Source organism: Idiomarina tyrosinivorans (genome assembly GCF_003987475.1).
Classification (GTDB): Bacteria; Pseudomonadota; Gammaproteobacteria; order Enterobacterales; family Alteromonadaceae; genus Idiomarina; species Idiomarina tyrosinivorans.
In genome coordinates this window covers 115,343-172,750 of record NZ_PIQH01000004.1, presented here as the reverse complement: position 1 = coordinate 172,750, position 57,408 = coordinate 115,343, and the positions used below count along the sequence as shown (strand labels likewise).

Genomic DNA, 57,408 nt, shown 5'->3' with positions numbered 1-57,408 from the left:
TGAGTCACAAACAACTCTTCTGCGGCCTTAGTAAAGCTCAGATGACGAGCGGCGGCTTCAAAGGACTTTAGGGCATTGAGCGGGGGCAACTTGCGCATCGCTATTTGCCCCCAAAGCTAGCAGCAAAATCATCTAACGCGTTGATGTATTGCGGACGCTTTAAGTGGATCGCCACAGCCTCTAATAAGCCCTTCAAATCGCTCATTAAAATCGGTACGGTGATATTTTTACCGTCGCTAAAATGGATCCGAAAACTCTGTAACCAACCGATATATTGCAGGTGATCAACTTGGTCCCAGCGATACCGATGAGTGCGACTCCAGCCTTTGCGGATCTGTAATCCTCGGTCGCTAATGCCAATACGGCTGCGGTACACTTCGGCGCTGCTCCAGCCAGCAATTACGATGAATGCGCTACAGAAAAGTGCAGAAAAAATCCAGCCGCTGACAGAGGTTGGCGGCGTTAGAATGAGCAACGCCACTAAACAGGCAGCCAATAAATTGGTGCATAAAGGAATGGTTTTAATGACGCCTTGATAGCGCATTAACATGGCACGAGTCCCTGTCAGCGAAAACCGCTACTATAACAGAGACTCGTGTTTGAAGGCTACGTTTTGCCTAGTTACAGGCGTACACCACCATCGATTTCCATCACTCGGCCGCTAAAGAAATCATTTTCGATCATGTAACGTGCAGTATGGGCAATCTCGTCAGGCTGACCCCAACGACGCAATGGCACCATAGAAAGCGCGCGCTCAATCGCTTCAGGTTTCATTTGTGCGGTCATCGGTGTTTCGATAAAGCCGGGCGCAATTGCCCCACAACGAATACCATAACGCCCTAATTCGCGCGCCCAGGTCACAGTCATAGCAACAACGCCAGCTTTTGTCGCAGCGTAGTTGGTTTGGCCAATGTTACCAGCACGCGCTACGCTGCTGATATTGATGATCAAGCCTTTGCGCTGCGCCTTTACCATTTGGGCTGCCGCTTCACGACCGCACAAAAAAGTACCGCTGAGGTTAACATCAAGCACTGATTGGAACTGCTGTAGTGGCATCTTTTTGGTGATTTCACCGTCTTTATATTTCAGTAATAAGCCGTCACGCATAATACCGGCGTTATTAATGAGTACGTCAATGCCTTCAAATTCTTGGTGAATTTGCTCAAAAACCGTTTCAACGCTCTCTTCATCAGTGATATCTGTTTCAAAGCCAACCACTTTTTTCGCACCAAGCTGCTCGCAAGCTTGCTGCGCATCCTCAAGCATTTCACCGTTAACATCGATCAGCGCTAAGGCAGCGCCGTCTTTGGCGAAGTTCTCAGCCATCGCGCGGCCCAAGCCCTGCGCGCCGCCGGTAATCACAATGGTACATTCACTTACTTGCATAGTCCGCTACCTTACAGCTTCGGTTGTACGTAATTGAAAATACTGGAAAAGTCTTCACGACCATGGCCCTGCTGCGACCAGCTAAAGTATAAATTGCGAGTCAAAGCGCCCATTGGTGTTGCTGCACCGCTGTTCAGCGCTGCTTGCTGCGCCAAGCCCAGATCCTTAGTCATTAAATCAACCATAAAGCCACCTTGGTAGCCATTGCTTGATGGTACGTTTTCCATCACGTCAGGGCATGGATTGTAGACTTCTAAGGTCCAGTTGCGGCCTGAGCTTTGCAACATAATGTCCGACAACACTTTCGGATCTAATCCGTTAGCACGGCCTAATTGAAGTGCTTCCGCCGTTCCTGCCATCAACACCGACAGCAACATGTTGTTGCAGATCTTCGCAATCTGTCCCGCACCAACATCACCCGCACGAAACACATTTTTGCCCATCGCATCTAATACCTGACGGGCTTTATCCACATTGGCCTCTGCGCCACCGCAGATAAAGGTTAAGGTTCCGGCTTTCGAACCAGCGACCCCACCAGACACTGGCGCATCAATAAAGGCCACATTAATGTCTTGCAACGATGCCGCAACAAACTGTGCAGTCTCTGCCGCAATGGTGCTGCAATCGATCACCAAGGTATCCGTTGACAATGCTTCACGCAGCGCCTGATCTTTCACATACACCGACTCAACATGCTGCCCGGCAGGTAACATAGAAACCACGAACTCAGCGCCTGCTGCCGCTGCAGCCGCGCTATCGGCGGTGCCACAACCGGCTTCTTTGGCTTGCGCCAAGGCGTTTTCAGAGAGATCAAAAACCGTCACTGAATGGCCTGCTTTAACAAGGTTGGCCGCCATTGGCCCGCCCATGTTACCTAGCCCAATAAATCCTACTTTCGCCATGCTAAATCTCCTAGATTATTTTCCTAAGTTCGCAAGGGGATGTGGTTGCTCACCCCATGGCGGTTGAAAGAATGCATCAATACTCTCGGCCGGCACATCAGCGACCGTGCCATACTGCCATGCAGGCTTGCGATCTTTGTCGATCAACAAGGCCCTAATACCCTCAGCAAAGTCGCCTTTTACCGCGCAGTTTGTCGACAACGTTAGCTCTAACCGAAAACAATCAGCCAAGGATAAATCGCTCCCTAACTGCAACTGATTCCAAACGATGTGCGCCGTGGTTGGGCAACCATGCTGCAAATTTTTACGCGCTTTTGCCAGCCAATCGTTTTCCCTATCGTCGTTAACGATATTGTTAACCACGGTCGCTATATCATCCGCGGTCGTTAACTGGCTGATGTGTGCTTGCAAAGGCTCAACCTGAGGTGCCGGCGCTTGGGTTGCATCTTGCTTAACCATCGCCGTTATCGTGTCGGTCACTTTCTGATGATTAATTCGTGCAGTATCACCCCAACTCACTTGGGTTAACGCATCCAATAGTGCCTGCTTCTTGTCGGCACCTAAAAAATGGTCTGCCAAATTGAGATAACGCGCATCGGCAGCATTCATGTGCGCCCCGGTTAAGCCGAGGAATAGCCCGCAGCCCGCAGGCATCTGATTAAGAAAGTAGGTCGCCCCCACATCTGGGTATAAGCCGATAGTAATTTCCGGCATCGCCAGCAATGAGCGTTCGGTCACAATCCGGTGGCTGCCACCGTTCATCAGTCCCATACCGCCGCCCATGACAATCCCGTGACCCCAAACGACTAAGGGTTTGGGGAAGGTTTGTAGGGCGTAGTCCAATTCGTATTCTAAGGTAAAGAAGTCACGGACTTCGTCGACCAGAACACCCGGTTTTGCCTTCATTGCGTTGTACATGGCTACGATGTCGCCGCCCGCACAAAAGGCTTTTTCTCCAGCCCCCTGAAGCCATACACAGCTAATGCCGTCATCGTTCGCCCAAGCTTGCAGCTTGGGCAACATTTTCTCGGCCATCGGCAAGCTTAGGGCGTTTAACGATTTCTCTGAGTTTAAGGTGATGACGCCAATGCGGTAATCACCTGCGGCGAGTTCATCAAATAACACCACTTCGCTCATTATGCCCCCTTAGAGGATCTCGCGGTCGATGTCAGCCAACAAACGGCGACCAACAATGAGACGCATGATTTCGTTCGTACCTTCTAGAATTTGGTGAACACGCACATCACGTACGTGACGTTCTAGAGGATATTCGCGGATATAGCCATAACCGCCGTGCAACTGCAGGGCTTGGTTACAGACTTCGAAACCGACATCTGTGGCGAAGCGTTTAGCCATCGCACAGTAGGTGGTTTTGTCTGCATCATTGTTATCCACTTTGAACGCCGCCAAACGTACCATTTGACGCGCCGCAACCAGTTCGGTTGCCATATCGGCTAATTTGAACTGTAGCGCCTGAAATTGGGCAATCGGCTTACCAAATTGTTCGCGTTCCTGCATGTATGCCTTAGCGGTATTTAACGCTGCTTGCGCGGTACCGACAGAACACACTGCAATGTTAATCCGACCGCCATCTAGCCCCATCATTGCAAACTTAAAGCCTTCGCCCTCTTCGCCCAGCAAGTTGGCCGCAGGAATGCGCACGTCCTCAAAGGTAACTAGGCGCGTCGGCTGAGCATTCCAGCCCATCTTGTCTTCTTTTTTACCGTAGCTAATGCCCTCGGCATCAGCCGGCACCACAAACGCGGAAACGCCTTTAGGACCGGCTTCGCCAGTACGTGCCATCACTACCAACACATCGGTTGAACCGGCACCCGAGATAAACATTTTCGAACCATTCAAGACATAGCTATCGCCGTCTCTTTTGGCACTGGTGCGCAAGTTTGCCGCGTCGGAACCTGCGCCAGGTTCGGTAAGGCAATACGAGCCTAACTTTTCGCCGGTTACCAGTTCCGGTATCCACTGTTCACTGACTTCTGGTTTGGCAAATGAACCAATCATCCAAGTAACCATGTTGTGGATGGTCATCATCGCAGTGGTCGCCGTACATCCCATCGCTAACTGCTCAAAAATTAACGCTGAGTCTAACCGGCTCATACCAAAACCACCGGCTGATTCTGGGGTATACATGCCCATAAAGCCCATTTCACCGGCCTTACGAAATACCTCAATCGGGAAGTGGGCTTCTTCATCCCACTTCGCTGCATACGGTGCCATCTCTTTTTCCGCGAACGCACGCGCGGTATCAACAAAGGCCTGTTGGTCTTCAGTTAAGTTAAAATCCATACCAAGGTCTCCTACTCTAGCGTGCTTACTTCAAATGGATCGACATGTTTGGACCAGTAGCGTCGATGTCACTCTCGAACCAACGCGCGGTAACGGTTTTTGTTTCTGTGTAAAAACGCACCGCTTGCTTGCCGTAGGCGTGCAAGTCACCGAAGAACGAGTTCTTCCAACCTGTGAACGAGAAGAACGGCAATGGCACCGGAATTGGGATGTTAATACCCACTTGTCCCACTTCAACTTCGTGCTGGTATTTGCGCGCTGCAGCGCCATTAGCGGTGAAGATAGACGTCCCGTTACCGAATGGGTTGGCGTTTACCAACGCCAAGGCTTCGTCCAGTGACTCAACTTCGGTTGCACACAATACTGGACCAAAAATTTCGGTTTTGTAGATTTCCATGTCTGGCTTGACCCCAGCAAAGAATGTTGGGCCGACCCAATTTCCATTGGGTAAACCGTCTACTTCGCAGCCGCGACCGTCAACCAATAACTGCGCACCCTCTTGCTCACCTTGGCTAATCAACTTTTCTACGCGCTTTTTCGCCTGCGGACTAATTAATGGGCCGTATGAAGCGCCTTCATCGTTCCACGCACCTGGGCGCACTTGTTTCAGAGCTTCTGCTAATTCAGGGATCCATTCTTTTGCCTTGCCCACGAAGACCGCTACAGAGATCGCCATACAACGCTGGCCTGCAGCACCAACAGAAGCACCCACCAAATTGTTGATCACTTGCTGTTTGTTCGCATCCGGCATGATCACACAGTGGTTTTTCGCACCAGCAAATGCTTGAACACGCTTCATGTTTTCGGTACCGCGACGATAAATGTATTGCGCTACTGGCACTGAACCGACAAACGATAAGGCCCGAACTTCTGGATGATCAAGCAAGAAGTCCACTTGATCTTTGCCACCGTGCAATACTTGCAGAACGCCTTTTGGCGCGCCAGCTTCAACGAACAGTTCAGCAAGCCGTGTTGGCGTCAGAGGATCTTGCTCTGAAGGTTTTAAGATAAAGGTGTTACCACAAGCGATCGCCAGCGGGAACATCCACAATGGAATCATTGCAGGGAAGTTGAATGGGGTAATACCTGCGCAAATCCCCATCGGCTGAGTATAGCTGTAGGAATCGATCTTACGCGCCACGTTTTCGACGGTCTCCCCCATCAGCAACGAAGGGATATTGGCAGCGTGTTCAACCACCTCAATACCCCGCCAAACGTCACCCTTGGCATCTTCGAAGGTTTTGCCGGTTTCTTGTGCAAGGGTTTCAGCGATCTCGTCGTGATGTTCTTTCAACAACGCTTGGTAACGCATCATCACCCGCGCACGCTCAGATACTGGCACTTCTTTCCAGGTTTGGAATGCTTCACGGGCGCTCGCTACGGCGGCGTCCATTTCACTTTGGGTAGCACACGGCGCTTCAGCAATCACTTCTTGCGTTGCTGGGTTGGTCACTGGAATCCAATTTGAAGTCGACGATGCAACAAATTCACCATCGATTAATAAAGGCACTTTTTTTGACATAACTCACCTTCTTACTGTCTAAATTCAGTGGCACGCATTGTCGTGTCCACGTTAGTGTTTTTTAATGGTTGGCATTAAAGCAAACCACTGAGCAAAAGAACATTCACAAAATTGACGAAATGATGGATAATATTGTCATTATTTACCCAATCATCTCGGTTTTATGTCACAACCCTCAAGCTGGCCATTAACCACTGATAGCCAACGTGTGGTGTTACCCCGCTCACTGTTGCAACAGTTACAGCGGCATCCGTTGAGTCAGCGACTTTATCCGTTGTCATACGGTTACTACCACCACGCTGACCAACATGCAATTACGCGCAATGCGCATTCCGACTATTTGCTGATTTACTGCGTTCAAGGCCAAGGCATCTGTGCAACCGAAAACCAGCAATGGCACATTTCCGCACAACAAGTAGTACTGTTACCGCGTGCGGTGAAACACCGCTACTGGTCTTCTAAACACGATCCATGGAGCATCTACTGGAGCCATTTCGACGGTACGGACGCTCAACACTTCATGGACTTTATTGGTCATAATGACCAAGCAGCGGTGATTCATCCTGGGCAGCCGCAAGAACTCCATATGGCGTTTGGCGAACTACTTAACGTGCATCCATCACCTTGGCGATTACCACAGGCACTGTTGATGTGCCAATGGCTACGTCACGTGCTGACCCTTTGCGGTGAGCAGCAGCTTGCGCCACAACAGCGCCAGCAATTACCGCTAGAAGCTATTCAGCAATATATGCAACAAAACCTGCACCGCACTATTACGCTCAATGAACTAGCAGCGCTATGCACCATGGACAAATTCCAATTCAGTAAAAAATTTCGCCGTGCAACGGGATTAACACCGCTGAAATTTTTTACTCAACTGCGGATTCGTCAAGCATGTCAAGAACTTGACCAGACCACTGCGTCGATTAAGCAAGTGGCGGCAAAATTGGGCTTTGACGACCCCTACTATTTTTCCCGACTGTTTAAAAATGTTATGGGAATTAGCCCTAAACATTACCGTATGCATCCACGCCAACAGGAGCCATAAAATCCATGCCGCTACTTATTGCCATTACACTGCTCTGGGCGTTTAGCTTTTCCTTGATTGGTGAGTACCTTGTTGGCCACGTTGATGGTTATTTAGTGGTACTGATTCGCATGCTACTCGCGGCCGCCACGTTATTGCCCTTTACTCGTTGGCGACAACTCATTCGCCAGCCCCGTACCAGTGCTGCCTTGGTAGCCATCGGTGCAATCCAAATCGGCGTTATGTACATACTGCTCTATCAAGCCTTTCTGTACCTGTCGGTTGCCGAAGTTTTACTTTTTACGATCTTTACCCCGATCTATATCACTATCATCGATGAGCTTTGCTTGAATCGCCGCCACTTACCCTTGAGTTGGTGGCTTGCAGCGTCACTAGCAGTACTTGGTGCAGCGATTCTGCGCTATCAGCCATTATCCAGTGATTTCGTCAGTGGTTTCCTGTTAATTCAAGGTGCGAACTTTTGTTTCGCTGCCGGCCAAGTTGCATACAAACGCCTACCGCTTGGCTCTAACCTGCAACAACGACAGCAATTCCTCGCCTTCTTTGTTGGCGCCATTATAGTATCTGGCATCGGTGCGCTGCTATTTGGTAACTGGCAACAAACACCGCACTCTGCTGTACAATGGGGTATCCTGCTGTGGCTTGGCATTGTTGCCTCGGGATTGGGCTACTTAGGCTGGAATATTGCCACCAAATGGGTCAATACCGGCCAGCTAGCCACCATGAATAATGCCCTTATCCCAGCAGGCATTTTGGTCAACATGGTATTTTGGCGCCATCCACAACCATGGGGTCGGTTCTTTCTTGGTAGCGTCATTATTATTGCCGCAGTATGGCTTGCGGGACGCGTAAGACGCCTCTCGCAAGCCTAACCCAGTGCGCCCTACAGCATCTCAACCGCAACCGCAACCGCTTCGCCACCGCCAATGCACAGTGAGGTTACCCCGCGTTTTTCACCGCGTTGCTTCAGTGCGTGCAACAAGGTCACTAGCAGGCGCGCGCCGCTTGCACCAATGGGGTGACCCAGTGCACAAGCACCACCATGGACATTCACTTTATTTTCATCCAACTGCATTTGCTTAATGGCCAGCATAGTCACCATCGCGAACGCTTCGTTAATTTCCCAAGCGTCGACGTCTTCTTTATTCCAACCAATGTTGTTCAGCAGCTTGGTCATTGCGCCAATCGGTGCCACAGTAAACTCTGATGGCTTTTGCGAATGAGTGCTATGCCCCACCACCCGAGCCAATGGCTTTAAGCCACGCTTTTCGGCTTCGGCTTCGGTCATTAGAATCAGCGCCGCTGCACCATCAGAAATTGAACTGGAATTCGCAGCAGTAATCGTCCCATCTTTCGCGAATGCAGGGCGTAACGAAGGAATTTTATCGATTCGCGCTTTACTTGGCTGTTCATCAGTATCTACCGTGACATCCCCTTTACGGGTAGAATAAGTGACACTTGAAATTTCATTTTTAAACCAGCCCTTTGCAATCGCATTCTGCGCTTTCTGCAGTGACTTGATGGCAAACTCATCCATCTCCTCGCGACCCAAGTTGTACTCGTCGGCGGTTGCCTGCGCGTAACAACCCATCGCCTTACCTTCGTAGGCATCTTCAAGACCGTCTAACATCATGTGATCAAGCACTTTTCCATGACCCATACGGTATCCACTGCGGGCTTTCTCAAGTAAATACGGTGCATTCGACATGCTTTCCATACCACCCGCAACGACAATTTCTGCAGAGCCCGCTTTAATAAGATCGTGAGCAAACATCGCGGCTTTCAACCCTGAGCCGCACACCTTATTAATCGTAGTAGCGCCCGTCCCCTCAGGTAGTCCTGCATATAGCATGGCTTGACGCGCCGGCGCCTGACCGAGACCAGCAGGCAGTACATTGCCCATGATCACTTCATTAATATCCGTCGCGGCTAAACCACTTTGTTGGATAGCGGCAGCGATGGCGTTAGCTCCCAAATTTGGCGCACTGACATCACTTAAGCTGCCTTGGAAACCGCCCATTGGGGTTCGGCTGGCCGCCACAATTACAATATTATCCGCTGCCATAACTACTTCCTCCGAATTTGGCACTGATAGCAGTGCAACGCTGCGTTCGGCAATTGCGCTTTACATTAGCTGACCGAACTTTGTGGTTAGGGTTGCACTTTACGTTAACGTAAACTTCCTCTAAGCTTAGATCCCTCTGGGTCCGAAATGCAAGTCGTAACCATGAACAAAATCACCTACTCCATTGGCGAATTGGCAAGGGAGTTTGACATTACTACGCGCAGCATTCGTTTTTACGAAGACGAAGGCCTACTCGCACCGAAGCGGCAGGGACAAACCCGGGTTTACACCAACAAAGACCGAGTGCGATTGAAACTGATTTTACGCGGTAAAAGGTTGGGCTTTTCGCTCGCCGAAACGCGTCGCTTGTTCGATCTCTACGATACCGAGGATAGCAGTGCTTCTCAGCTACATACGGTTTTAGACCTGATTGCCGAGAAAAAGCTTTCGCTCAAGCAACAAATGGAAGATATCAACGTTCTGCTCACCGAGTTGGGTGGCTTAGAAATTCGCTGTCGCGAAGAGCTCCAGCATGTTGAACAGAAGCAACAACGTAAAAAGTCTCTAGGAGTACCGAAATGATCAGCCAGTTCAAAACCTTCAATTTTGGTTTAGGTGAAACCGCGGACATGATCCGCGAGCAAGTGAATGCCTTTGCGCGCGACGAGATTGCCCCTCGCGCCGCCGAGATTGACGAATCCAATACCTTCCCCAGTGATTTATGGCGCAAGTTGGGAGATATGGGATTACTGGGTTTGACCGTAGACGAAGAGTACGGCGGTTCAGGTTTAGGCTACTTGGAACACGTTGTGGCGATGGAAGAAATCAGCCGCGCCTCGGCGTCAGTTGGGTTGAGCTATGGCGCGCATTCAAATTTATGCGTGAACCAGATCTCTCGTAACGGTAACGCTGAACAAAAAGCCAAATATCTTCCAAAACTCTGTACTGGAGAGCACGTTGGCGCATTGGCAATGAGTGAACCAAACGCCGGTTCTGACGTGGTGAGTATGAAGTTACGCGCCGACAAAGACGGCGACCACTACGTATTAAACGGTAATAAAATGTGGATCACTAATGGCCCAGACGCCAATGTATTTGTTATTTACGCGAAAACCGACCCAGAGAAAAACTCCCGCGGTATTACCGCATTTATTGTTGAAAAAGATACCCCAGGGTTCAGCCAGGCACAGAAACTCGACAAACTAGGCATGCGTGGCTCAAACACTTGTGAGCTGGTATTTGAAGATGTGCGTGTGCCTGAGGAAAACATTCTGGGCCAGTTGAACGAAGGTGTTGCGGTACTCATGAGTGGTCTCGATTACGAACGGGCAGTATTGGCAGCCGGTCCGCTGGGAATTATGCAAGCATGCCTCGATGTGTGTGTTCCCTACATCCATGACCGTACGCAGTTCGGCAAGAAAATTGGTGAATTCCAGTTAGTGCAAGGCAAACTCGCAGACATGTATACCCGCACTAATGCAGCGCGCGCTTATGTTTATGCCGTTGCACAATCGTGTGACCGCGGCGAAACCACGCGCAAAGATGCGGCTGGCGCTATTCTATACGCTGCAGAGCTAGCAACCCAATTAGCCCTAGATGCCATTCAATTGCTAGGTGGCAACGGTTATATTAACGAGTACCCTACCGGTCGTTTACTGCGCGATGCTAAATTGTATGAAATTGGCGCGGGAACCTCAGAAATTCGGCGGATGCTAATTGGTCGTGAATTATTCACCGAAGCCAAGTAATTCAACAGCAATAAGGAGCGCTAGCGGTGCCAGTGTTATCCAGTAAAGTGAATAGCAAAGACGCACAGTTTCAGGAGAATTATGCGTCTATGCAGGAGGTCGTCGACGACCTCAATGCCAAAGTTGAACAAATTAAGCTCGGTGGCGGGCCGAAATACCAAGAACGCCATCTTTCGCGAGGCAAGTTGTTACCTCGTGAGCGGATTGAAAAGCTGCTCGATGCCGGCTCGGCGTTTTTAGAGATTGGCCAGTTTGCCGCTTGGGATTGTTATGATGATTATGTTCCTGCCGCTGGTGTGGTTGCGGGCATTGGTCGTGTCGAGGGCGTTGAGTGTATGATCATCGCTAACGACGCGACCGTTAAAGGTGGAACCTATTATCCGTTGACGGTGAAAAAGCATTTGCGCGCGCAGGAAATTGCGGAGCGCTGCCATTTACCGTGCATTTATTTGGTCGACTCGGGCGGCGCTAACCTGCCACGCCAAGATGAGGTGTTCCCTGACCGCGATCATTTCGGGCGAATTTTCTTTAACCAAGCCAATATGTCGGCAAAAGGCATTCCTCAAATCGCGGTTGTCATGGGCTTATGCACCGCGGGGGGCGCTTATGTCCCAGCGATGGCAGACGAAAGTGTGATCGTCAAAGAACAAGGCACAATTTTCTTGGCCGGACCGCCATTAGTCAAAGCCGCAACCGGTGAAGAAGTCAGTGCGGAAGAGCTGGGTGGCGCCGATGTGCATACCAAAATTTCAGGGGTAGCCGACCATTACGCAATGAACGACGAGCACGCTCTAGCCTTAGCAAGACGTTCTGTCGCACGGCTAAACCGTCCGCAACCGACGCAGTTGGATCAGCGTCCAGCAAAACCGCCACGCTACGATAGCAAAGAGTTGTATGGCATCGTTGGCACCGATCTGCGCAAGCCCTACGACGTGCATGAAGTGATTGCACGCATTGTTGACGATTCAGATTTCGATGAATTCAAAGCAAATTACGGTAACACCTTGGTGACTGGCTTCGCCCGTATTCACGGTTACCCAGTGGGTATTGTCGCCAACAACGGCATCCTCTTTTCAGAGTCTGCACAAAAAGGCGCACACTTTATTGAGCTGTGCGCACAGCGCAAAATTCCTCTGGTGTTTTTGCAAAACATTACCGGTTTTATGGTCGGCAAAAAATACGAAGCCGAGGGCATTGCTAAACATGGCGCTAAGATGGTGATGGCGGTGAGTTGTGCCAAGGTTCCGAAATTTACCGTACTAATTGGCGGTAGTTATGGTGCTGGCAACTATGGCATGTGCGGTCGTGCATACGACCCAACCATGATGTTCATGTGGCCCAATGCACGGATTTCGGTAATGGGCGGTGAGCAAGCCGCTGGCGTTATGGCGCAAGTCACCAAAGATAACCTTGCCCGAAAAGGCGAAGACTTCAGCGCCGAGCAAGAACAACAATTGAAGCAGCCAATCATTGACCAATATGAAAAGCAGGGCCATCCCTATTACGCCTCAGGTCGGCTTTGGGACGATGGCATTATTGACCCTGCACAAACGCGAGACGTGCTGGGACTGAGTATCGCCGCTTCATTAAATGCGCCAATTGAAGACAGCCGCTTCGGCGTCTTCCGCATGTAGTTTGGGAGGTCTCATGACGGCTTTAACGGATTACCAAGTTGATGCTCGGGGTGTTGCTTCAATTACGCTGAACCGACCAGAAAAGCATAATGCCTTTGATGACACGATGATCGCTGAATTGATTGATCATCTGCATCAAGCTCAAGACGACAACCAAGTTCGTGTGCTGGTGCTAAAATCCCGCGGCAAGAACTTCTCTGCAGGTGCGGATTTAGCCTGGATGCGCTCCATGGCTGATAAAAATTACGACGAGAATATCGCTGACTCGCAGCAACTGAGCAAATTAATGGCAGACCTGAACGATTTCAGTAAGCCCACCATCGCTCTGGTACAAGGTGCCGCGTTTGGCGGCGCTGTGGGCTTAGCGGCCTGCTGCGATATCGTTTTAGCGCAGGAAAATACCAGTTTTTGCCTCAGCGAGGTAAAAATTGGTCTCATTCCCGCAGTCATTAGTCCTTATGTGATAGCAGCAATCGGGGCGCGCCAAGCGCGTCGCTACATGTTAACCGCCGAGCGCTTCTTTGCTGAACAAGCATTGCAAGTCGGCCTAGTGCACCAAATTTGTGACGATTTTGACGCCGCCTTAGAACGCCTGTTAGATGCACTATTAAACAATTCGCCCGCCGCTTTAGACGCTTGCAAGCAACTGATTGCAGAGGTCTCGGCGCAACCATTAGGTGAACCGCTGCGGAATCTCACGATAGAGCGTATTGCGGCCATCCGAGTGTCGGAAGAGGGGCAAGAGGGCTTAACAGCGTTTTTAGATAAGCGCCCTGCTCGTTGGACCCAGCCTAAGAACCATTAAGGAACGCGAGATGTTCGATAAAATACTCATTGCTAACCGTGGCGAGATCGCATGTCGTATCATAGCTACGGCGAAAAAAATCGGCGTTCGCACAGTTGCTGTGTACTCCGATGCAGACCAATACGCACGTCACGTAAAAATGGCCGATGAAGCCGTTCATATAGGACCGGCGCAAAGTAGTGAAAGTTACTTACGTAGCGACAAAATTCTTGCTGCCGCAAAACTGACTGGCGCGCAAGCAATTCATCCCGGCTACGGCTTCTTATCGGAAAATGAAGATTTTGCCGATGCCTGCCAGCAAGCTGGCATCGTGTTTATCGGTCCGCCGGTGAGCGCGATTGCGGCGATGGGTTCAAAAAGTGCGGCCAAGGCGATTATGGAAGATGCTGGCGTCCCTTTGGTACCTGGCTATCATGGCAGCGAACAAAGCCCCGACGTATTGCAACACGAAGCACAGCGGGTCGGTTTTCCACTGTTACTTAAAGCGGCTTATGGCGGCGGTGGTAAAGGCATGCGTGTGGTCGAGTCAGCCGCCGACTTTGATGAGGCGCTACAATCGGCTAAGCGCGAAGCCAAGTCAGCATTTGGTAACGACAAAGTGTTATTTGAACGCTTTATTCGTAACCCCCGCCATGTTGAAATTCAGGTATTCTGTGATGAGCATGGAAACGCGGTCTACCTCGCTGAACGTGACTGCTCTGTCCAACGCCGCCATCAGAAAGTTTTAGAAGAAGCGCCAGCCCCAGCATTAACCGAAAAAACGCGTTTAGCCATGGGCGAAGCGGCGGTAAAAGCTGCACAAGCCATCGACTATGTTGGCGCCGGTACCGTCGAATTTCTGTATGACCAAAGCGGCGAATTCTATTTCATGGAAATGAATACACGCTTACAGGTTGAGCATCCGGTAACCGAAATGGTCACCGGTCAGGACCTTGTTGAGTGGCAACTGATGGTCGCTGCTGGGCAACCATTACCGCTCTCACAGGATCAAGTGATGGTGACAGGCCACGCCTTCGAAGCGCGTATTTATGCAGAATCCCCGGACAATGATTTCTTACCCAGCACCGGTGTTGTCGAACATCTGCGTACGCCAACTGAAGTAGATGGGGTACGAATCGATACCGGCATTGAACAAGGCGACGAGATTTCGACCTTTTATGACCCAATGATTGCCAAATTAATTGTTTGGGATATCGACCGCGACCGCGCGTTACTAAAATTGCAGCGTGCGTTGCGCGAATATCGCATCGATGGGCTAACCACAAATGTAGAGTTTTTGCGCCGCTTGGCAGCAAACAAGGCGTTTAAACAGCTCGATCTGACCACGGAGTTCATTGACCAGCACCACGATCAGCTGTTCGCCACTGATACAGTCGATTTGAACACCGCCGCAGTGGCAGCAACGTTGTGGGATGTATTACAACAACAACCACAAACCGTTGACTCGCCGTGGCAGCGCGCCGACGGCTTCCGGCTTAACCAAGCCAGCGGCTATCGATTGCAGCTACAGCACGACGAAGAGATGCTCGATATCACGCTGCAGCGTGATGGCGATAGCTTTGTTCAGCATCACAATGACAACAGTATACGTTGGCAAGCGACTGCACAGGACGACTGCTTAACCCTCACCGCAGATGGCCATAGACAGTTGGCCTATATTGCTGAACATGACAATGGCCTCAGTGTGATGCTTGAATCGGGTCGCGTGAGTTTTCAGCGGCACCGAGTCGCCGACACGCTAGAGCAAGACGGTCCAGCGGGCGAATTAGTCGCGCCCATGAATGGAACCATTCTTGAAGTATTGGTCGCTGCTGGGGATAGCGTCGAAAAAGATCAAGCGCTGGTGATCATGGAAGCGATGAAGATGGAATACACCATTCGCGCGCCTCATGCGGGATCGGTAACGCAAGTGTTCTATCAAGCCGGAGAGTTGGTCAGTGACGGTGCAGAATTGCTTATTGTCGAGCAAGAGGAGTCGTAATGACACTACCTACTCAGGTCAAGATTGTTGAAGTGGGCCCGCGAGATGGACTGCAAAATGAGGTCGCTGTGCCAACAGCAGCCAAAATTGCGTTGATTAACCAGCTTTCTGAAACCGGATTAAGCGTGATTGAAAGTGCCAGCTTCGTTAGCCCTAAATGGGTACCACAAATGGCTGATAGTAGCGAGGTGATGGCGCAGATCAGTCGGCGTGCAGGTATCACCTATTCAGCATTAACACCCAACCTTAAGGGGTATGAACTTGCGCGCCAAGTAAATACCGACGAAGTTGCGGTGTTTGGCGCGGCGTCCGAAGCCTTCACCCAAAAAAATATTAATTGCTCTATCGACGAGTCGCTGCAACGCTTTGCGCCAGTGCTTGAACAGGCTAAAGCCGATGGCGTTAGCGTCCGTGGCTACGTTTCATGTGTGCTGGGCTGTCCGTACCAAGGCGACGTGCCTTTGGCAGACGTGGTAAAAGTGGCCAAAGCATTATACCAAATGGGTTGTTACGAAATATCGCTGGGCGATACCATTGGCGTGGGAACGCCCCTTGCCGCGCAAAAAATGCTAACCGCCGTAGCAGAACATATTCCTATGGCGAATCTGGCATTACATTTTCACAATACCTACGGCCAAGCATTAGCCAATATCAGCGCCTGTTTACCTCTTGGGGTAAGTATTATTGATAGCGCAGTGGCTGGCTTGGGCGGTTGCCCCTACGCCAAAGGCGCAAGCGGTAATGTCGCCAGCGAAGATGTGGTGTACATGCTGCAGGGAATGGGTATTGAGTGCGGCGTCGATCTGACTAAACTGGCTGCGGCAGGACGGGAGATCTGTCAGCATCTTGGCCACGGTCCGCGCTCACAAGTCGCGCTCGCACTGCAAGCAAAAGAGGACAATTAACATGCAACAGGAACCAATGTGGCGCCCCTCAGCAGAGGCGATTGCCAATGCTCGAATGACCGACTTTTTGCAGCAAATGAATCAACGCCATGAATTGAGTTTGGCAAATTATCACGATTTGTACCGTTGGTCGGTAGAACAGCACGAACAATTCTGGTCAGAAGTCTGGGATTACTTTGATGTGGTCGGCGACAAAGGCGCAAGTGTCGTTACTGATAAAGAAAAAATGCCTGGCGCGAAGTGGTTTCCGCAAGCATCTCTCAACTTCGCTGAGAACCTATTGCGCTATCAAGATGACCGCTTAGCTCTGATTTTTCGTGGTGAAGATGGTCAGCGCCAACAACTCACTTATGCAGAACTCTACCAGCAGGTGGCGGCCTTAGCGGCCAGCTTTAAAAAGCTCGGCGTTAGCAAGGGCGACCGGGTGGCGGGAATGATGCCGAATTGCATCGAAACCATCATTACCATGCTCGCCACCACCAGCCTGGGGGCCATTTGGTCTTCCTGTTCGCCAGATTTTGGCGTCCAAGGCGTGTTAGATCGTTTTGGCCAAATTGCGCCGAAGGTGTTGATTACGGTGGACGGCTATTTCTACAACGGCAAGAACCTCAATATCAAACAAAAGACCGCGGATATTGTTGCCAAAATCGATTCCCTAGAACAGGTGGTTGTGGTGAATTTCAGCGACCAAAGCGACACCATTAGCGGCACTGATGTGGCGACATGGGATGCATTCTTAGACCATTCGGCAAGCGACCTTGAGTTCGTTCGTTGTGACTTTAATGATCCGCTCTACATCATGTTCAGTTCCGGCACCACTGGGGTACCAAAGTGTATTGTCCACGGTATTGGCGGCACCTTGCTGCAGCACATGAAAGAACATGGCTTACATACTGATTTAGACCGTGATGACAGATTATTTTACTTCACTACCTGCGGTTGGATGATGTGGAACTGGCTTGTCTCGGGGCTCGCCATCGGCGCCACTCTGGTGTTATTTGATGGCTCTCCGTTTGCGCCTAAGCCAGAAGTGCTCTGGGATATGGTTGACGACGAAGGTATCAGCGTCTTTGGTACCTCAGCGAAGTATTTATCGGCACTAGAAAAAGCCCACGTTAAACCACGCGAGAGTCATAAATTGAAAAGCTTGCGGGCAATTCTAACAACCGGCTCGGTGCTACCCCCTGAGAGTTTCGACTACGTTTATCGGGATATTAAAGCGGATCTGTGCTTGTCATCGATTTCCGGTGGCACCGATATTGTTTCTTGTTTCGCACTAGGCTGCCCTATTCTGCCGGTATACCGGGGCGAGCTGCAATGTCGTGGTTTAGGCTTGGCGGTGAACGTTTTCGATGATAATGGTCAGCCATTACTAGAACAAAAAGGCGAATTGGTTTGCGAAAAATCTTTTCCGAGTATGCCAATTGGCTTCTGGAACGACCCAGATGGTAAACGCTATCATAATGCTTACTTTGATCGGTTTACTAACACCTGGGCGCACGGTGACTACGCTGAACTGACTCGCCACGGCGGAGTCATTATTTACGGCCGTTCAGACGCGGTATTGAATCCCGGTGGCGTTCGCATTGGTACAGCAGAAATTTATCGCCAAGTCGAAAAAGTTGACGACGTACTGGAAAGCATCGCAGTGGGGCAAAAATGGCAAGACGATGAGCGCGTAGTATTGTTTGTTCGCTTACGCGAGGGGATTACGCTGAACGATGATCTCATTGCCACCATTAAGCAGACGATTCGCGCCAATGCCACACCACGCCATGTGCCCGCGGTTATTGCGCAGGTTGACGATATTCCGCGCACGGTTAGCGGTAAAATCGTTGAACTCGCGGTTCGCAATGTTGTGCATGGTGAACCAGTGAAAAACACCGATGCCTTGGCAAACCCGGAAGCGTTGGAACAGTTCCGTGACCGTGCCGAACTGCAATAACTGGCGCTTGCGCTCAATCGAGCCATCGGCGAAGATAACAACAGTAATGAAACCCTTGAAACGAAGGACTGGCGCTAAATAATGAGAGCCCTCTCTGAAGCTCGACAAGCAATCGTTGCAGCAATCCTAGGAATGGTTATCACCCTATCATTCTACGGTTACCTGCGGATAGCGGAAAGCGAGCATGCCACTGCGCAGATTCAAAACGAGGCTTATAATATTCAGCGCCAGTTGCGCCAAACCATGATCAACCACTTATTCATGGTTGAATGGATTGCGCGTGAATGGGAACAAAATGATCAAGCCGTCGAGGAGCGTTGGCAGGCTGATGCCAATATCATTACGCTCTACTACCAAGGTGTGCAAACGTTAGTATGGTTGGACCCCCAGCGGCGAATCAAAAAAGTATTTCCCGAACAAGGTAACTATGGCTTAGTGGGCAGCCAGTTCAGTGGTACAGAAACCATTGATATGTTGGCTAACAATGATGCTATCCAGCATGCGATCGTTGGTAAAGCAGGCAATCTAGGCCGGCACCCAACAGACATTGGTTTGTTTGTGCAAGTCGATGGCGCAGAGAAAGGGATTTTTGGCGCGATATTGAGTCTTCAAGACCTGATCAATAACGTTGTAAGAGCAAACATTTCTGAAGGCTTCCAGCTAGCGCTTGCCAACGAAAATGGCCTGCTGTACTCATTCCAGGGTGATCAACAAACCAAACAGCAGTGGCAGGTTAACACCTCATTGCAGGTGCTAGGCAACCGCTGGACCCTAACCGTTTGGCCGACCCCGAACAAACTGGAAGAGTTGCTTGGAGGGGTATCGACAGCCGTGCTTACCGCCGGACTTGCGGTTACCCTGCTGTTAACCTTTGTACTCTATATTTTTGGCGTCAGCCGCCATCGTTCTCAAGAACTTGCTGACACTAACTTAGAACTTTATGCTGAAATCGAAGAGCGCGAGCGGGTTGAGCAACAAATGGCTTACCTCGCCGAACACGACGCGCTAACGGGATTAGCAAACCGAAATGCACTCATGCGTTTTCTTACGGAGAAAATGCCCGCAACGGAGCAACATAAAACCATTTTAGCGGTCATTTTTATTGATTTAGACCGCTTCAAAGAAGTGAACGACGCCTTAGGCCACACCGTTGGTGATGAGTTATTGAAACGCGTCGCAAGACGATTACAGAAGATCGCGCCTGAATCTACTTTTATTGCTCGTACCGGGGGGGATGAGTTTGTGCTGGCGGCGCCGGACAGTGAGAGTTCTCATTACGTTACCGAACTGGCAAAGCAATTGCTGCTTGCACTCGATACACACTTCTTTGTGGATGCATACGAATTATTTATTAGCGCATCCATCGGCATCGCTTTCGCGGAAGATGCTGACTACAGTGCCGAAAACGTGGTTAGGAACGCGGATACGGCGCTTTACCAAGCCAAAGAGGCGGGCCGTAATACTTATCAGATTTATAGCCGAGCCGTACACCGCGATCTGACCGAAAAGCTTGAGCTTATGAAGCGCTTGCGCCATGCCGTGGAGCAAGAAAAACTGGTCGTTTATTACCAACCTAAAATCGATTTAAACAGTCGCCGTATCATTGGCGCAGAAGCGCTCGTGCGTTGGGTTGAAGACGATGGCAAAGTGATCGGTCCCGACCAGTTTATCCCGATTGCGGAAGATACCGGTCTGATCATTCCGATTTCGGATTTTGTTATGCGCCAAGCCACTGAACAATTAAAACAGTGGCACGATTTGGGCTATGACGACCTGACTATGGCGATTAATATTTCCGGTAAGCAGCTACATACTCCGGATTTGATTGATAAAGTGCTGGATACCGTGCATCAAGCACGGATTGGCCCACAGTTTATTGAATTAGAACTGACTGAACAGGTATTTATCGAAAACATTCAGTCGCATCGTCACTTTATGCATGCCATCCGTGAGCACGGCATCGCCTTGGCGATTGATGATTTTGGGGTGGGCTACTCGTCACTCTCTTATTTGAAAAACTTTCCCGTTACGTCATTAAAAATTGACCGGTCCTTTGTTCAAGATCTGCCTGGTGATAACGATGACGCGACGATTACACAAACTATTATTAACTTGGCGAAAAACCTAGAAATAGACATCGTTGCAGAGGGCATAGAAACCGAGCAACAAGTCGACTTCTTGATGGAACGCGAGTGTTTTGTCGGACAGGGCTTCCTCTTTAGCCGTCCCATTCCCGCGGAACAATTTACGCAACTGCTTCAGAAGTACCAAGGTCTCATCCCTATTCAGATCGCCTGATTATCACGTTCGGAGGTTATTGTGGAACGCGAAAGTATGGAATTCGATGTCGTCATTGTTGGTGCTGGTCCCGCGGGACTTGCTACCGCTTGTCGACTGGGTCAGCTGGCTCAACAGAATGAGCAAGAACTGATGATCTGCGTTGTCGAGAAAGGCGCAGAAGTGGGTGCACATATTCTTTCTGGTGCAGTATTCGAGCCGCGTGCTCTAAATGAATTATTTCCGGATTGGAAAGAACGCGGTGCGCCACTGAACACGCCGGTCACTGGCGATGAAATCTTATACTTTAACGACGCAGAAAGCGCTCGCAAAGTACCTGGTATGGCAGTACCTAAGCCGTTTCATAACGACGGCAATTATATTGCCAGTATGGGTAATTTGTGCCGTTGGTTAGCAGAGCAAGCGGAGCAGCTAGGGATTGAAATTTTTCCTGGCTTCGCCGCCGCTGATGTGCTTTATGGTGAAAATGGCGAGGTAAACGGTATTCTCACGGGCGATATGGGTGTGGGAGCCGATGGCGAACACAAAGACGGCTATATGCCAGGCATGGAATTGCGCGCCAAATATACCGTTTTTGCTGAAGGTTGCCGCGGCCACCTTGGCAAGCAACTGATCAAACAATTTGATTTAGCGAAAGACGCCACACCGCAACATTATGCCATTGGTTTTAAAGAAATTTGGGATGTTGAGGGCAGCGTGCATAATCCTGGGCATGTTGTGCATACAGCAGGCTGGCCATTAAACGATGGAGCGAGTGGCGGTGGCTATTTATACCACGCCGAAGACGGCCAAGTATTTGTGGGGTTGATCATTGATTTAAATTATCAAAATCCGTATTTGAACCCGTTTGAAGAATTTCAGCGTTTCAAAACTCACCCACAAATTGCGAAGGTGTTAAAAGGCGGTAAGCGCGTGAGTTATGGTGCGCGAGCCATCGCCAAAGGTGGATTGTATTCGTTACCCAAAATGACCTTCCCTGGCGGCTTGTTGGTTGGTTGTGAAGCTGGAACGCTTAACTTTTCAAAAATTAAAGGTAATCACACAGCCATGAAGTCAGGCATGTTAGCTGCAGAGAATATCTTTGCCGCGATTGCCGCAGACCGCGCTGGGGACGAATTGACAAACTTCCGTAAGGATTTTGAAAGTTCTTGGTTGTACGACGAATTATATCGCTCTCGTAATTTTGGTGCAGCCATTCATAAATGGGGAACCGTTTTAGGCGGTGCTTATAACACACTGGACCAAAACTTTTTTGGCGGAAAGCTGCCATTTACGATTAAAGATTGGCATGCAGATTACCGCTGTACTGGTAAAGCAAAAGACTTTGAACCTATTAGTTATCCAAAACCGGATAATAAACTGACATTTGACCGCTTGTCTTCGGTTTATTTATCGAATACTAACCACGCCGAAGATCAGCCATGTCATTTACAGCTAAAAGACGCCGACATTCCGTTAACCGTTAACTTGCCAGAGTACGCTGAACCAGCACAACGCTACTGTCCAGCAGGCGTTTACGAAATAGTTGAAGAAAACGGTGAAAAGCGTTTTCAAATTAATGCGCAAAACTGTATTCATTGCAAAACTTGCGACATTAAAGATCCTAGCCAAAATATTACTTGGGTGGTTCCCGAAGGTGGTGGCGGTCCCACTTATCCGAATATGTAATGAGTGAATAAAATTAAGGGCCGATAATCGGCCCTTTTATATTTCATACGACATATTACATTGATCTTGTACGTTATTTCTTAACGTAAATTTACGTATTTATTTATCAAATATCATTTGGTAATTTTTCTAAGCATCGCTAGAATCCATCGTAATATTTGTAAATAACTAGGAATTAAAATATGTCTGACTTTATTAAAATCTTGACTCATGAACGTCGATTAAAAGCATCAACAAAAGAATTGTCGGTGAGTGAGCTTGAAGAAGTAGAGAAGAAAATACGTAATGTAATTGCTGCGCGTAAAAAGGAAGAAGAAGAAGAGAAAGCTGAGCAACGATTAAAACAAGAAAAAATTGAAGAATTTAAAAAGGCGATGGCGGATGCTGGTATTGGTATTAGCGACATTTTAGAAAATGAGATTGGTGGTGAACCTTTAAAAGCAACAAAGAAAAAGCGTGCGCCAAAACCGCCAAAATATGCTTTTACTGATGAACAAGGCGAACGCGCGACATGGACGGGCCAAGGACGTATGCCAAAAGCGCTGAAAAAGGCATTAGAGCAAGGTCATCGTTTAGAAGAATACCTTATTAAGTAATACATTATTTGCATTAAACCGTTTGTTGAGTGCTCTCGCCGCCCGGCGTGAGCGCTTGATTCCTACCTTAACAGTCTTTACTCTGAACTATTATTCGCATTCACAGGGATAGATCGTGAAGTTATCCAATTACTTATTGGCAATCGCCCTACCTGGCTTATTAGGTGGCTGTAGCGTTTTCAGCCATTCCTCGACAGCGGAAGCTGACTCGTCATCAATGTTTGCTTTCTCGCAAACGGCAAATGTCTATTCCGCAGGTGAACAAGTTAATCGGAGCTTTAAAGTCATTAGTGTAGTCACTGGTGACAGTTGCCAAAATTCGCGTTCTGATCCACCAGCATCAGCCGCTGTTGCTCGCCAAAGAATGCTGTTGAACGCACGCCAGTTCAATGCTGATGGCGTAGTTGCTTCGCAATGCTTTGCGCTTCCAGTTAAAGATAACCCTTATTGTTATAGTAAAGTGACTTGCTCGGGGCACGCAGTACAATGGCAACAATAAAGCCGCGGCATATAACCGCGGCTTCAGGTGAGCGTTAAACGCTCAGCGTTGGTCAAAATCTAGGGTAATGTCGCCGACACCGACATCCGCACGAACCGTCGCTGCACCATTACTATGCGATTCAGATTGAGAGGAAATCATTGCCCGAGTATTTTCGCTGTTAATACCACGAATTTTGGTGTCGCCAATGCCTGCATTTGCTTCCACTCGACCAACATCACCACCGAGTAAGTGCAGATCGATCTCACCAACACCTAGATCAATGTCCACGTCGGTTAAACGAATATCACCAGAAATTTCGCCGACGCCAAAGTCGATATCAACATTGCTCATCTGCGGCATGGTAATGGTCCAAGTAAATTTCACATCTTCCTGCTCATTGGTACTCAACGCCAATTCGTCCGCGGTTTGATCGACCGTTAATTCAATATCTTCAATATCACCGTCGGTTAACCAACTATCATCATCTGATTCAATCACCAGTTGTACTTCCACGGTGTTTTTGTCGTGATAACGAAATTGCACCTCACCGACACCAGAGTCTAAAGAAAACGCGGTGTTAGGCTGAACCGTAAATTCACGGCTGATGGTCTTGTGTTGCTCACCATCGTGCCAAGGAGAAGCCATCGCGGCACTCATTAGGGTGACGCCAGCAATTAATGCAAAAGCAGTGGCTACGATTATTTTTTTCATTGTTCTCTTCCCTTCCGTCATGGTTAGATAGTTCAAAAGTTTTAACGACTTAGATACCATGACTTGAGCAATCCGCGTGCCAAAATAAAATCACATAAAAATCAATAAGTTAATTATATCATCGATTGTTGATAGCAATAGAACCACAACCCAATAGCGAAATTCACCAGATTATGGCAAAAACAACTAACCCTCTGCAGCTAGAAGCCATCGCCCACATTAGGACACCGTATCCGGAAAAATTTAGTGTCCCACGCCAACCAGGACTGGTCGATGCTGCCTGCCGTATAGAATTTACCGATGCCTACCAGGATCGCAACATGCTTCGAGGTTTAGCACAATTTAGCCATTTATGGTTAGTCTTTGGTTTTCACCAGAATCATGGTTGGCAACCGCTGGTGCGCCCACCGCGATTAGGCGGTAATGAGAAAGTTGGGGTGTTCGCCTCGCGTTCAAGTTTTCGCCCTAATGGTCTGGGCATGTCGGTAGTACGTTTAGGCTCTACCTCACTTAGCGGAACTATGGCGATTGAGGTATTTGCCGCAGACTTAGTCGATGGCACGCCAATATACGATATTAAGCCCTATATTCCCTACGCAGATGCCATTAGCGATGCCGAGGGAGGCTATGCACAACAAGCGCCATCCACGCTTCCGGTCACGATAAGTGCTGCAGCAGAACAGCAATTACAGACTCTTAAACGCCGCTACCCCAATTTGCGTCAGCTTATTTGCCAAGTGTTGAGCCAAGATCCTCGTCCTGCTTATCATCAAGAAAATGCGCTAACGCGCAGCTATGGGACCGCCCTTTATGATATAAATGTGCGTTGGCGGGTTATTGACCATGTGGTTGAAGTTGAAGAAATCGAGCCAATCGCCACGAAATGCTTTTGACAACTGCAATAGACTGCTAGAATCCGCTTTCATTTTTACCCATTGCGATAAACATAGAGTTAAACGCCAATGCGCAGCAGCCAGTATTTATTGTCAACATTAAAAGAAACGCCATCTGATGCAGAGATTGTCAGCCATCAGCTCATGCTCCGTGCCGGAATGATCCGTAAAGTCGCGGCGGGCCTCTATACATGGACGCCGACCGGTTTAAGGGTCATGCGAAAGGTAGAGCAGGTCGTACGTGAAGAAATGGAAGCCACTGGTGCCTTAGAAATCCTGATGCCGATGGTGCAGCCAGCAGACTTATGGCAAGAATCTGGCCGCTGGGATGCCTACGGTCCCGAATTGTTGCGGATAAAAGACCGTAACCAGCGAGACTTTTTATTAGGTCCGACGCATGAAGAAGTCATCAGCGAATTGGTGCGTAAGGAAATTAGCAGCTACAAGCAGCTGCCGCTGTCGTTGTTTCAAATTCAGACGAAATTCCGCGATGAGATTCGTCCGCGCTTCGGGGTTATGCGTGCCCGTGAATTTTTGATGAAAGACGCCTATTCGTTCCATTTAGATGAACAGAGCTTACAACAAACCTACGACACCATGCACCAGGCGTATTGTCGTATTTTTGAGCGCTTAGGCCTCGACTACCGCCCTGTCATTGCCGACACAGGTTCTATCGGGGGCTCACATTCGCATGAATTTCATGTGTTAGCGCAGTCGGGCGAAGACGCCATTGCGTTCTCTGATAGCTCGGATTATGCCGCCAACGTTGAAATGGCAGAAGCTTTGGCGCCCACAGAACAAAGACCGCAAGCCAGCGCTGAGATGCAGGTTGTCGATATTAAATTGAAAGCCGGTCAGCAGGCCGCGGACAAGTTAGCGATTTCTTCGTCACAAACCCTTCGCACGGTACTGGTACGAGCCAGCGACGAGGTCACCAGTGAATTCGTCTATTTGGTTGTCCGAGGCGACCACGAGCTGAACGATGTGAAAGCCGCGAAGCTAGCTGAGGTTGCCACTCCGCTAGAAATCGTCACCGACCAAGACGTTATTGGTTGTGTCGATCTATTCCAGGGACCGTGGTTAGATTACCCCATTATTGCTGACCACAGCGCAGCAGTTCTCGCTGACTTTGCTTGTGGCGACAATAATAATGGTAAGTGGCGCACAGGGGTGAACTGGGAGCGTGACTTGCGTTTTAGCCGCAGCGCCGATATTCGCAATGTGGTTGATGGCGATCCAAGCCCTTGTGGTAAAGGCAACTTACGAATCGCCCGTGGTATCGAAGTGGGCCATATTTTCCAACTTGGCACCAAATACAGTGATGCAATGAAAGTTGGCGTTTTAACCGAGTCTGGTAAACACCAAACCTTAACAATGGGTTGTTATGGCATTGGTGTATCACGTATCGTGGCCGCCGCCATTGAACAAAACCATGATGAACGTGGCATTGTTTGGCCTGCCGCACTAGCACCGTTTGATGTGGTGCTTATTCCAATGAATATGCATAAGTCAGAGCGGGTAAAAGAAGTCGCAGAGGCACTTTATCAAGCTTGCCTTGATGCCGGTTTATCAGTGCTGTTTGACGACCGTAAAGAGCGTCCAGGCGTGATGTTTGCTGACATGGAACTGGTTGGTATTCCGCACCAGGTCGTCATTGGCGAGCGCAACTTGGATCAACAAGAAGTTGAATATCAATCGCGCAAAACCGGTGAAAAAGAAAAAGTTGCGGTCGACCAAGTCATTGCCTACGTGCAGACTCAATTACAACAGTAATAACCAATTCGACAAAAAAGCCCCGTATCCTGTTAGGTTTCGGGGCTTTTTCGTTTCATCACTCGCTATTCGTTATCAAAGTCTATGGCGAATTCGCCGGCCGTTTTTATTTCATTTAATGACGCTGTTGAGCTAGCTTTCTTGCCCTGCCAAAGGCTCAACATAGTGCAGGTGCATATCCCACGGGAAGTGAATCCACGTTTCTTGCTCTAAGTCGGCGACATAGTCGTCAACTAAGCTCATGCCTTCAGGTTTTGCATAAACAGTAATAAATTTCGCTTTCGGCAGCTTGTCACGGAGAAATTTTAGCGTGTTACCGGTATCGACCAAGTCGTCAATCACCAGATACCCTTCCCCATCTGTGGTGGCGGTTACGTCTTTGAGTAATTGCAAATCGTCTCGCTGTTCCGTGTGGTCATAGGAACTGACACAAACACTGTCTACAACTCGGATATTTAGTTCCCGAGCAATAATCGCCGCAGGCACTAAGCCGCCCCGACTAACGGCGACAATCCCTTGCCACTGCTCTGCTGGAAGCTGACGTCGCGCCAACTCTTTTGTTGCTCGATGAAGCTCTTCCCAAGATACGAAAAACTCTCGGTTTGAATGCCATCCCATAAGTCCTTACCCCAACCAAATAAATTTAGCGATAAACAATACACCTAAAAATACCACACTCGGCGTTAAATCTCGGTACTTTCCTGCCAATAACTTCACCAGTAAATAGCTAATAAAACCCAACGCAATACCGTCGGCAATAGAAAAGGTTAATGGTGTCATCAGTAGCACCACAGCCACGGGTGCCGCTTCTGTGATGTCATCCCAGTCGACCCGGCGTAACGTAAATAACATTAATACCGCAACGTAGATGATTGCGCCGGCCGTGGCGTAAGGCGGAATCATTCCCGCGAGTGGTGCAAAAAACATCGCTGCAATAAACAGTAAACCAACGACCACAGCGGTGAGTCCGGTTTTTCCACCGGAGGCGACGCCTGCAGCTGACTCAATATAACTTGTGGTGGTTGACGTACCTAACATGGCGCCAGCTACGGTAGCTGTACTATCCGCCATTAAGGCTTTATCAATACGCGGTAAGTCGCCATTGGCTTTCGCAATTCCTGCCTTCTGCGCTACCGCCAAGAGGGTGCCAGAGGTATCGAATAGGTCAACAAAAAGGAAAGCGAATATCACGCTCAACATGCCAACATCAAAGGCGGCTGAGATATCCATTTGCATGAAGGTAGGAGCCAAGCTCGGCGGCATATCAACGATACCTTGATACTCAACATCGCCCAGTAACCAAGCAATCAGCGTGACCAGTAAAATACTGATCATCGCCGCGCCTTGCACCTGTCGAGAAACCAAGCCGATAATTAAAAAGAATCCACCGGCGGCAAGCAACACCGAAAGCTCACCAAGGTCGCCAAGAGCAACCATAGTGGCATCATTGGCAACAATAATATGGGCGTTCTTTAAACCAATGAGAGCGAGGAATGCGCCAATACCCGCGGCAATAGCGAGTCGCAAGGTAGTTGGGATAGAGCGAATAATCCATTCCCGAATTTTGAACGCCGACAGAATAAAAAACGTGATCCCAGAGAAGAACACTGCACCTAATGCTGTTTGCCATGAGTAGCCCATGCCAAATACTACGGTGTAGGTAAAAAAGGCATTTAAGCCCATTCCTGGTGCTAATGCCACCGGATAGTTTGCCCACAAGCCCATGATCAAACAGCCAATTGCAGCGGCTAAACAGGTTGCGACAAACACCGCACCATAATCCATGCCCGTCTGACTTAAAATTGAAGGGTTTACGAAAATAATGTACGCCATAGTGAGGAAAGTCGTGATTCCGGCGATAATTTCCGCTTTAACCGTGCTACCCTGTGCACGAATAGCAAATAGACGTTCTAGCATCAGCAGTTCCTAGACAGTGACTTGTGCGATAAAGCCGCGTATTTTATCCTATTTCAGTCGCTTTTTGGGCAAAATTTAATATCTCATTCATAGGCAGTAGGGTTAGTTTCATGCCAAAAATTATCTATATCGACGCCGATGGCGGTGAATTTGAAGCGGAAGTAGAAGTTGGTAGCAACGTTATGCAAGGTGCTGTCGACCATATGATTGATGGCATTGTCGGTGAATGCGGCGGCGTCATGGCATGCGCAACATGCCATTGTTATGTCGACCCCAGTTGGGAAGACAAGCTTCCTAAGCCGGATGAAGCGGAAGAAGATATGTTAGATGTGGTGCAAGAGCCACAAGACAATAGCCGCTTGAGCTGCCAAATCGAAGTCACCGAAGCACTCGATGGCCTAATTGTGCACCTGCCAAAATCGCAGTTTTAACGCACACTCACCAAATTAACCAGCACTTCATCATGATAGCCGGTAACGACCGTACGCAGGCCGGCTAACTCACTATCCAATTGCGGATCCCCGGTATCTACCTGAAGCCCTTTCTCGGTAAGGCTTTGCAATTTCTTCTTGGTCGCCACAATAATAATGTTAGTCAGTCCGATATGGCGGATAATCCGCGGGCTCAATTGTTGATTCCCCCGCCCAAACAGATGTCCTTGACCACCAATCACGGTAACCACCAATTTAATCGTAGCCTGCGGATGCTGCTGCAAGTAGTCATACAACTGCGACTCGCTGACATCATTGGCCACGACTTGAAGGTGTTCAACAATATCTACCCCAAGCAAGGTATTGGCCAGTCCGAGCTGTTGCATCACATGCTCAACGGTAGAGCCTGAACCCATGATTGCGATATCAACATCCTCAAGGCGTTCAGCGACATCTGCGGCAATGTCATCCAAAACCAATTCGTCACTTTCCTTGCCGCCCATTTTTACCGCCTGAATATATTGCAACTCAGCCGGTACAGTCATTTCACCGAATCGCTTGGCTTTGACGCTGCCCTGCCGAAACGCTTGCTCGTCGATGTCCATGACATCACCTTGATGCACTGATGCGAGCTCGCCTTTCAGTAACTTTTCGATGACCCGCGCAGCCGCTGAGGGATTGACCGCATAAACACCGGAATGAATTTTTACGCCAGCCGGAATGCCCAAAACTGGCAACGACTCCGGCCAAACTTGGCAAATATCGCGAGCAGTGCCATCGCCGCCAGCAAACAACAACAGGTCGGGTTGTTGCTCAGCAATTGCTTTGGCACCTAGCTGGCTATCGCTTGCCGAACTCGGGTGTTGCGGTTGATAAATCACTTGGTACGCAAAACCTAATGTCTGCAATACGTTCTCACCCATATCACCGGCAACGGTATAAAACTGTAATTGCGTTTTATAGGGTGTCAGTAGCTCTAATGCTGTTGCGACACGCTGTTGTGCTTTAGGCTCAACGCCTTGCTGGCGAGCAATAGCCAAGGTGTTTTCGCCATCACTACCTTTCAAACCGGTAGGACCGCCGATACCGGCAACAGGATTAATCACTAAACCAAGACGTAATTGCTGCATCATACTGCGATTTATTCAGACTGAGGGAAAGACGATAGTATAACAAGATTTGTTGGGGGGTTGGACAGCTACCTAGACATGTTCGCTGCCTAAACTTACAGCAAACTACGGAATGGCTGATGATTTGGATCGGGCCATGGTTGATTAAATCGGCAACATAACGCTCGAGCGAAGACTTCTGCACGCGCTGGCAGACCGTGCTGCCCCAATTGCATCCACTGTTGCTCGACTTTGTGGCGAAAAGCGCTTGGGTCAACTGGCACCCCAGACAGGTTATCAATACTGATAGTAAACTCTGACCCTGTGCAGTAACAAAACCAGCATTCCAACGCTTGCGGGCGACTTTCTACCTGTTCAAAGGCTAGTTGCTGTTGCTGATTACGACCATCCGGCTCATACCAATAGCCATAATCTGGCAACATGCGCCGCTCTGTGCCAGCGATGCACCAGTGCGCGACCTCATGCAAAGCCGAATTAAAAAAACCATGAGCAAAATAAATCCGATGGAAATCATTCGCTGCGGCCGCAGGCTGATAGTAGGGCTCGCCATCTCCGGCAACCAGTAAGGTTCTGTGGCTATCAGCAAAGCACTCGGCAAAGCAGTCAATCAGTGGTTGGTAATCCATCGTGAAACAACAATCGCACTCAAATTTGTGGGGTCTGACAATCCACGTCGGCATTTTGACCGCGGTGACGTAACCAATGATCCATCAGTGTTAACGCCAGCATTGCATCAACAATGGCCACCGCACGAATCCCCACACAGGGATCATGACGGCCTTTTGTGACGATCTCGGTCGGCTCGCCTTGGAGGTTTATCGTTTGCCCAGAAATGCCAATGCTCGAGGTTGGTTTTAATGCCAACCGTCCGCGTAAAACCTGACCGGAACTAATGCCACCTAACACTCCACCACTATGGTTTGAGAGAAAGCCGGAGGGTGTCATTTCGTCGCGATGTTCGCTACCACGCTGATTAGCAACCGCAAAGCCATCACCGATTTCTACCGCTTTAACGGCATTAATACTCATCAGTGCTTTCGCCACATCAGCATCGAGTCGGTCAAATACCGGTTCACCGAGACCCACAGGCAATCCCGCGACTTCAAAGCGGATAGCGGCGCCAATCGAATCGCCCGCCTTTTTAATCGTGCGCAACAGCGCTTCCACCTCGGGTACAGCCGCTGCATCTAAAAAGAAAAAAGGATTATCATCAATCTGCTGCCAATCACTTTGTTGCGCTTTGACGTCACCGATTTGCTCCACTGCGGAACGAATACTGACGCCTTGCTGCAACAAAAACTGTTGCGCAATAGCACCTGCGGCGACACGCATGGCAGTTTCCCGCGCAGATGAACGGCCGCCCCCTCGATAGTCACGAATGCCATGTTTATGCTGATAGGTATAATCCGCATGCCCTGGGCGAAAACGATCGCGTATTTTTGCGTAATCTTGGCTGCGAGCATCTTGATTGCGGATCAACAGACCAATTGGGGTACCGGTTGTTACGCCTTCAAAAACACCAGACAAAATCTCGATCTGGTCGTCCTCCTGACGGGGCGTAGTAAAACGTCCGCCCGGTTTGCGCCGATCAAGATGGCGTTGGATCATTGCCGCAGTTAGTTCGATACCTGGAGGGCATCCATCAATAATAGCGCCCAGTGCTTCACCGTGACTCTCGCCAAAGGTCGTAACGCGAAACGCTTGTCCCCATGTATTACCTGGCATAATCGTGATTATTCTCCGTAATGCTGACGGTGAGCCGCGAGCTGTTCGCGGTTTAGCATAAACACGCCGTCTCCACCGCGCTCAAACTCCACCCAAACAAACGCGGTCTGTGGATATTTGGCTTCCAGCGCAAGCATTGAATTGCCAACTTCACAGACCAGAATGCCGTTTTCGGTAAGGTGTTCTGCGGCTTCGAGTAATAACTGGTCAACCAACACTAGACCGTCTTCCCCAGCAGCTAGCCCTAACTCAGGTTCATGTCGGTACTCATCCGGCAAGTCTGACATGTCCTCGGCATCAACATATGGAGGATTGGTAACGATCAGGTCGTATTTTTGTCCGCTCAACTCGCCAAACAGGTTTGACTGAATTGGCGTGACCTGATGTTGTAACTGATGTTGTTCGATATTTTGTTCTGCTACCGCTAACGCATCGGCAGATAAATCCGTCGCGTCAACCATCGCTTCAGGGAAAGCATAGGCACAGGCGATGGCGATACAACCGCTGCCAGTACAGAGGTCCAATATTCGTTGTGGCGCTTCAGTTAACCAAGGCGTAAAGCCATTTTCAATTAACTCAGCAATGGGTGAGCGCGGAATCAGAACTCGCTCGTCTACATAGAAGCTCAACCCAGCGAACCAAGCCTGTTGCGTTAGGTAGGCCGCAGGAATACGCTCGCGAATGCGGCGCGCAACAAGTTCGACCATCAGAGTGCGTTCACGGGTCGTCAAGCGGCAATGCCCAACATCTTGTAACGCGGCGTACGGCAAGTTAACCACGTAAGCCATGAGTAAACTGGCCTCGTCGTGAGGGTTGTCAGTGCCGTGCCCATAATAGATGTCATTGGCATTGAAGCGACTAACCGCCCACCGCACAAAGTCATCAATGGTCAGCAAGTCGGTAATGGCTTGTTCTAAGTAAACTCGTTCCAACGCTAGTCTCCTAACGATTAAATGTTTTAGACTATAAATGTCGTTAATTATCCGGCAAAGATACCGTAATACGCCGCAAGGATCATCTTAAATGCGAGATAAATCATTTCCAGACAGTGCCCCTGAGCAAACTTTTGCAGAGTTATTTGACGATGTGCAACCTCTTACCCAAGACAAGGTTGTGTTCGACAAACAACCGCTGTCTAAACGGCGCGCCGAAGACGACAAACAACAGCGACAAATTAACTCCGCGGATAATTTGCTGTCGGATAATTTTGAAGCTCACTTCCCAGATGAGAAACCGACTTACTTGGCCGAAGGCTCAGATTCACATCTTCTAAAACGATTAAGTCGCGGCGATTTTGCTCCCGAATTACTGTTGGATGTACATGGCTTTACTCAAGCGCAAGCAAAACCCGAAGTACTCGCGTTGCTGCATGCCTGCGTTAACGAGCGAATTCGGTGTTGTAGTATTTTACATGGTCATGGTAAGGGAGTGCTGAAACGGCAAATTCCCAATTGGCTTGTGCAGCATCCTCAGGTCGAGGCATTTCATACTGCCCCACGGGCTCTTGGAGGAGATGCAGCGCTGCTAATATTAGTAAGGGTCGGCGATTAACGCTGCAGCGCGTCAGTCGACACCAAGCGTTGGAAACAACCGCGGTTGACATTCACATCAACGTCAATAACCGCAACGCCAGCAGTTGGGAAAATGGGTGGTGCGACGCGAGCATCTAGGGCACTGACAAGGTAGCTCACCAACGGCATGTGTGAAACTAACAATAACTGTTCAAAGCCATGCACTGCGGCTTCCGCCATCAGCCAACTCACCACGCTGTCAACGTCAGCATCGGGCGTAATGGTATCCACTGTCTGGCGCTGTTTCAGTTGCCACTGTTCGCTTACCACATCGGCAGTTTGTTGCGCGCGCAAATATGGACTGACAAAGGCGCAATCTACCGCACCAAAATGTTCAGCGAACCAAGCACCGGATTCTCGCACTTCACGCTCACCCAGCGCTGTTAGTCTCCGCGTATTATCGTAGCCGTCAACACTATCAGGCTCTGCCTCGCCATGGCGCATGATAAATAATTTCACGACGGCGACTCCTCGTCGGCTTTTGCTCGCCGTGGATTTGGACGTCCACCAGTCACTTTATCCGCTTTTCCCTCAGCTTTGGCTTTTTCTGCTCGCCGTTTCCGAACCGCCTTGGGATCAGCAATTAGCGGACGATAGATTTCAATGCGGTCACCATCGCGGGGCTCGGCGTCTAGCTTACACGCTTTGCTCCAAATCCCGACTTTTTGTTCATTAAGATCAATTTCTGGAAAATGCTGAGTAATCCCAGAGCGCTCTATGCAAGCCTGCACCGAGGTGCCCGCAGCCACCCTTAGCGCAATTATTTTTTGTGCTGCGGGTGTCGCATACGCAACTTCCACCTGAATCATGGCTTCAGACATTTTCCGCCCCATAAACCTGATTTGCCCGTTTTACAAAGGCCTCGACCATTTTGGCGGTGATTTCATTAAAAATTTTACCGAACGCCATGCCGAGTAACTTACTGGCAAACTCGAATTCTAACTTAAACACAATTTTGCACCCTTCATCGCCAAGCGCAACAAATTGCCATCCACCACCCAGCGATTTGAAAGGACCATCAACCAGCGTCATGTCAATGCGCTCGGGACGCATTAGCGTATTGCGTGTGGTGAATGATTTCTTGATACCGGCCTTGGCAATATCTAAGGTCGCAACCTTACTGCCACCATTGTCTTGTTGCACAGAGGCTCCGACACAGCCCGGAACAAACTGTGGATAGCTTTCGATGTCGTTTACCAGTTCAAACATTTGCTCTGGCGTGTAAGACACCAAAGCACTTCTTTCTATGCTTGCCATGATCTACCCAATGATCGGTTTGTGCGAATGATAACGCATGTTGCCATTCAATGAAGCCCTGAAAAGCAATTTTCTTTTCGCTTTTCATCGGTATAATACGCGCCATGAGCAAAAAAAAATCACCGAATAATACTGGAACCATCGCGCTAAATAAAAAGGCGCGGCATGAGTACTTTCTCGAAGATAAGTTTGAAGGCGGCCTTAGCCTGCAAGGCTGGGAGGTCAAAAGCATTCGAGAGGGTAAGGTTAACCTGCGCGATAGCTACGTGATCATAAAAGATGGCGAGGCCTATCTATTTGGCGCAGAAATCCAGCCGCTAAGCCAAGCCTCTAGCCATGTTTACTGCGAGCCAGACCGTAGCCGTAAGTTGCTACTTAAGCGACGTGAACTTGATAAACTCATCGGCGCTTCTGATCGAGAGGGCTACGCCATCGTCGCGACCGCCATGTATTGGAAGAAATGCTGGGTTAAATTAGAGTTTTATCTCGCCAAGGGTAAGAAATCCCACGACAAGCGAGATACCATCAAAGCTCGTGACTGGCAACGACAAAAATCCCGTATAATGAAAAACGCTAATCGTTAACTGCACTGAGCAGGTTTGCTAATCACCAGCGCCAGCGTACTGCCCTGCCGTTGGACGAGCAAACCTGAATAACGCTGTCGAATGGCGTTTTGTACCGCAATCGCTCCGGTCACCGACCCTTGCTTTAGGGTAAACGTTAACGAATTGCCGCTCTCCGCCACTTGCCAATAAGACCGCTCTGGGTTCAGTCGCTGACAGTTTTGCCACCAGTAATTGAGTTGCACCGGCAGCGCTAGCGCCAAAAACTGCTGCTGTTGCACCCGGTAAAGCGCATGCCATTGTTGTTGTCCAAAACTCGGCTGCAGCAATAAAATTAAACACAGCAGAAAGGTCACGAAGCTAAAAGGCATAATCGCTCTGGTGTTCGGTAATGGGCGCTTGGCTTTTGGTCTGGGACGGAATTCGCTGCAACTTAAGCAACACTTGTAACAGTTGCTGGTCTGCCTCAGGTAACTGCATTAGTGCCACTCGGGCTCGCATTAAAGTGTCAGTAGTCAAGCGTAATTGCGTCAAGGCAAGATTGTGCCAAGCCCGCTGATGGTTAGATTGTTGTGCTAACACTCTTTCATATTGCTTTTTTGCCGCCGCTAAGCGCTGCTGACGAAAATAAATATTTGCCAATAAAAAATCACTTTCAGCTGAACCTTGCTGCTTTCTCTGCAGCTGTAGCAATACGCTCTCAGCGCTGTCCAAGTCGCCTTGGCGGTACCAGTTTTTTGCCTCAGGCAACGCCGAATGATCGATGTTGATCGGACGCGCCAGAGAACAGCTACTAACGCTCACACAAATCAATACGGCAACTATTGCTCTCATCTGAACCTCCTTGTTCAATCGTCAAGACTCTTCCTATCCAATGCTCTAACGGCCAGTAGCAGCCAGCGAGTGTCTCTATAACACCGTAAGCGCCGCGAAAACGACAACTTCGATTGGGTAAGACAAAGCGCTCGACCGCGACAATCTGCATGCCTTTATCCACGGCAATCAGATCTAACGGTTGTTGCATACCAAAGGTATGAATCGCTCTACAATAGGGAAACCAGTATGCTTCGTCGGCATGCAGATGTTGTCGTCCTATCAAGCCAATCAAGCGCTGACTGAATTGTTTCATTAGTGTGGCTCGTGGCCACAACGTTTGTGCTCCCTGCATAACACCTTACCTGTTAGAGAAAAAAGCCGATCGCGATCGGGCCCAAGATGATCAAAAAGTTAATCGGAAAAAAGCAACTCAGTAATGGGAACAACAGCTTCACTGGCGCCTCTTGCGCTTTTTTCTCTGCGTCGTGAAGCTGTTGATGGCGCAATTGTTGAGAAAAATACGTCAATGTCTGGGTTAAGCTTCCCCCCTGCCGATGACCCCTCACTAACAACGCTTGCCATTCGTTGAGGATGCTTAAACGGTAACGGGTAACCATTGGTTGGCTTGCCTCCTCGAGATCATAGCCTTGCCGCAAGCGCGCAGAAATCGTCTCCACTTCGCGCGCTAATGTCCCGCCACCACAAGCCTGCGATACACGTTGCAATGCGGGTATTAACGGTACCCCGGCCGCCATCATCATGGTCAGCAAATCACAAAAGTCCGGTAATTCTCTGGCAATACGGCGCCGAGACAGTTGCCAACGACGATGACCTCGAGCGGAAAAACCTAACAAACTCAAGCCGATAAACATTGCTAGTAGTCCTAAGTCGTATACCTGCGCCAAACCTAAAACCAGTAAGGCGAGTAAATGTTTTAACCACAACTGCCGCGCCCGCTCGCTATTGATTGCACAATTCCAGAAGCAACATAAATACCAGCGCAGCGTTGCGGGTAGACGCCACCATAACCGGTCGGCTCCCCTTTGTAGCAGAGACATGATTGCCAGCCAGCGCCATAACTGAATGAACAACCAAACCGACAATAGACAACTGGCCCAAACGGCTACGAGTAGAAGTGCTTTCATTGATCGTCGCTATACAAAATCCGGCGCATCATTAAATAGCCAATCAGCATCAATACCCCAGAGAGCATAATCACTATCCTTCCAGGCCAAGTATTTAGCAGCACGTTTGCATGTTGCGGCTGTATTGTGCGAATTAACAGGAACAACACTATGGGAAGGCACATCAACACCCGAGCTTGCATTCTTGCCTGCGCTGACAGCGCTTCTTGGCGGTCACGCTGTTGTTGTTGCTGCTGTAAGTTTTCCGCAATTTGCCGCAGTAAAGCCGATTGTTGTCCACCACTGCGTAATCCCAACACCAATGCCTGTACGACCATTCTCACCGAAAACACCGGTACCCGCCGTTGCCAGCGGGTCAGTGCTTGCTCCAGCGGTACGCCTAACTTTACGTTGCGAATAACCTCGCTAATTTCCTGCCCGAGCGGCCCCTTGAGCTCCTGATTGAGTTCCGTTATTGCTGCAGCCATACTCACTCCCGTTCGCAATTGATTGCTCATCATCATCAAAAACCCACCCAACTGTTGCTGCACCTTGCGGTGCCGGCGCTTGAGAAACCAACGATAGAGTAATGGCGGTCCAATTAACCCAACAGCAGCAATCAAGAGCGCGTAGAGAGGGTTAAAAAAACCCATCAGCAAAACGCCAAGCCCCGTTGCTGCTAACCAGCCACGGACCAGTGTTTTCACTGGTAAAAACAGAAAGAACTCTTCCAGCGAGCGTTGTGTCCCTTGCTCGATCCTGCCAGCCAGCTGTTGTACGTGGCGGCGTTTTATTTGTCCGATCAAAAAGCCCCACAACAAAGCAGTCATTAATACCGCTAGAATAAATATCCAAAACATCAGCTAAAGCACTGCTGCAAGGCACGCTGCACGGTTTCCGGTTGGCGCATCGCGAATGATGCTGGCACACCGCAATGTGTTAACGCTTGTTGCAGCTGTGAACGCTCGAACAACGCGGCGATTTGCAGCGTATCGCCGTCAATACCAGTCACCTCATGAATGCCAGTAACAATGCGCTTGCCGTCATGCCGGCGAGCAATTTGAATGATGAGGTTTACCGCGCTAGCAATCTGTTGCCGAATCGCCGTCACCGGCAGGTCAAGACCACTCATCAATACCATTACCTCCAATCGCCGCACCGCATCGCGCGCGTTATTCGCATGCACTGTACTCAAAGAACCGTCATGCCCAGTATTCATAGCCTGTAACATATCAAGCGCTTCGGCACCGCGGCACTCGCCAACGATCAAACGATCAGGACGCATGCGTAATGCATTTATCACTAACTGACGAATACCGATCTCGCCGTTGCCCTCTTGGTTTTTGGGGCGCGTTTCCAAGCCAATCAGGTTGTCGTGCTGAAGCTGAAGTTCAGCAGCGTCCTCAATCGTAATGAGTCGTTCGTGTTCGGGGATCTGCGCCGATAGTGTATTTAATAAGGTTGTTTTTCCAGTTCCTGTGCCACCGGAGATAATGACGTTTTGCCGGCACTGCACTGCAATAGTCAAAAATTCCGCGGCACTTGCGCTAAGGCTTCCGGAACGAACCAGATCCTCTAACGACAATGGTTTCGGACTGAATTTACGGATGGTTAAACAACTTCCTGACATCGCGAGGGGGGCTAACACGGCGTTCATTCTGGAGCCATCGGCAAGCCGTGCATCAACCATTGGTGAGGCTTCATCAATATGACGCCCTAAGGGTAAGACAATTCGATCAATCGCACGACGCAGTGCTGCTTCATCGCTAAAGCATGCGGAACTGCGCTGTAGCCGCCCCTCCTTTTCAATAAAAATACGGTCATAACGATTGACCATAATTTCCGAAATTTCGGACTGTTGTAATAAGCTTTCTAACGGCCCCAAACCGATAGCTTCCCCTACCACATCGCTGATCATTTGTTGCCAGTACTGCTCATCTTCGACGCCGTTCGCTTTATTTTGTGTCGGCGTCAAGCTCTGCAAATACGCGATCGCATGCTGCTTAAGTTGCTGTTCATCAAGGCGGGCGACAACCGGATCGTGTTGATCCAAATACTCTCTCAGAATGGTTTGCAGTTGTTGCCGTTGTTCTTCCATGAGTTATTCCTCCATACCTGTGCAGGTGGCATCGTTCTGCCATTGGCTGCGTTCCGCGGTCAACGTCGTTAACCGCTGTTGTTGCTGTTGTCTGTCTTTAACCGTGATCGCAGTCACCATCACCAGTAACTCGGTTTGCTGGCGACGTTGTTGGCGCATAGTGAATGCAGCACCAACGGCTGGAATATCAGCCAGCCCGGGGACACGCTCGTCAGTGTCTCCGTGATCGTCGCTTAATAAGCCAGACAACATCACCCGTTCACCAGATTCACTTGTCACTACCGCTTGGCTTTTCCTAGTCAGTAAACCGGGTACACCTGCTACACTGACCGCTGGGTCGAGGTTACTGACCTCGGCGTTGATGGTACTGACGATTTGGCCTTGAGGTGTCAGCTGCGGTTTGATCTCTAGTGATATTCCATAAGGCTTGTAGCTTACGTCGGTTCTACCATCCTCGGCGATTTGCGGAATCGGTACTTCACCGCCGGCAAGAAATCCAGCCTTTTCCCCGCTTTGCGTGGTCAACACTGGATTGGCCAATATCTTCGCAACCCCACGCTCTTGCATGAGCTGAATCTGCGAGTCGATTTGCCCTTGCCAACCAGCGCTAGACTGCCCTCCGAACGCGATCAAAGGACCGTTAATTATTCGTTGCCACTGCACACCAAGCGCATCAATCTGTTGTCGCTTGACCTCAATAATTTGCACATTTAACTCAATCATCTGGCGCTCTGGTGCCAGCACACTCGCCTTATTGAGTAGCGTGGGATAGCGCTTTTCTAAGCTCTCTATAACCGCCATTGCTGCTGCAGATACCTGCCCTGTTAATACCAGGAGTTCACCTTGATTTTTCACTGCTAGGTGCTGCTCCGACTGACGTAACGCGTTGATTTGTTGAGTCAGTTGGGGCGCTACTGCGGCATTAATCGTGACCTGCCAACGGGTTAATGCGTGATTTGGTGCGGCGCTAAAAAATGCTGTCGTTCCCGGCTTTAAAGCACGCACCAATAACCTGTTTGATGTTATCGCGACTACATTAATCAAGGTTGAATCAACCACAGTGATATCAGCCCCTGAAGTCATTGTTAATACACGGCTTTCGCCAACCGTTAAGCTCAGCTCTCGCTGTAACAGCTCGTTTGCCATGGTATTTGTCACGCAACAAAATAGTATCGCGGCAAACAGCACTCTACGCATCATTGGTGAACCTCCAGTAAATCCTCTAGGCGCTGAACTTGAATACCTGGCGATGCGGCCTGCCAGCGAATCGTGGAACGTTGCGTTGCGCTCGATTGCAACCAGATCACTGCACGCGCCTGGCTAAATAGCGAAAATAATGGAGCAGCGGAAGTCGGCACGGCAAGAACCAGTGCTGGTTGTTGATAGGCGCCATCGCTGCTGGCCGAGTCTTGACCCGTGATGAGCAGAATGGTTAACGATTCAAACACCGCACTCAATCGCTTACCGTCGTCAGCGACAAAAGCCAGATCAACCTTGTCGCCAACTCTTAGCTGTTGAGCCGGAATTTGGCGTTCATCTAACGCCACCGAAATGGCTACCTGATTACTTGGTAACCGCCGAGAAAGCGACTGCTGGTCAATGGCTAAAACGGCGGTCTGGGGAATCGGGTCTCCAGCATTAATCGCAAACCCGAGTTCGGTGCCGACAATAGCCCCAGCATCCTCTGCCGCAAACCATGTTGCTGAAACCAAGTCGCGAGGAAATTCACGGACGGCAAGGTTTTGTTGGGACAGCAGAGTCCCTTCTGGCAGATTTGCAGCGGCAACAATGATGGCTAGCGTAGGCGTTTTTTGTTGGGCCAACCGCCTAGCCGTCTCAGTATTAACGTAGCCCGCCGCTAAATACCAAACTACAGCGGTCATTAGCAGACTAAGAATAATAACGACAATGGTCTTTTTATCCAGCTTCAAAGTCCCACCCCGGGTAAAAAACTCAAATTATTCAATAGATTGGAAAAATAGCTTTGAACCTGACTGCCAAGATTCATAAGCCATTGCAGTATTGGCTGACCGTTTATCGGTAACCAAAAGACCACAGCCAAGAGTGTCATAGCCAGTAGCCACTCGGTCATTGCTTGCCCGTGTTCAGACATCTGGTTGATACCAAACGGAGATGGTTTGCTGCGCTTGCTGCTCAATCGTCAACATCGCGCCATCGTTAAACTCGATAAACGCCTGTTTAGGCGTTGGTCGATGAATGGCACTAATATCCTGGCCAAAGCGAAACTGTAGCGCGCTTAACAAACGAGCAAGTGAGCGCCGGCTGGTCCATAGAGTGACCTGTTGTTGGTCGTTGCTTGAAGCCATCAAGCGGACACCAAGCACACCGCGAGTAATTTGCTGAGATACTGGGGAGTTACTCAAGCGCATTAGCCACCATTGCCCGTCTTGGTGTTTCATAATTGACCACAACTGCTGGTCAATCATGCACACCCACACCTGTGCCTGAGGTTGAGGACAATCAGGAAAATGCTGTTGCAGTTGCTTAAGTGTCAGCTCCTGCCCTGGCGTTAAATACCAAAGCTGACTCGTTAACAAGTTCTCCGTCTGCCAGGATTGCCACTCCCAGACTTGTAGAGTTGCTGGAACGTCATTCAGGAACAACATTGGGATCAATCCACCCCCATTTCAGCGAGCTAGCGCGAAACTCATCGGCAAACGGTAACAAACTAATCACATACTGAACTTTACTAAAAAACCCGCTACTCAGCGCCTTACTAGGCACCCAACCAGAGGGCCGCTGACGCAAATCGGCGAGCCGTATGACGCCCCAATCATCGGTTAACCGTGCCATAGCAAAGCGTCCGACCCGCTGCTTATCTGTGACTTGGCGGAGATTCTTTAATGACAGTTTGGCATCACGGCTACTGAGTGTATTAATCGGTCTAATCACGACTCCTGCAGCACGGTTGAACGCATAAGATTCGCTATTTTGACTCTTCGGCGGTTGCTTTAACGACCAAATATCCGCGCGTGCCTGCGCCAGTTGTTGTTGTGCCTTATTGGTTGCTGGCAGCAAGTCATGATGAAAACTCAGCAACAACAACATCAGTACAGTGAAAAACAACGTACTCTCGACCAACGCTTGGCCAGACTCAATTTTGTACATAACGCTTTCCTGCCAAAGCAAGCTTATCTTTTGCGGATAACGGGATCAGTCGTGGAAACCATAGCGCGTTGAAGAGGTTGGCCTGTTCACGTTTACCGTCACGTCGTGGGAATACCCGTTTCGGTCGAGTAAATGCGGTTTCAGCTTTGGCAAAGCTGGTTTGCTGGGTCGCTGGATCGGTGACCTTAACGATAACCGCGAGTTTCATGCTGTTGGGGTTTGCATTTAGGCGAAAGTAACTAAACGGCAACTGCAGCGGTGGTAACCCTTTGTGATAACGCCAATACGCCCTTTTGCTGGCCTTCTTATTAATTTTGAAGCTATCGCCATAGCTTCCGTATTTTTGAAAGTAAGCGCTACGGCTGGCGCGTGAACCTGCACCTAATGGTTTTTCGTTCCACGAGTCTCCAAAAAAATCGAAATCGTTCCAGAAAAAAGATAAGGTATCTAATCCATACCAATTCCAACGGCCACCCGCTAACGACTTCAACTCGGTCCCTCCAGCCTTCTCTATTTTAATCACGAAAAAATCCAACACGGTATAGGTTCTTCGGCGACTAAAGGGATCGCGGCTGGCGAGGGTCCAGCGCTTAAAGTCATTGCTCGCTTGACGATTTGCCGTGGTTTTCATTTTAACTGCGGTCAACCACCCAACCGGGAACGGCAGTATTCCCAAACCTTGATAGACATCCGCAGTAAGATTGCTTTGATGTTGAATCACAATGTCATCGATGGTTCGTGGTAACGACGCATTGACTGCGGCGACCATAGCAATTTGCGAGGCGGATAATGCTGATACGGTCGCAGCGTGCAATGCGGAAGCGGCTTGAACGCCTAAATCGGTAACCTGACTCACAACAGTCATGATTCCTGCTAACACCCGGGTCACCGTATTAGCTATGGGAAGCCAAGCAACCGCAGAGCTGGTATTCAGACTCAATACCTTCACCATCTGCACCCAACTAGCAATGCCCAACCATTGCGCGATAGCCACCTGGTTACCGATAATGGCTCGGTTACTCAATGCCAGATAATTCAATTGCCGACTCATTAGCAGCGCTGCACTACTAGCTGCATCGTCTGCAACATTTTGGATGTACCACTGCTGGCGAACGCGTTGACCCATACTGCTTACACCAAAAAACAACGTTGCCAGCAAAATCATCGCGGCCAAGCCTAGGATCAACACTTGTCCGCGTTGCTTTATGGGTATTTGCCAGTACCAGTCGGCGCCGCCAAGCATTAGTCGTCGTTGCCTTGTTCAGTGGCGTCGTCGTAGTTACCTAAATTAATGTCTTGTTTGGCAACCGTCGCGGCGCGGCGAGAGGTATTGCGCGCTTGGTTCAATTGTTGGCTACTCGATTGGCCGGTGATTTCTTTAGCCAACCCCGCAACTTGAGTGCGTAGGGATTTTCCGAATAGTGAGTAAACGCCAATGGCAGCAACCGCGATTAACGCAACAATAATGATGTATTCGGTCATGCCTTGACCGCGTTGGGTGAATTGCGTTGAATGCTGAAACATGTTGACACTCCTGCTGATCGGCGAAGAAAGCAGGAGTATAGAGAAGGTTGAGCGGATCAGCGGCCAAACCGCGATCGCTTACTCAATATTAAGATATTTGTGCATTTGTACTGACAAACGCCAACCTCTTTCAATGCATGTAGCAATCGCCAGTTCGGTCGCACGGGGGCGCTGACTGATGGGCTGCAAACTAATCACCACATCATCCGCTACTGGGTATTGTTGTAGTAGTTGATCAAGCGCATCAATGTGCTTTTGCATCGCAATAGGATGTTTTATTTCGTTGGCGCGGCGCATATTTTCCGGTTGCACCAAATAGCCACCGGGCATATCCAATTTCGGCGACAAGGTCACCCAAGTGGCTGCAGATACCTGTAAAGGAAATGTCCCGCTGGTTTCAATTTGTAACCGATAACCACGCTTTTCCAACACCTCTGCTAATGGCTGAAGGTCAAACATCGCGGGTTCGCCACCGGTAATGACAACATGTTTAGCACGATAGCCATTACGTTCAAACCAAGCAACGATATCATCCGCTGACAGTTCCGCCCAGCGATCATCCGCCGCCGTTTTTTTGGCGAGTTCAGCAACAGCTACTTGCTTATCTGCGTCGGTATTCCAGGTATGCTGCGTGTCGCACCATGGGCAACCCACTGGGCAACCCTGCAGGCGCACGAATATAGCTGGGACGCCTGTGAAGACGCCTTCACCCTGCAATGTTTCAAAGATTTCGTTAATGCGATAGTTCATGATTTTCGATATTATATAAGGCTTGGCGATTATATAGAGGAGTCAGTCATGGCGCAAAAAGTTGTAGTCATTTATTCCGGTGGGATGGATTCATTTACCGTACTGCACCACGCGTTACAGCAAGGTAAATCGGTCTATGCCCTATCGTTTGACTACGGTCAGCGTCACGTCAAAGAGCTCGATGTTGCTCGTAGCGTTTGTGAAAATTTGGAAATTCCTCATAAAATCGTTGATATTACATCGATTAATCAACTGCTTAAGGGGAGCTCTCTGACCGACGATATGGCGATTCCCGAGGGCCATTACGAAGAAGCCTCAATGCAATCGACCGTGGTACCGAACCGCAACATGATTTTGCTCTCGCTTGCTATCGGCTACGCCGCATCGATTGAGGCCGAAGCCGTCTACTACGGCGCGCATTCAGGTGATCACGCCATCTATCCGGATTGTCGTCCTGAGTTTGTGCGGCAAATGGATGTTGCTAGCCGCTTAGCCAACTACCAACCTATCGCGGTAGAAGCGCCCTTTTTAACCCAGAGCAAAGACGATATTCTCGCTGCTGGACTGGCAATGGGGCTCGATTACAGTGCCACGTGGACCTGTTATAACGGCCGCGAAAAAGCCTGCGGCCGCTGCGGTGCATGCAACGAACGGCTAGAAGCATTCCGTAATAATGGTGCGACCGATCCATTGCCTTACGAAGACGCTTAATCTAACTGATTTAGCCACTGCTGCGCTTGTTGCCAACGACTCGAGCGTTGTAAGTCCGCCAGTGGGCTAGCAGGCTGTCCATATAACTTTTGCAGGCGCTGTTGACTCTGCTCATTAGCGCGGAGCGATGTAGTGGCTAACAACTGTTTCACTGCAGCACGATCATTGCAAAGCAATAGCATATCGCACCCTGCCGCCAAAGCGGCTTTAGCTCTCGCTCCGATATCGCCGACCACCGTTGCACCTTGCATCGATAAATCATCACTAAATATGACGCCAGAGAAACCTAATTTCTGGCGTAACTCTTGTTGTAACCAACGTTCTGAAAAGCCTGCTGGCTGATCATCGACCGCCGGATAAATCACATGCGCTGGCATCACGGCATCGAGGACATTTGCAAGCTTCGCAAACACCTTCATATCCGTGCTGACAATGTCGTCATAACACCTTTCATCAACAGGAATGGCAATATGCGAATCCGCAGCCACTGACCCATGCCCGGGAAAATGCTTACCGGTGGTCGCCATACCTGCTTGGTGCATGCCGTCCATAAATGCCTTAGCTAACGGCAACACGGTATCGGCATCAGCGCCAAACGCACGGTTACCTATCACTTCACTGACGGCATCAATGTCGAGTACCGGCGCAAAGCTGATGTCGATCCCGGCAGACTTTACTTCTGAGGCCATCAGCCAGCCCATCTCTGTGGCTGCGGTAAGTTGTTGTTGGACGGCTAAATTGCTGTTTGCAAACGCCGACATTGCTGGTATGGCAGAGAACTCTTGGCGAAAACGCTGCACCCTTCCACCCTCGTGATCAACAGCAATGAGTAGTGGCTCAGGAGAGGCTTGGCGCATCTCTTCTACCAGCCCGGTGAGCTGTTGGTAGGAGGCGTAGTTACGACTGAATAGAATCACCCCAGCCACTTCTGGACGCGCCAGTAATTCACGATCTTCGGCTGTTAAGGTTGTGCCAGCCACGTCAATCATTAGCCAACTCATAAAGGTTTCTCGGTAAATTATTTGTGCGTTGATTGTGCCAGATGTAACCTAATCTATCATCAAGGGTTTACTAAATTTTCTGCAAGGGGCCCCGTTATGTTTCGTTACGGTCTAATGTTGATGCCATTGCTCACGCTTGCGGGTTGCGGTTCTGACAGTTCGGGTACTGACAGTAACGCGTCAGTTGAAGTGTGCTCTGTCGCTGATCAAAAGCAACGCTTCTTTGAACACATGAAGCAAGACTATTATTGGGCAGATCAATTGCCTCAGCAATTGGATTTAAGCCAATACCAGTCTATGGCAGAAGTGTTAGAGGCGTTGCGAGTCCCGCAAGACCGCTACAGTTATATTCTTACCGAAGATGAATACCAATCATTGTTTATTGATGCCAGCTATTATGGTTTTGGCTTTTCAGCGCTACAAACCAATGATAACCGCGTACTCATTCGCTATAACTACCCTTCCAGCCCAGCAGCCGAAGCCGGCCTAGCACGTGGCGATGAATTACTTAAAATTGAAGGTGAAGCCGTCGCCACCTTGCTTGCTGAAAGACGCTATCAGGACGCATTAGGTCCTAATCAAGAGGGTATCAGTCGCGAGTTAACATGGCAGAAGCCCGATGGCAGCCAGATCACTGCAGAATTAACCAAAACCCAAGTCGAACAAAAATCGGTATTTGCGACCCAAACCTATCAGCTCGCCGATAACAGTCGAGTAGGCTATTTCGTCATAGACAGTTTTATCGGCCGTACCGGTGATGACCTCAATCAAGCATACAACCAATTAGCCCAACAAAACATCGACCATCTGGTTATCGACGTGCGCTATAACGGCGGTGGTTACATTCAATATGCTAACCAGGCATCCACTCAGGCCGCAGGCAACAACGTATTAGGCAAGGTCTTTGCCGAATTTCGGTTCAACGATAATAACGCGAGTAAAAATTCGACGCTGGATTTTGATTTGGGCGAAGGCATTGAACAGCTTAACATCGATACCGTGTACGTTTTGACGACCCGGGCTACCTGCTCTGCTAGCGAATTAATTATTAACAGCCTGAAGCCACACGTTAATGTGATCAATATTGGCAGCCAAAGTTGCGGCAAACCGGTAGGCCAAGAGCCAACCAAAATCTGCGATAAGCGTACATTCGAAATTAATTTCGCACTGTTTAATAGTGCTGGGCAAGGCAATTACTTTACTGGGTTAACCCCAACCTGCAATGTTGCCGACCAAATTGTCGCCGATTGGGGTAGCAACCAGGATCCGCTAACCGCAGCCGCTAACTACTATATGGAAAATAACCAATGCCCAGCTTCAGCAGCGGTAGACGCTATTGAGCAACAATCTCAACAGCGTCAACCACAACCGCTCAACAACTTACGCGAGAAACGTAAAACGGTGTTCTAGCCGCTAACTTTTGGCGCTGCTGGTTTTCCGTTTACTGGTGCTGTAGAACTTCTGTTTTTCTAAGGTGCCCGGGGCGAAGCTATCCACCGCGATGGCCCCCATTCGCCAGCGCTCACAGTCTTTTAACTGCTCCGCGGTGTCAGCGTCGATAAGCTCAGCCTCTAAAGCCGCGGCTGCCAACTCATCACCATAAATGTCGGCCGCGATATCACCGTTTTTTTGCGCCTTTTGAAGGCGTTTATAAACGGGCTCTAACGCTTTCATCGCCAGGAAGGCCTTTTCCATGTGTCCAGTTGGGTCGTTTTCATCATCTTTCCAGAAGCATAGGAAAGTATGACGATCTCGAGTAACACCAGGCTCCATCATACTTTCACTGATCTGTTGCGCCAAATCATCGGCAGGCGCTTTGAAACGGTTCCCTAACGGAAACACCGAAAGGCGCAACAAGGTTGCCATAACCCGGTTGGGTAAGTTATCGAAAAAGCCGCTAAACGCTTTAGCAATTTCATGCAAATGGCGTTGCAGAGCAAAATGCACAAACGCTAGGTCGGCAGCCTGTCGTCCCTCGTCCTCAAAGCGCTTCAATACCGCGCTGCCCATATACAAATGACTCAGTACATCCCCCAACCGAGCCGACAGCATTTCTTTGCGTTTAAGATCGCCACCTAACGTCAGCATCGCGACATCGGCAGTGTAAGCTAAAGCACGACTAAACCGGGTCAAATGTTGGTAGTAACGGACCGTTTCACCGCTAACCGGTTTTTCGGCAAAGCATGAGCTCGTCAGCGCGTGTCCAATTGTTGCGCCCCAGTTACTGAGGGCAAATCCCATATGCTTTAACAGCAACTGATCAAACTGCGCTAGGCCTTCGTCAACATTACTATTTGAGGCGGCATCCATTTCTTTTAATACATAGGGGTGGCAGCGAGTAGCGCCCTGCCCAAAAATCATCAAATTGCGAGTGAGGATATTGGCACCCTCTACGGTAATCGATACCGGCGTTGCCATATAACCATGACCCAAGTAGTTTTTCGGCCCTAGTTGAATCCCTTTACCCGCATGCACATCCATGGCATGGTCCATCACCTGCCGACCCATTTCTGTCATGTGGTATTTCGTCATCGCGGTGACGACCGACGGGCTTTTCCCCTGACACAACGCAGTAATGGTCAGCCGACGCATAGATTCCAAGGTATAGTTGAGGCCACCAATTTGCCCCATCGACGCTTGAACTCCTTCAAATTTACCAATTGGTAAGCCGAATTGTTGGCGCACGTAACTGTAAGCACCGGTCATCCGCTGGGTAACATGTCCTGTTGCGGTGGCTAAAGCCGGTAACGAGATACCGCGTCCAGCCGATAAACATTCCACCAGCATACGCCAACCCTTGCCCGCATAATCGATACCACCAATAATCCATTCCAACGGAATAAAGACGTCCTCACCAGATGTCGTTCCGTTCATAAAGGCTTGGTTTAACGGAAAATGGCGGTCGCCATGCTTAACACCAGAATGGTCAGTGGGGATTAACGCGCAAGTGATACCTAAGGCCTTTTTATCACCTAACAGGCCATCAGGATCGTAGAGCTTAAATGCCAGACCCAACACTGTCGCCACTGGCGCTAACGTGATATAGCGCTTATCCCAGTTTAATCGAATACCCACGACTTCCTTGCCATCGTGTTCACCTTTACAGATGATACCTTCATCGGGTATCGCGCCGGCATCCGAGCCAGCTTCTGGCCCCGTCAAGGCAAAGCAAGGAATGTCTTTACCTTCGGCTAAACGTGGCAGCCAATAATCCTTTTGTTCCGAGGTACCGTAATGGCTGAGCAATTCGCCCGGCCCTAGGGAATTGGGAACCATGACACTGACCGCTGCGCTGATAGAGCGTGAAGCGATGCGCGACACAATATAAGAGTTTGCTGCCGGCGAAAAATCCAAACCGCCATAGTCTCTGCTGATAATCATCGCAAAAAAGCGTTCTTTGCGAAGGTAATCCCACACCGCCTTGGGCAAATCACGGTCTTGTTGAACGATGCGAAAGTCGTCCAGCATATCCAATAATTTCGCCAACTGATTATCGACAAAATCTTGTTCACGCTGGTTTAGCTGCGGAGGCGTCATTGCCAAGAATTTTTGCCAATCTGGACGACCGCTAAATAACTCGGCGTCCCACCAAACATCTCCCGCTTCCATCGCTTCACGCTCGGTGGCCGACATCGGCGGCAACACACGTTTAAAGAAGCCGAAAACCGGACGGGTGATTAAATTACGGCGAATATCTTTCACCGCAAATAGAACCACGACTAAAACCACTAATAACAACAAAATTTCCATAACGAGCTCCGCAGCGTTTACTCTGCATTAAGTGTAGTTCAAGAATGAGATTCAGCGATGACCGTTGCTGGTTGATCTAAGCCACCAGCAATATAGGGGATAAGCCGATCAATGATGGTCTCGGTTGTCGCCTTTTCACCAAAATCCGACTCTGCGATCTCTTTTAAGGCTTTACCTGAAACCTGCGCAAATACCGTAGCGCCTAGGGTAAAGTGCAAACGCCAGAACAGCGTTTCTGGTGACAAGTTCGGATTGGCCTTGTGTAACAACTGCATCAGATGACTCAGCACATCACCAAATTCAGCTTGTGTGTATTTGCGCAAATGACCTTGAATTTCCGCATAAGCGAAACCCAACAGCCGCAGGAAAATATCAGGACCTTTAGGGTTGACCACCACCAACCCATGCAATGGCTCACGAAACGCTTTAAAGATGAGTAGACTGGATATTTGAGAGTGATTATCCAGCACCGTTAACTGGTGCTGCAGCGCTGGCATAAAGTGGCGCAGATAACGAGCCATGACCGCTTGGATCAAAGCTTTTTTGGAGCCAAAATGGTAATTCACAGAGGCGAGGTTAACCTCGGCTTCGGCAGTGATTTGTCGCAATGATGTTTGCTCAAAACCATGTTCAGCAAACAACCGTTCCGCGGCAATAATAATTTTATCTTTTGTTGAGCGTTTTACCGACATGCTCACCACATAGTTAAATTCAAACGTGCGTTTAATTTAATTCATGGCGAGTGAGGGTGCAAGCGTAATTGCCTCGCCTGCACCTTCAGTTTTGCTACCGTGGCTTGGTTACTTCCACATCGGTGAATAATTCACCGGAATCCAACGGTAACCTTTATTATCAACGCGCAAACGGCCAATGCCGGGGAACTGTAGGTGAGCTCCAGCTATTCGGAATCCGTTTCGTGCCGCGTCGGCAAATTCCGCTAAGCGTGCTTGACGAGCTTCATTTGGGTTGCTGTCGAAGGCAATCGTCACCGCCGGGTCATCAAACTGTACGCCGGCAACGTGTATTAAATCACCAATCACCACCAGCTTATCGCCACCACTGGTTACTTGGTAAACCGTGTGGCCCGGAGTATGACCATAGGCCTTTTGCGCCAGTACATGTTCACTGAGTTGCGCAGGAGCGGTAAACGTCTGTAACTGTCCTGCTTCTTGGTATGGTTTGACCGCGGCCATTGCGCCTTGGAAAAAGCCTTTGTCACCCTCTCCTGCCTGTGCCATTTTTTCTTCGCTCAGCCAGAAGTCTGCGTCATGTTGCTCAACATATACCGTTGCATTGGGGAATACCGCTTTACCCTCATTTACTAGCCCACCTAGGTGGTCGGGGTGCATGTGAGTAATAAAGACTTTATCCACATCGGCAGTGCTGTAACCCGAGGCTTGTAAATTCTTCGCTAAGTAACCCAGGGTCGGACCGAACAAAGAACCGGCACCGCTATCAATCAAAATCAATTCATCGCCAGTGTTGATTAAATAGCCGTTGACGGACGTTTCTAAAGGCGCTTGCTGATAGTACCAAGACAACCGCTGTTGCACCTCATCACTGTCTAAGGCTAGCAATTTATCGACTGGTAGCTTTACCGTGCCGTCTGACAACGCAGTCACTTCAATATCACCCACGCGGGTTCGATAAAAGCCCGGCGCTGAAGGCTTAACCGTCATTGCCCCGTCCGATGTTTCTTGCGCCTGAGTCGCAATAGTAAAACCGCCAGCGACAAACGCCGTAGCGATAAGTAAAGCCGAAATACCCTTACGCATGATGTTCCTCTCGAATGTTATTGTTCACGAAATCTGTGACTATCTAATATTGCTGTACGAATAGAAAAGATCACCCTAACCACACATCTAAAAATAACATCACAACCAAGCCCACCATCAGCCCTCCAGTCGCCGAGCTGTGGTGTCCACGGCGATGGGTTTCTGGAATGATTTCATGGCTAATGACATAAATCATCGCCCCAGCGGCAACCAATAAGCCCCAAGGCAACACCGGCTCGGCAACGCTCACGAACCAGCCACCAAAAGTCCCACTAATTGGTTCAACCAAGCCGGTTAATGTCGCAATCAACACCGCCCGAGCGCGAGAGTACCCTACGCTTACCAATCCCACGGCAACGGCTAAACCCTCAGGGATGTTTTGTAAGCCAATCCCCATAGCAATGGCGGATATTGCCTCTCGATCGCCCACGCCGGCGGTGACGCCAACCGCAAGCCCTTCGGGAATATTGTGGATAGTAATCGCAATAATGAATAACCAAATACCGGATAAACGCTTAGCTTTGGGGCCTTCTGGACCACCGACAAAGTGTTCATGAGGAATATTTTTATCCAGCGCGGCAATAAAAAGCGCCCCCAGCAACACGCCTAAAACCGCGATAGTGGGCGGAATAACGCCGTCTCCATAGCGCTTAGTGGCAATATCAATGGCCGGAATGATCAGTGAGAAAAAAGACGCTGCGAGCATGACCCCCGCGGCAAACCCGAGTAATAGGTTTTCACTGCGAATAGAGGGGCGTTTACTCAAAAACACCGGTAGCGCGCCAACAACGGTCAATAACCCAGTAAAACTACTGGCCAGAAAAGCCGTGACTACGGTGCCCATGGGTACCTCGCTAGGTGATGATTAGTGTCGCCAATATTGACGGTGGAACAATATCAATACCGTCATAATTTCCAGGCGTCCAGCTAACATACCGATAATCAACAAGATTTTAGCACCTGGCTCTATGGTTACGAAGTTGCCTGCTGGGCCGATCACATCACCAAGACCTGGCCCAACGTTACTCACCGCAGTCGCTGCTCCCGAGATGGCCGAGATAAAATCCATATCGAAGAAACTCAAACCAAAGGCTAATGCACCAACGAGTAAAAAGTACATAAAACAAAACGCTACCATTGAACCCAACAAAGTGTCATTTACGCGCTTATCTTGGTAGGTTTGAACCCGCGTCAGGTTAGGGTGAATCAGTTGCGCGAATTGTTTTTTTAACAGCAACTGCGAGAGCTGAAAACGAAAAATTTTGATACCGCCAGCAGTCGAACCGGTACAGCCCCCGACAAAGGTCAGGTAAAAGAATGCCATGATCGCCCAACCACCCCATTGGCTATAATCCTCTGTGGCATAGCCGGTCGTGGTTACCACGGAAACCACATTAAACCCAGTGTGAATAAAGGCATCCAACGTGTCGCGGCCATTCCAGGCTTGTAACAATGCTAATGCGGTAATAACAATCACTAAAAAAATCGTAAATGCCCGCACCTGAGGATCATGTAATAGCGGTTCAGTATCGCCTTTCAATACACGGATGTAGAGCACAAAAGGTAAAGCTCCAAGAAACATCATTAGCGTCGCGGCCACAACCAATGCCGGTTGGTCGTTAAAAAAGCCGAAGGAGCTGTCGTAATTGGAAAAGCCGCCAGTAGCCACAGAGGTCATTGCATGCACGACTGCATCGAACCCACCCATGCCGAGAATCCAGTACACCGTGGCAGCTACAATAGTCAGCAGCAAATAAACGCGCGCAATGGCCATCACCATGTGATTAGAGCGTGGCAGGAACTTTCCGGAAATATCCGATGATTCGGCTTGGAACAAGCGCATGCCGCCAACTTGCAAAAACGGCAGAATGGCCATTGCCATGACGATAATGCCAACGCCTCCCAACCATTGCAGCATCGCTCGCCAGAGTAATGCGCTGGAAGGGAGTTTATCCAGCCCAACTATCGTTGTAGATCCGGTGGTAGTAATTGCGGAAATAGACTCAAACAACGCATCAACAAAACCCAGCTTGGGGCCCGCAATGTATAGTGGCAAAGCCCCAAATATCCCGGCACATAACCAGCACACGGTAGTCAGGAGAAATACTTGACGCGCTCGAAGCGAAGCCCCGCGAGTAGGTTGCAGAAAAAGTGCGACGCCGACAACAATACCAATTACCGACAAGGTTAGATAATGCCACTGATCCTTCTCGGCGTTCACCACAGCCAGCACAAAAGGCGCTAACAACGCGATAGCGAAAATGGCTATTAAGCCACCAACCGCTTTTGCCAGCAGGCGCACAGAATTACTTTGGCTGAACGGCACATGCAGTGATTCGTCTTGAATGTTTGGGTGCCGATGCTGTTCAGCCATAATATTACCGTGAGGTATCCAACGCAGGGAAAGATTTAACTAAATTGTCTAGCTGCTGCATTTGCTCCAAATAGCCTTTCAATGCAGCAAGCGGTAATGCACAAGGACCATCGCATTTGGCGTTAGCCGGGTCCGGATGCGCTTCTATAAACAGTCCAGCCAAACCCAATGCCATGCCCGAGCGAGCGAGTTCTGTCGCTTGTCGCCGGCGGCCATCAGCACTGTCCGTACGACCGCCTGGACGTTGCAAGGCATGGGTCGCGTCAAAGATAACTGGGGCGAAGGCTTTCATGTCATCCATGCCAAGCATATCAACCACTAGGTTATTGTAACCGAACGCTGAGCCCCGTTCACAAAGCATGATCTTATCGTTACCTGCTTCATGAAACTTGGTTAGAATGTGACGCATTTCATGCGGCGCTAGAAACTGCGGCTTTTTCACATTGATTACGGCACCAGTTTCTGCCATCGCGATAACGAGATCGGTCTGACGCGCTAAAAATGCCGGCAACTGAATAACGTCAACCACTTCCGCTACGGGCTTTGCCTGATAAGGTTCGTGGACATCGGTAATGAGCGGTAAATCAAACTGCTGCTTAATTTCCTCAAAAATCCGCAGCCCCTCCTCTAAACCTGGTCCCCGATAAGAATGGATAGACGAGCGATTAGCTTTGTCAAAAGAGGCTTTGAAAACGTAGGGAATGCCGAGTTCATCGGTGACTTCGCGAAAGGTCTCGGCAACCTTCATCGCCAAATCACGCGATTCAAGCACATTCATGCCGCCGAACAATACAAACGGTCGATCATTGCCAACTTCAATATCTGCGATAGCAATGTGTTGTTGATTCACAATAACTGCCCCTTATTAACTGGCGATAACGCGCAGTATTTGTCCACAAATATACGCCATATAAGTGCCCAGTGCATAGCCCATAACGGCCAACAACACCCCAACGGGAGCCAACGATGGATGGAAAGCCGAAGCCACGACTGGGGCTGACGCCGCACCACCAACATTTGCCTGACTTCCGACCGCCATATAAAACACGGGCGCTTTCAACCATTTGGCGACTAACAACATCAACGTCGCGTGGATGAGCATCCAAATAGCACCAATCAAAAAGTATTTTGGCGCATCAGCTATTTGCGTTACGTCCATATGCAAGCCGATACTTGCGACCAATACGTAAACGAAAACTGAACCGATCTTTGATGCGCCAACCGCTTCAAGACGCCGCGCTCGAGTAAAGGACAGAGCGATACCGCCGGTTGTTGCCAAAATGATCAACCAAAAAAATTGGCTGTCTAAGCTGAAATTTTTCAGTTGTGGGAAGTTTTCACCAATACTCGGCGCAATGCCACCGGCGAGCCAATGCGCTAACCCTGCAACACCAAAACCGACCGCTAAAATCAGCATTAAGTCGCGTAACGTAGGATTACGTACATGCTCGGCTTCAAATGCTTCAACACGCTTTTTAATATCATCTATGGCACGTGTATCGGCACCAGTACGCGCATCAATCTGCTTAGCGTTCGAAGCAAAGTACAGTAAAACCGCCATCCATAAGTTAGCGACAATAATGTCCACGGTAACCATTCCAGAGAAAATGTCGCCACCCACTTCATACACTTCTTTCATTGCCGCTTGGTTTGCACCGCCACCGATCCAACTGCCAGCTATGGTCGTCATACCGCGCCATACCGCATCAGGCCCAGCACCATTTAATAACTCGGGGAATACGCTTGATACCGCCAGCAACGCAATGGGACCGCCGATAACAATGCCCAAGGTACCAACCAAGAACAAAATAACCGCTTTTGGCCCTAACCGCAGAATCGCTTTCATATCTAAGCTAAGGGTTAGCAACACCATACATACCGGAAGCAGATAATCCATGGTGATGTCACTCACCGCGCTGGTGTTGCCATTAACGATATCGAAGGTATTTAATAGCGATGGCAAGAAATAGCAGAGCAGCAATGCTGGCACATACTGATAGAACTTCTTGAAAATCGGCTTTTCGCTACCTTGGGTGTAAAACACTAGGCCTAAAATAGCCATCAGTAGGCCAATGACAACACCATCATTAGTAACCAGTGCTGCGCTAGCCTCAACCGGGGACGACATGGAATACTCCTTTAATCCGTTTTTATTTTAATGAAATACTTGCTGTGGCCCAGGATAACTCTCTAACTGCAACTTCAGCATCTCTGCACTGGGATCTTCCGGGCACTGTTCTACAAAATACTGATAGTCGTCAACCGCAACGTGCTGACAATCTAGTTCCTCGTATAAATAACCGCGGTCACGAATTTCGTAAGGATCGTTGGGCGACAGCGTCAGTAGCATCGAAATCGCCGTCAGTGCCTGTTCGAACTTCGCTTCCATCATTAGGCTATGTTTGACCTCGGTTAGGTAAGCTTGAACAATAGTGGCTTGCGAACTCATTTCTAGCCATTCCCAAGTGAATTCAGAATCGCCTTCTAAAGCATCATCAAAGCGCTGTTTTAACTGCTCAGCATTGAGCCAATGCCCGCTACGCGGATCAATAAAAATGCTTTGCTGATGAATATCGCAGCGCATCAATGGATACCCAGGGAAATCGATGATGTCGACTGTCACCCCTGCGCGCTCCGCCGCAGCCTGGAATAACAAGGCTAAGGTAATGGGAAGGCCGGTGCGTAACCCTGCCACCTGATGGGCGAATACGCGCCGGCTCGTGATCAAACTTTCAGGCGGTTCACTGAAGCCCAACTGAATAAAGAATTCGTCACATAAACGCTTCAGTTTGGCTTCGCTTAAGGCATCGTCACGGAGTGCAGAAAGCGGCTCAATAGCGTCATTAAATTCGCTAATTGCGGTTGCAGAATTAGGCGCAAATATACGCCCTATCTCCCACACGACTTCAATAGTGGAGAGGACAGAGTTCTCTGTGAGTTCTAAAAATGCAAAGCGCGAAGTCGTTGACATGTCACCTCATTGCTTAACTTCCAATGATGATGCGCTTATCCTAAACTGGCGAGGGCTGACTTGGTCACCGCCACATTAACCACATACCACAACGTAATGACCGCTAAGGCAAACCCTAACCAGCGT

General features: G+C 49.5%; 62 protein-coding genes (2 of these 62 only partly in view). 20 read left to right on the top strand and 42 right to left on the bottom strand.

Going from position 1 to position 57,408, the window contains the following annotated elements; genetic code table 11:
- From CWI84_RS05620 to CWI84_RS05590, 7 genes are all read right to left on the bottom strand, one after another.
- Positions 1-98: the beginning of a transcriptional regulator GcvA gene (locus CWI84_RS05620; protein ID WP_126841597.1), read on the bottom strand. The gene continues 805 nt to the left of window position 1, outside the view; 98 of the gene's 903 nt are visible here — the first part of the coding sequence; its start codon is at positions 96-98; the stop codon falls past the left edge of the window.
- Between the two features lie 2 nt (positions 99-100).
- Positions 101-550: a PH domain-containing protein gene (locus CWI84_RS05615; protein WP_126841596.1), complete on the bottom strand. Its 450-nt coding sequence runs from the start codon at positions 548-550 to the stop codon at positions 101-103.
- A 71-nt stretch (positions 551-621) separates the two neighbouring features.
- Positions 622-1,386 (bottom strand): SDR family oxidoreductase, encoded by a 765-nt coding sequence (locus tag CWI84_RS05610; protein WP_126841595.1) that lies wholly within the window; start codon positions 1,384-1,386, stop codon positions 622-624.
- 11 nt (positions 1,387-1,397) lie between these two features.
- On the bottom strand, positions 1,398-2,288 hold the full coding sequence (gene mmsB, locus CWI84_RS05605; protein WP_126841594.1) for a 3-hydroxyisobutyrate dehydrogenase: 891 nt from the start codon (positions 2,286-2,288) through the stop codon (positions 1,398-1,400).
- A gap of 15 nt (positions 2,289-2,303) precedes the next feature.
- The gene (locus tag CWI84_RS05600) at positions 2,304-3,425 is read right to left on the bottom strand and encodes an enoyl-CoA hydratase/isomerase family protein (protein WP_126841593.1); all 1,122 of its coding nucleotides are present in this window, start codon (positions 3,423-3,425) and stop codon (positions 2,304-2,306) included.
- A 9-nt stretch (positions 3,426-3,434) separates the two neighbouring features.
- Positions 3,435-4,592 (bottom strand): acyl-CoA dehydrogenase family protein, encoded by a 1,158-nt coding sequence (locus tag CWI84_RS05595; protein WP_126841592.1) that lies wholly within the window; start codon positions 4,590-4,592, stop codon positions 3,435-3,437.
- 25 nt (positions 4,593-4,617) lie between these two features.
- On the bottom strand, positions 4,618-6,114 hold the full coding sequence (locus CWI84_RS05590) for a CoA-acylating methylmalonate-semialdehyde dehydrogenase (protein WP_126841591.1): 1,497 nt from the start codon (positions 6,112-6,114) through the stop codon (positions 4,618-4,620).
- A gap of 163 nt (positions 6,115-6,277) precedes the next feature.
- Between CWI84_RS05590 and CWI84_RS05585 the strand changes: the two genes are divergently transcribed.
- Both CWI84_RS05585 and CWI84_RS05580 read left to right on the top strand, forming a co-directional pair.
- Entirely contained in the window at positions 6,278-7,162 is an 885-nt protein-coding gene (locus CWI84_RS05585) for an AraC family transcriptional regulator (RefSeq protein WP_126841590.1), read from the top strand.
- A gap of 5 nt (positions 7,163-7,167) precedes the next feature.
- The gene (locus tag CWI84_RS05580) at positions 7,168-8,034 is read left to right on the top strand and encodes an EamA family transporter (RefSeq protein ID WP_126841589.1); all 867 of its coding nucleotides are present in this window, start codon (positions 7,168-7,170) and stop codon (positions 8,032-8,034) included.
- An 11-nt stretch (positions 8,035-8,045) separates the two neighbouring features.
- On the opposite strand, the gene CWI84_RS05575 is transcribed toward CWI84_RS05580, so the two are convergent.
- On the bottom strand, positions 8,046-9,227 hold the full coding sequence (locus CWI84_RS05575; RefSeq protein WP_126841588.1) for an acetyl-CoA C-acyltransferase: 1,182 nt from the start codon (positions 9,225-9,227) through the stop codon (positions 8,046-8,048).
- Between the two features lie 147 nt (positions 9,228-9,374).
- Here CWI84_RS05575 and CWI84_RS05570 point away from each other — a divergent pair, with 147 nt between their 5' ends.
- From CWI84_RS05570 to rcsF, 11 genes are all read left to right on the top strand, one after another.
- Entirely contained in the window at positions 9,375-9,809 is a 435-nt protein-coding gene (locus CWI84_RS05570; RefSeq protein ID WP_241968736.1) for a MerR family transcriptional regulator, read from the top strand.
- Positions 9,806-10,975: an isovaleryl-CoA dehydrogenase gene (locus CWI84_RS05565; protein WP_126841587.1), complete on the top strand. Its 1,170-nt coding sequence runs from the start codon at positions 9,806-9,808 to the stop codon at positions 10,973-10,975. Before CWI84_RS05570 ends, CWI84_RS05565 begins: the two co-directional genes overlap by 4 nt.
- 26 nt (positions 10,976-11,001) lie before the next feature.
- Positions 11,002-12,609, top strand: a complete 1,608-nt coding sequence (locus CWI84_RS05560) for a carboxyl transferase domain-containing protein (protein WP_126841586.1) — start codon at positions 11,002-11,004, stop codon at positions 12,607-12,609.
- Between the two features lie 13 nt (positions 12,610-12,622).
- Positions 12,623-13,414, top strand: coding sequence for an enoyl-CoA hydratase-related protein (locus CWI84_RS05555; protein WP_126841585.1), 792 nt, complete (start codon positions 12,623-12,625; stop codon positions 13,412-13,414).
- A 10-nt stretch (positions 13,415-13,424) separates the two neighbouring features.
- A complete protein-coding gene (locus tag CWI84_RS05550) occupies positions 13,425-15,395 on the top strand; it encodes an acetyl/propionyl/methylcrotonyl-CoA carboxylase subunit alpha (protein ID WP_126841584.1) in 1,971 nt (656 codons plus the stop codon).
- Positions 15,395-16,300, top strand: a complete 906-nt coding sequence (locus CWI84_RS05545; RefSeq protein ID WP_126841583.1) for a hydroxymethylglutaryl-CoA lyase — start codon at positions 15,395-15,397, stop codon at positions 16,298-16,300. The genes CWI84_RS05550 and CWI84_RS05545 overlap by 1 nt, the downstream gene beginning before the upstream one ends.
- A 1-nt stretch (position 16,301) precedes the next feature.
- Positions 16,302-18,245 (top strand): acetoacetate--CoA ligase, encoded by a 1,944-nt coding sequence (locus CWI84_RS05540; RefSeq protein WP_126841582.1) that lies wholly within the window; start codon positions 16,302-16,304, stop codon positions 18,243-18,245.
- Between the two features lie 81 nt (positions 18,246-18,326).
- Positions 18,327-20,543 (top strand): putative bifunctional diguanylate cyclase/phosphodiesterase, encoded by a 2,217-nt coding sequence (locus CWI84_RS05535; protein WP_126841581.1) that lies wholly within the window; start codon positions 18,327-18,329, stop codon positions 20,541-20,543.
- Positions 20,544-20,564: 21 nt separating this feature from the next.
- Positions 20,565-22,211 (top strand): electron transfer flavoprotein-ubiquinone oxidoreductase, encoded by a 1,647-nt coding sequence (locus CWI84_RS05530; protein WP_126841580.1) that lies wholly within the window; start codon positions 20,565-20,567, stop codon positions 22,209-22,211.
- A 182-nt stretch (positions 22,212-22,393) separates the two neighbouring features.
- Complete coding sequence (locus CWI84_RS05525; RefSeq protein WP_126841579.1) at positions 22,394-22,807, top strand: H-NS family histone-like protein; 414 nt, start codon at positions 22,394-22,396, stop codon at positions 22,805-22,807.
- Positions 22,808-22,922: 115 nt separating this feature from the next.
- The gene (rcsF, locus tag CWI84_RS05520) at positions 22,923-23,306 is read left to right on the top strand and encodes an Rcs stress response system protein RcsF (protein ID WP_126841578.1); all 384 of its coding nucleotides are present in this window, start codon (positions 22,923-22,925) and stop codon (positions 23,304-23,306) included.
- 42 nt (positions 23,307-23,348) lie between these two features.
- Here the strand turns inward: rcsF and CWI84_RS05515 are convergent, their stop codons facing one another.
- Positions 23,349-23,999 (bottom strand): hypothetical protein, encoded by a 651-nt coding sequence (locus CWI84_RS05515; protein WP_126841577.1) that lies wholly within the window; start codon positions 23,997-23,999, stop codon positions 23,349-23,351.
- Between the two features lie 173 nt (positions 24,000-24,172).
- Between CWI84_RS05515 and tsaA the strand changes: the two genes are divergently transcribed.
- Entirely contained in the window at positions 24,173-24,892 is a 720-nt protein-coding gene (gene tsaA / locus CWI84_RS05510; RefSeq protein WP_126841576.1) for a tRNA (N6-threonylcarbamoyladenosine(37)-N6)-methyltransferase TrmO, read from the top strand.
- Positions 24,893-24,961: 69 nt separating this feature from the next.
- Positions 24,962-26,665 (top strand): proline--tRNA ligase, encoded by a 1,704-nt coding sequence (locus tag CWI84_RS05505; RefSeq protein WP_126841575.1) that lies wholly within the window; start codon positions 24,962-24,964, stop codon positions 26,663-26,665.
- Between the two features lie 132 nt (positions 26,666-26,797).
- Here the strand turns inward: CWI84_RS05505 and gpt are convergent, their stop codons facing one another.
- The gene (gpt, locus tag CWI84_RS05500) at positions 26,798-27,283 is read right to left on the bottom strand and encodes a xanthine phosphoribosyltransferase (RefSeq protein ID WP_126841574.1); all 486 of its coding nucleotides are present in this window, start codon (positions 27,281-27,283) and stop codon (positions 26,798-26,800) included.
- A 6-nt stretch (positions 27,284-27,289) separates the two neighbouring features.
- Entirely contained in the window at positions 27,290-28,582 is a 1,293-nt protein-coding gene (locus CWI84_RS05495; protein ID WP_126841573.1) for an NCS2 family permease, read from the bottom strand.
- Between the two features lie 110 nt (positions 28,583-28,692).
- On the opposite strand from CWI84_RS05495, the gene CWI84_RS05490 reads away from it, so the two are divergent.
- Positions 28,693-29,013: a 2Fe-2S iron-sulfur cluster-binding protein gene (locus CWI84_RS05490; RefSeq protein WP_126841572.1), complete on the top strand. Its 321-nt coding sequence runs from the start codon at positions 28,693-28,695 to the stop codon at positions 29,011-29,013.
- Here the strand turns inward: CWI84_RS05490 and CWI84_RS05485 are convergent.
- The 4 genes from CWI84_RS05485 to prmB form a co-directional block, all read right to left on the bottom strand.
- Complete coding sequence (locus tag CWI84_RS05485; RefSeq protein ID WP_126841571.1) at positions 29,010-30,146, bottom strand: ATP-NAD kinase family protein; 1,137 nt, start codon at positions 30,144-30,146, stop codon at positions 29,010-29,012. The two genes, CWI84_RS05490 and CWI84_RS05485, sit on opposite strands and share 4 nt — an antisense overlap.
- Positions 30,147-30,238: 92 nt before the next feature.
- Positions 30,239-30,769: an elongation factor P hydroxylase gene (locus tag CWI84_RS05480; RefSeq protein WP_126841570.1), complete on the bottom strand. Its 531-nt coding sequence runs from the start codon at positions 30,767-30,769 to the stop codon at positions 30,239-30,241.
- A gap of 19 nt (positions 30,770-30,788) precedes the next feature.
- A complete protein-coding gene (aroC, locus tag CWI84_RS05475) occupies positions 30,789-31,868 on the bottom strand; it encodes a chorismate synthase (RefSeq protein WP_126841569.1) in 1,080 nt (359 codons plus the stop codon).
- A gap of 8 nt (positions 31,869-31,876) precedes the next feature.
- Complete coding sequence (gene prmB, locus CWI84_RS05470; RefSeq protein WP_126841568.1) at positions 31,877-32,800, bottom strand: 50S ribosomal protein L3 N(5)-glutamine methyltransferase; 924 nt, start codon at positions 32,798-32,800, stop codon at positions 31,877-31,879.
- 91 nt (positions 32,801-32,891) lie between these two features.
- Between prmB and smrB the strand changes: the two genes are divergently transcribed.
- Positions 32,892-33,419: an endonuclease SmrB gene (gene smrB / locus CWI84_RS05465; RefSeq protein ID WP_126841567.1), complete on the top strand. Its 528-nt coding sequence runs from the start codon at positions 32,892-32,894 to the stop codon at positions 33,417-33,419.
- Here smrB and sixA read toward each other — a convergent pair.
- Genes sixA through CWI84_RS05450 form a run of 3 tightly spaced genes read right to left on the bottom strand, consistent with a single transcriptional unit; the run spans position 33,416 to position 34,696 of the window.
- On the bottom strand, positions 33,416-33,898 hold the full coding sequence (sixA, locus tag CWI84_RS05460) for a phosphohistidine phosphatase SixA (RefSeq protein WP_126841566.1): 483 nt from the start codon (positions 33,896-33,898) through the stop codon (positions 33,416-33,418). The two genes, smrB and sixA, sit on opposite strands and share 4 nt — an antisense overlap.
- Positions 33,895-34,260 (bottom strand): RnfH family protein, encoded by a 366-nt coding sequence (locus tag CWI84_RS05455; protein WP_126841565.1) that lies wholly within the window; start codon positions 34,258-34,260, stop codon positions 33,895-33,897. Before CWI84_RS05455 ends, sixA begins: the two co-directional genes overlap by 4 nt.
- Entirely contained in the window at positions 34,253-34,696 is a 444-nt protein-coding gene (locus CWI84_RS05450; protein ID WP_126841564.1) for a type II toxin-antitoxin system RatA family toxin, read from the bottom strand. Before CWI84_RS05450 ends, CWI84_RS05455 begins: the two co-directional genes overlap by 8 nt.
- Positions 34,697-34,800: 104 nt before the next feature.
- Here CWI84_RS05450 and smpB point away from each other — a divergent pair, with 104 nt between their 5' ends.
- The gene (smpB, locus tag CWI84_RS05445; RefSeq protein WP_126841563.1) at positions 34,801-35,280 is read left to right on the top strand and encodes an SsrA-binding protein SmpB; all 480 of its coding nucleotides are present in this window, start codon (positions 34,801-34,803) and stop codon (positions 35,278-35,280) included.
- On the opposite strand, the gene CWI84_RS05440 is transcribed toward smpB, so the two are convergent.
- From CWI84_RS05440 to queE, 14 genes are all read right to left on the bottom strand, one after another.
- A complete protein-coding gene (locus CWI84_RS05440) occupies positions 35,277-35,630 on the bottom strand; it encodes a hypothetical protein (protein ID WP_126841562.1) in 354 nt (117 codons plus the stop codon). The two genes, smpB and CWI84_RS05440, sit on opposite strands and share 4 nt — an antisense overlap.
- Entirely contained in the window at positions 35,620-36,093 is a 474-nt protein-coding gene (locus CWI84_RS05435) for a tetratricopeptide repeat protein (protein ID WP_126841561.1), read from the bottom strand. The genes CWI84_RS05440 and CWI84_RS05435 overlap by 11 nt, the downstream gene beginning before the upstream one ends.
- Positions 36,053-36,388: a DUF192 domain-containing protein gene (locus CWI84_RS05430; RefSeq protein WP_157981000.1), complete on the bottom strand. Its 336-nt coding sequence runs from the start codon at positions 36,386-36,388 to the stop codon at positions 36,053-36,055. Before CWI84_RS05430 ends, CWI84_RS05435 begins: the two co-directional genes overlap by 41 nt.
- Positions 36,389-36,440: 52 nt before the next feature.
- Positions 36,441-37,220, bottom strand: coding sequence for a type II secretion system F family protein (locus CWI84_RS05425; RefSeq protein WP_126841559.1), 780 nt, complete (start codon positions 37,218-37,220; stop codon positions 36,441-36,443).
- Complete coding sequence (locus CWI84_RS05420) at positions 37,217-38,059, bottom strand: type II secretion system F family protein (protein ID WP_126841558.1); 843 nt, start codon at positions 38,057-38,059, stop codon at positions 37,217-37,219. Before CWI84_RS05420 ends, CWI84_RS05425 begins: the two co-directional genes overlap by 4 nt.
- On the bottom strand, positions 38,059-39,297 hold the full coding sequence (locus CWI84_RS05415; RefSeq protein WP_126841557.1) for a TadA family conjugal transfer-associated ATPase: 1,239 nt from the start codon (positions 39,295-39,297) through the stop codon (positions 38,059-38,061). The genes CWI84_RS05420 and CWI84_RS05415 overlap by 1 nt, the downstream gene beginning before the upstream one ends.
- Positions 39,298-39,300: 3 nt before the next feature.
- On the bottom strand, positions 39,301-40,497 hold the full coding sequence (locus CWI84_RS05410; RefSeq protein ID WP_126841556.1) for a type II and III secretion system protein family protein: 1,197 nt from the start codon (positions 40,495-40,497) through the stop codon (positions 39,301-39,303).
- Entirely contained in the window at positions 40,494-41,228 is a 735-nt protein-coding gene (locus CWI84_RS05405) for an SAF domain-containing protein (protein WP_126841555.1), read from the bottom strand. The genes CWI84_RS05410 and CWI84_RS05405 overlap by 4 nt, the downstream gene beginning before the upstream one ends.
- Positions 41,225-41,410, bottom strand: coding sequence for a hypothetical protein (locus tag CWI84_RS05400; protein ID WP_126841554.1), 186 nt, complete (start codon positions 41,408-41,410; stop codon positions 41,225-41,227). Before CWI84_RS05400 ends, CWI84_RS05405 begins: the two co-directional genes overlap by 4 nt.
- The gene (locus CWI84_RS05395; protein WP_126841553.1) at positions 41,403-41,924 is read right to left on the bottom strand and encodes a hypothetical protein; all 522 of its coding nucleotides are present in this window, start codon (positions 41,922-41,924) and stop codon (positions 41,403-41,405) included. The genes CWI84_RS05400 and CWI84_RS05395 overlap by 8 nt, the downstream gene beginning before the upstream one ends.
- Positions 41,908-42,426: a hypothetical protein gene (locus tag CWI84_RS05390; protein WP_126841552.1), complete on the bottom strand. Its 519-nt coding sequence runs from the start codon at positions 42,424-42,426 to the stop codon at positions 41,908-41,910. The genes CWI84_RS05395 and CWI84_RS05390 overlap by 17 nt, the downstream gene beginning before the upstream one ends.
- Positions 42,413-43,669 carry a hypothetical protein gene (locus tag CWI84_RS05385; protein WP_126841551.1) on the bottom strand — a complete coding sequence of 419 codons (1,257 nt, stop codon included), beginning with the start codon at positions 43,667-43,669 and terminating at the stop codon, positions 42,413-42,415. Before CWI84_RS05385 ends, CWI84_RS05390 begins: the two co-directional genes overlap by 14 nt.
- Positions 43,669-43,950, bottom strand: a complete 282-nt coding sequence (locus CWI84_RS05380; RefSeq protein WP_126841550.1) for a Flp family type IVb pilin — start codon at positions 43,948-43,950, stop codon at positions 43,669-43,671. Before CWI84_RS05380 ends, CWI84_RS05385 begins: the two co-directional genes overlap by 1 nt.
- 78 nt (positions 43,951-44,028) lie before the next feature.
- Entirely contained in the window at positions 44,029-44,700 is a 672-nt protein-coding gene (gene queE / locus CWI84_RS05375) for a 7-carboxy-7-deazaguanine synthase QueE (RefSeq protein ID WP_126841549.1), read from the bottom strand.
- Between queE and queC the strand changes: the two genes are divergently transcribed.
- Positions 44,614-45,411 (top strand): 7-cyano-7-deazaguanine synthase QueC, encoded by a 798-nt coding sequence (gene queC / locus CWI84_RS05370; protein ID WP_275540937.1) that lies wholly within the window; start codon positions 44,614-44,616, stop codon positions 45,409-45,411. The two genes, queE and queC, sit on opposite strands and share 87 nt — an antisense overlap.
- Here the strand turns inward: queC and nagZ are convergent.
- Entirely contained in the window at positions 45,408-46,412 is a 1,005-nt protein-coding gene (gene nagZ, locus CWI84_RS05365) for a beta-N-acetylhexosaminidase (RefSeq protein WP_126841547.1), read from the bottom strand. The two genes, queC and nagZ, sit on opposite strands and share 4 nt — an antisense overlap.
- A gap of 96 nt (positions 46,413-46,508) precedes the next feature.
- Here nagZ and CWI84_RS05360 point away from each other — a divergent pair, with 96 nt between their 5' ends.
- Complete coding sequence (locus CWI84_RS05360) at positions 46,509-47,822, top strand: S41 family peptidase (RefSeq protein ID WP_126841546.1); 1,314 nt, start codon at positions 46,509-46,511, stop codon at positions 47,820-47,822.
- A 3-nt stretch (positions 47,823-47,825) separates the two neighbouring features.
- On the opposite strand, the gene CWI84_RS05355 is transcribed toward CWI84_RS05360, so the two are convergent.
- The 9 genes from CWI84_RS05355 to CWI84_RS05315 all read right to left on the bottom strand — a co-directional run.
- A complete protein-coding gene (locus CWI84_RS05355; RefSeq protein ID WP_126841545.1) occupies positions 47,826-50,162 on the bottom strand; it encodes an acyl-CoA dehydrogenase in 2,337 nt (778 codons plus the stop codon).
- A 38-nt stretch (positions 50,163-50,200) separates the two neighbouring features.
- Positions 50,201-50,854 carry a TetR/AcrR family transcriptional regulator gene (locus CWI84_RS05350; RefSeq protein ID WP_126841544.1) on the bottom strand — a complete coding sequence of 218 codons (654 nt, stop codon included), beginning with the start codon at positions 50,852-50,854 and terminating at the stop codon, positions 50,201-50,203.
- Between the two features lie 108 nt (positions 50,855-50,962).
- Complete coding sequence (locus tag CWI84_RS05345) at positions 50,963-51,937, bottom strand: MBL fold metallo-hydrolase (protein WP_126841543.1); 975 nt, start codon at positions 51,935-51,937, stop codon at positions 50,963-50,965.
- Positions 51,938-52,007: 70 nt separating this feature from the next.
- Positions 52,008-52,781: a ZIP family metal transporter gene (locus tag CWI84_RS05340; protein ID WP_126841542.1), complete on the bottom strand. Its 774-nt coding sequence runs from the start codon at positions 52,779-52,781 to the stop codon at positions 52,008-52,010.
- Between the two features lie 21 nt (positions 52,782-52,802).
- Positions 52,803-54,311 carry a TrkH family potassium uptake protein gene (locus CWI84_RS05335; protein WP_126841541.1) on the bottom strand — a complete coding sequence of 503 codons (1,509 nt, stop codon included), beginning with the start codon at positions 54,309-54,311 and terminating at the stop codon, positions 52,803-52,805.
- Positions 54,312-54,315: 4 nt separating this feature from the next.
- Positions 54,316-55,161, bottom strand: coding sequence for a 3-deoxy-8-phosphooctulonate synthase (gene kdsA, locus CWI84_RS05330; protein ID WP_126841540.1), 846 nt, complete (start codon positions 55,159-55,161; stop codon positions 54,316-54,318).
- A gap of 15 nt (positions 55,162-55,176) precedes the next feature.
- Positions 55,177-56,439 (bottom strand): DUF819 family protein, encoded by a 1,263-nt coding sequence (locus CWI84_RS05325; protein ID WP_126841539.1) that lies wholly within the window; start codon positions 56,437-56,439, stop codon positions 55,177-55,179.
- A 27-nt stretch (positions 56,440-56,466) separates the two neighbouring features.
- Positions 56,467-57,282, bottom strand: coding sequence for a SirB1 family protein (locus tag CWI84_RS05320; protein WP_126841538.1), 816 nt, complete (start codon positions 57,280-57,282; stop codon positions 56,467-56,469).
- Positions 57,283-57,317: 35 nt separating this feature from the next.
- Positions 57,318-57,408 carry the 3' end of a SirB2 family protein gene (locus CWI84_RS05315; protein WP_126841537.1) on the bottom strand. Its footprint extends 284 nt past the window's final position, so 91 of the gene's 375 nt are visible here — the last part of the coding sequence; its start codon lies off the right edge, out of view; its stop codon occupies positions 57,318-57,320.

Coding starts and splice junctions, on each gene's coding strand:
- smpB (WP_126841563.1), top strand. CDS start 34,801: ATGAGCAAAAAAAAATCACCGAATAATACTGGAACCATCGCGCTAAAT.
- CWI84_RS05410 (WP_126841556.1), bottom strand. CDS start 40,497: ATGATGCGTAGAGTGCTGTTTGCCGCGATACTATTTTGTTGCGTGACA.
- CWI84_RS05455 (WP_126841565.1), bottom strand. CDS start 34,260: ATGTCTGAAGCCATGATTCAGGTGGAAGTTGCGTATGCGACACCCGCA.
- smrB (WP_126841567.1), top strand. CDS start 32,892: ATGCGAGATAAATCATTTCCAGACAGTGCCCCTGAGCAAACTTTTGCA.
- CWI84_RS05600 (WP_126841593.1), bottom strand. CDS start 3,425: ATGAGCGAAGTGGTGTTATTTGATGAACTCGCCGCAGGTGATTACCGC.
- CWI84_RS05525 (WP_126841579.1), top strand. CDS start 22,394: ATGTCTGACTTTATTAAAATCTTGACTCATGAACGTCGATTAAAAGCA.
- CWI84_RS05440 (WP_126841562.1), bottom strand. CDS start 35,630: ATGCCTTTTAGCTTCGTGACCTTTCTGCTGTGTTTAATTTTATTGCTG.
- CWI84_RS05425 (WP_126841559.1), bottom strand. CDS start 37,220: ATGAAAGCACTTCTACTCGTAGCCGTTTGGGCCAGTTGTCTATTGTCG.
- CWI84_RS05505 (WP_126841575.1), top strand. CDS start 24,962: ATGCGCAGCAGCCAGTATTTATTGTCAACATTAAAAGAAACGCCATCT.
- CWI84_RS05350 (WP_126841544.1), bottom strand. CDS start 50,854: ATGTCGGTAAAACGCTCAACAAAAGATAAAATTATTATTGCCGCGGAA.
- CWI84_RS05355 (WP_126841545.1), bottom strand. CDS start 50,162: ATGGAAATTTTGTTGTTATTAGTGGTTTTAGTCGTGGTTCTATTTGCG.
- nagZ (WP_126841547.1), bottom strand. CDS start 46,412: ATGAGTTGGCTAATGATTGACGTGGCTGGCACAACCTTAACAGCCGAA.
- CWI84_RS05550 (WP_126841584.1), top strand. CDS start 13,425: ATGTTCGATAAAATACTCATTGCTAACCGTGGCGAGATCGCATGTCGT.
- CWI84_RS05385 (WP_126841551.1), bottom strand. CDS start 43,669: ATGCTTGGCGGCGCCGACTGGTACTGGCAAATACCCATAAAGCAACGC.
- CWI84_RS05610 (WP_126841595.1), bottom strand. CDS start 1,386: ATGCAAGTAAGTGAATGTACCATTGTGATTACCGGCGGCGCGCAGGGC.
- CWI84_RS05335 (WP_126841541.1), bottom strand. CDS start 54,311: ATGGCTGAACAGCATCGGCACCCAAACATTCAAGACGAATCACTGCAT.
- CWI84_RS05615 (WP_126841596.1), bottom strand. CDS start 550: ATGTTAATGCGCTATCAAGGCGTCATTAAAACCATTCCTTTATGCACC.
- CWI84_RS05495 (WP_126841573.1), bottom strand. CDS start 28,582: ATGCTAGAACGTCTATTTGCTATTCGTGCACAGGGTAGCACGGTTAAA.
- CWI84_RS05420 (WP_126841558.1), bottom strand. CDS start 38,059: ATGTTTTGGATATTTATTCTAGCGGTATTAATGACTGCTTTGTTGTGG.
- CWI84_RS05570 (WP_241968736.1), top strand. CDS start 9,375: ATGCAAGTCGTAACCATGAACAAAATCACCTACTCCATTGGCGAATTG.
- CWI84_RS05535 (WP_126841581.1), top strand. CDS start 18,327: ATGAGAGCCCTCTCTGAAGCTCGACAAGCAATCGTTGCAGCAATCCTA.
- CWI84_RS05415 (WP_126841557.1), bottom strand. CDS start 39,297: ATGGAAGAACAACGGCAACAACTGCAAACCATTCTGAGAGAGTATTTG.
- CWI84_RS05390 (WP_126841552.1), bottom strand. CDS start 42,426: ATGTACAAAATTGAGTCTGGCCAAGCGTTGGTCGAGAGTACGTTGTTT.
- CWI84_RS05515 (WP_126841577.1), bottom strand. CDS start 23,999: ATGAAAAAAATAATCGTAGCCACTGCTTTTGCATTAATTGCTGGCGTC.
- CWI84_RS05545 (WP_126841583.1), top strand. CDS start 15,395: ATGACACTACCTACTCAGGTCAAGATTGTTGAAGTGGGCCCGCGAGAT.
- queE (WP_126841549.1), bottom strand. CDS start 44,700: ATGAACTATCGCATTAACGAAATCTTTGAAACATTGCAGGGTGAAGGC.
- CWI84_RS05595 (WP_126841592.1), bottom strand. CDS start 4,592: ATGGATTTTAACTTAACTGAAGACCAACAGGCCTTTGTTGATACCGCG.
- CWI84_RS05395 (WP_126841553.1), bottom strand. CDS start 41,924: ATGTTGTTCCTGAATGACGTTCCAGCAACTCTACAAGTCTGGGAGTGG.
- CWI84_RS05360 (WP_126841546.1), top strand. CDS start 46,509: ATGTTTCGTTACGGTCTAATGTTGATGCCATTGCTCACGCTTGCGGGT.
- CWI84_RS05490 (WP_126841572.1), top strand. CDS start 28,693: ATGCCAAAAATTATCTATATCGACGCCGATGGCGGTGAATTTGAAGCG.
- CWI84_RS05340 (WP_126841542.1), bottom strand. CDS start 52,781: ATGGGCACCGTAGTCACGGCTTTTCTGGCCAGTAGTTTTACTGGGTTA.
- CWI84_RS05540 (WP_126841582.1), top strand. CDS start 16,302: ATGCAACAGGAACCAATGTGGCGCCCCTCAGCAGAGGCGATTGCCAAT.
- CWI84_RS05585 (WP_126841590.1), top strand. CDS start 6,278: ATGTCACAACCCTCAAGCTGGCCATTAACCACTGATAGCCAACGTGTG.
- CWI84_RS05580 (WP_126841589.1), top strand. CDS start 7,168: ATGCCGCTACTTATTGCCATTACACTGCTCTGGGCGTTTAGCTTTTCC.
- mmsB (WP_126841594.1), bottom strand. CDS start 2,288: ATGGCGAAAGTAGGATTTATTGGGCTAGGTAACATGGGCGGGCCAATG.
- CWI84_RS05400 (WP_126841554.1), bottom strand. CDS start 41,410: ATGTCTGAACACGGGCAAGCAATGACCGAGTGGCTACTGGCTATGACA.
- CWI84_RS05565 (WP_126841587.1), top strand. CDS start 9,806: ATGATCAGCCAGTTCAAAACCTTCAATTTTGGTTTAGGTGAAACCGCG.
- CWI84_RS05480 (WP_126841570.1), bottom strand. CDS start 30,769: ATGGATTACCAACCACTGATTGACTGCTTTGCCGAGTGCTTTGCTGAT.
- CWI84_RS05435 (WP_126841561.1), bottom strand. CDS start 36,093: ATGAGAGCAATAGTTGCCGTATTGATTTGTGTGAGCGTTAGTAGCTGT.
- CWI84_RS05345 (WP_126841543.1), bottom strand. CDS start 51,937: ATGCGTAAGGGTATTTCGGCTTTACTTATCGCTACGGCGTTTGTCGCT.
- CWI84_RS05555 (WP_126841585.1), top strand. CDS start 12,623: ATGACGGCTTTAACGGATTACCAAGTTGATGCTCGGGGTGTTGCTTCA.
- CWI84_RS05575 (WP_126841588.1), bottom strand. CDS start 9,227: ATGGCAGCGGATAATATTGTAATTGTGGCGGCCAGCCGAACCCCAATG.
- gpt (WP_126841574.1), bottom strand. CDS start 27,283: ATGGGATGGCATTCAAACCGAGAGTTTTTCGTATCTTGGGAAGAGCTT.
- CWI84_RS05380 (WP_126841550.1), bottom strand. CDS start 43,950: ATGTTTCAGCATTCAACGCAATTCACCCAACGCGGTCAAGGCATGACC.
- CWI84_RS05450 (WP_126841564.1), bottom strand. CDS start 34,696: ATGGCAAGCATAGAAAGAAGTGCTTTGGTGTCTTACACGCCAGAGCAA.
- aroC (WP_126841569.1), bottom strand. CDS start 31,868: ATGCCAGGTAATACATGGGGACAAGCGTTTCGCGTTACGACCTTTGGC.
- CWI84_RS05430 (WP_157981000.1), bottom strand. CDS start 36,388: ATGAAACAATTCAGTCAGCGCTTGATTGGCTTGATAGGACGACAACAT.
- CWI84_RS05485 (WP_126841571.1), bottom strand. CDS start 30,146: ATGATGCAGCAATTACGTCTTGGTTTAGTGATTAATCCTGTTGCCGGT.
- CWI84_RS05325 (WP_126841539.1), bottom strand. CDS start 56,439: ATGTCGTCCCCGGTTGAGGCTAGCGCAGCACTGGTTACTAATGATGGT.
- CWI84_RS05590 (WP_126841591.1), bottom strand. CDS start 6,114: ATGTCAAAAAAAGTGCCTTTATTAATCGATGGTGAATTTGTTGCATCG.
- CWI84_RS05320 (WP_126841538.1), bottom strand. CDS start 57,282: ATGTCAACGACTTCGCGCTTTGCATTTTTAGAACTCACAGAGAACTCT.
- tsaA (WP_126841576.1), top strand. CDS start 24,173: ATGGCAAAAACAACTAACCCTCTGCAGCTAGAAGCCATCGCCCACATT.